At 69.8% G+C, this 57,089-nt stretch carries 56 protein-coding genes and 1 pseudogene (1 of these 57 running past the window's edge); 45 read left to right on the top strand and 12 right to left on the bottom strand.

The window, feature by feature from the left end; translation table 11 throughout:
• The 4 genes in view from B9S61_RS38580 to B9S61_RS38565 are tightly spaced (at most 34 nt apart) and all read left to right on the top strand, a layout consistent with a single transcriptional unit that may run on beyond the window.
• Window positions 1-710, top strand: partial view of an asparaginase gene (locus tag B9S61_RS38580; protein WP_103546320.1) — the 3' portion only. The gene continues 292 nt to the left of window position 1, outside the view; only the last 710 of its 1,002 coding nucleotides appear in the window; its start codon lies off the left edge, out of view; it ends in the stop codon at window positions 708-710.
• Window positions 711-744: 34 nt separating this feature from the next.
• A complete protein-coding gene (locus tag B9S61_RS38575; protein WP_103546319.1) occupies window positions 745-1,224 on the top strand; it encodes a PPC domain-containing DNA-binding protein in 480 nt (159 codons plus the stop codon).
• 6 nt (window positions 1,225-1,230) lie between these two features.
• Entirely contained in the window at window positions 1,231-2,496 is a 1,266-nt protein-coding gene (locus B9S61_RS38570; RefSeq protein ID WP_247194674.1) for a hypothetical protein, read from the top strand.
• An 11-nt stretch (window positions 2,497-2,507) separates the two neighbouring features.
• Window positions 2,508-3,005: an NUDIX hydrolase gene (locus B9S61_RS38565; protein ID WP_103546318.1), complete on the top strand. Its 498-nt coding sequence runs from the start codon at window positions 2,508-2,510 to the stop codon at window positions 3,003-3,005.
• A 25-nt stretch (window positions 3,006-3,030) separates the two neighbouring features.
• Here B9S61_RS38565 and B9S61_RS38560 read toward each other — a convergent pair whose 3' ends face one another.
• The gene (locus B9S61_RS38560) at window positions 3,031-4,077 is read right to left on the bottom strand and encodes an aldo/keto reductase (protein WP_103546317.1); all 1,047 of its coding nucleotides are present in this window, start codon (window positions 4,075-4,077) and stop codon (window positions 3,031-3,033) included.
• On the bottom strand, window positions 4,074-4,535 hold the full coding sequence (locus tag B9S61_RS38555; protein WP_258040110.1) for an ATP-binding protein: 462 nt from the start codon (window positions 4,533-4,535) through the stop codon (window positions 4,074-4,076). Before B9S61_RS38555 ends, B9S61_RS38560 begins: the two co-directional genes overlap by 4 nt.
• An 844-nt stretch (window positions 4,536-5,379) precedes the next feature.
• Here B9S61_RS38555 and B9S61_RS38550 point away from each other — a divergent pair.
• The 22 genes from B9S61_RS38550 to B9S61_RS38445 all read left to right on the top strand — a co-directional run bounded on the left by B9S61_RS38550 (window position 5,380) and on the right by B9S61_RS38445 (window position 23,388).
• The gene (locus B9S61_RS38550) at window positions 5,380-5,727 is read left to right on the top strand and encodes a hypothetical protein (RefSeq protein ID WP_103546315.1); all 348 of its coding nucleotides are present in this window, start codon (window positions 5,380-5,382) and stop codon (window positions 5,725-5,727) included.
• A 108-nt stretch (window positions 5,728-5,835) separates the two neighbouring features.
• Window positions 5,836-6,024: a DUF5999 family protein gene (locus B9S61_RS38545; protein WP_103546314.1), complete on the top strand. Its 189-nt coding sequence runs from the start codon at window positions 5,836-5,838 to the stop codon at window positions 6,022-6,024.
• Window positions 6,021-6,659, top strand: coding sequence for a hypothetical protein (locus B9S61_RS38540; RefSeq protein ID WP_146065045.1), 639 nt, complete (start codon window positions 6,021-6,023; stop codon window positions 6,657-6,659). The genes B9S61_RS38545 and B9S61_RS38540 overlap by 4 nt, the downstream gene beginning before the upstream one ends.
• Before the next feature lie 171 nt (window positions 6,660-6,830).
• Window positions 6,831-8,654 carry a glycoside hydrolase family 15 protein gene (locus B9S61_RS38535; RefSeq protein WP_103546312.1) on the top strand — a complete coding sequence of 608 codons (1,824 nt, stop codon included), beginning with the start codon at window positions 6,831-6,833 and terminating at the stop codon, window positions 8,652-8,654.
• A complete protein-coding gene (locus tag B9S61_RS38530; protein ID WP_103546311.1) occupies window positions 8,651-9,145 on the top strand; it encodes a hypothetical protein in 495 nt (164 codons plus the stop codon). Before B9S61_RS38535 ends, B9S61_RS38530 begins: the two co-directional genes overlap by 4 nt.
• Complete coding sequence (locus B9S61_RS38525) at window positions 9,127-10,461, top strand: sensor histidine kinase (protein WP_103546310.1); 1,335 nt, start codon at window positions 9,127-9,129, stop codon at window positions 10,459-10,461. Before B9S61_RS38530 ends, B9S61_RS38525 begins: the two co-directional genes overlap by 19 nt.
• Complete coding sequence (locus B9S61_RS38520; protein ID WP_006379036.1) at window positions 10,454-10,891, top strand: roadblock/LC7 domain-containing protein; 438 nt, start codon at window positions 10,454-10,456, stop codon at window positions 10,889-10,891. Before B9S61_RS38525 ends, B9S61_RS38520 begins: the two co-directional genes overlap by 8 nt.
• Window positions 10,892-10,917: 26 nt before the next feature.
• Entirely contained in the window at window positions 10,918-11,244 is a 327-nt protein-coding gene (locus B9S61_RS38515; RefSeq protein ID WP_006378932.1) for a DUF742 domain-containing protein, read from the top strand.
• On the top strand, window positions 11,225-11,824 hold the full coding sequence (locus B9S61_RS38510; RefSeq protein ID WP_103546309.1) for an ATP/GTP-binding protein: 600 nt from the start codon (window positions 11,225-11,227) through the stop codon (window positions 11,822-11,824). The genes B9S61_RS38515 and B9S61_RS38510 overlap by 20 nt, the downstream gene beginning before the upstream one ends.
• A complete protein-coding gene (locus B9S61_RS38505) occupies window positions 11,821-13,071 on the top strand; it encodes a cytochrome P450 (protein WP_006379265.1) in 1,251 nt (416 codons plus the stop codon). The genes B9S61_RS38510 and B9S61_RS38505 overlap by 4 nt, the downstream gene beginning before the upstream one ends.
• Complete coding sequence (locus B9S61_RS38500) at window positions 13,068-14,303, top strand: cytochrome P450 (RefSeq protein WP_006378757.1); 1,236 nt, start codon at window positions 13,068-13,070, stop codon at window positions 14,301-14,303. The genes B9S61_RS38505 and B9S61_RS38500 overlap by 4 nt, the downstream gene beginning before the upstream one ends.
• A gap of 105 nt (window positions 14,304-14,408) precedes the next feature.
• Window positions 14,409-14,900: a LuxR C-terminal-related transcriptional regulator gene (locus B9S61_RS38495; protein ID WP_006378671.1), complete on the top strand. Its 492-nt coding sequence runs from the start codon at window positions 14,409-14,411 to the stop codon at window positions 14,898-14,900.
• 77 nt (window positions 14,901-14,977) lie between these two features.
• A complete protein-coding gene (locus B9S61_RS38490; protein ID WP_234372661.1) occupies window positions 14,978-15,535 on the top strand; it encodes a hypothetical protein in 558 nt (185 codons plus the stop codon).
• A 95-nt stretch (window positions 15,536-15,630) separates the two neighbouring features.
• A complete protein-coding gene (locus tag B9S61_RS38485) occupies window positions 15,631-16,086 on the top strand; it encodes a hypothetical protein (protein WP_103546308.1) in 456 nt (151 codons plus the stop codon).
• 152 nt (window positions 16,087-16,238) lie between these two features.
• Window positions 16,239-16,763, top strand: a complete 525-nt coding sequence (locus B9S61_RS38480) for a hypothetical protein (protein ID WP_229878000.1) — start codon at window positions 16,239-16,241, stop codon at window positions 16,761-16,763.
• A 328-nt stretch (window positions 16,764-17,091) separates the two neighbouring features.
• Window positions 17,092-17,709, top strand: a complete 618-nt coding sequence (locus B9S61_RS38475; protein WP_103546307.1) for a DUF6624 domain-containing protein — start codon at window positions 17,092-17,094, stop codon at window positions 17,707-17,709.
• Window positions 17,706-18,635, top strand: a complete 930-nt coding sequence (locus B9S61_RS38470; RefSeq protein WP_103546306.1) for an endonuclease/exonuclease/phosphatase family protein — start codon at window positions 17,706-17,708, stop codon at window positions 18,633-18,635. The genes B9S61_RS38475 and B9S61_RS38470 overlap by 4 nt, the downstream gene beginning before the upstream one ends.
• Window positions 18,632-19,468, top strand: a complete 837-nt coding sequence (locus B9S61_RS38465; RefSeq protein ID WP_103546305.1) for an endonuclease/exonuclease/phosphatase family protein — start codon at window positions 18,632-18,634, stop codon at window positions 19,466-19,468. Before B9S61_RS38470 ends, B9S61_RS38465 begins: the two co-directional genes overlap by 4 nt.
• Window positions 19,469-19,522: 54 nt before the next feature.
• Window positions 19,523-20,416, top strand: a complete 894-nt coding sequence (locus tag B9S61_RS38460; RefSeq protein ID WP_103546304.1) for an endonuclease/exonuclease/phosphatase family protein — start codon at window positions 19,523-19,525, stop codon at window positions 20,414-20,416.
• A 26-nt stretch (window positions 20,417-20,442) separates the two neighbouring features.
• Window positions 20,443-21,339 (top strand): hypothetical protein, encoded by an 897-nt coding sequence (locus B9S61_RS38455; protein WP_024127146.1) that lies wholly within the window; start codon window positions 20,443-20,445, stop codon window positions 21,337-21,339.
• 32 nt (window positions 21,340-21,371) lie between these two features.
• Window positions 21,372-21,938 carry a DUF6302 family protein gene (locus B9S61_RS38450; protein WP_181007733.1) on the top strand — a complete coding sequence of 189 codons (567 nt, stop codon included), beginning with the start codon at window positions 21,372-21,374 and terminating at the stop codon, window positions 21,936-21,938.
• A gap of 130 nt (window positions 21,939-22,068) precedes the next feature.
• Complete coding sequence (locus B9S61_RS38445; protein ID WP_006379171.1) at window positions 22,069-23,388, top strand: hypothetical protein; 1,320 nt, start codon at window positions 22,069-22,071, stop codon at window positions 23,386-23,388.
• Window positions 23,389-23,470: 82 nt separating this feature from the next.
• Here the strand turns inward: B9S61_RS38445 and B9S61_RS38440 are convergent, their stop codons facing one another.
• The 10 genes from B9S61_RS38440 to B9S61_RS38395 form a co-directional block, all read right to left on the bottom strand.
• Complete coding sequence (locus tag B9S61_RS38440) at window positions 23,471-24,433, bottom strand: class I SAM-dependent methyltransferase (protein ID WP_258040108.1); 963 nt, start codon at window positions 24,431-24,433, stop codon at window positions 23,471-23,473.
• A gap of 235 nt (window positions 24,434-24,668) precedes the next feature.
• Window positions 24,669-25,241, bottom strand: a complete 573-nt coding sequence (locus tag B9S61_RS38435) for a nitroreductase (protein ID WP_103546302.1) — start codon at window positions 25,239-25,241, stop codon at window positions 24,669-24,671.
• Window positions 25,238-26,512: a cation:proton antiporter gene (locus tag B9S61_RS38430; protein ID WP_103546301.1), complete on the bottom strand. Its 1,275-nt coding sequence runs from the start codon at window positions 26,510-26,512 to the stop codon at window positions 25,238-25,240. The genes B9S61_RS38435 and B9S61_RS38430 overlap by 4 nt, the downstream gene beginning before the upstream one ends.
• A gap of 74 nt (window positions 26,513-26,586) precedes the next feature.
• Complete coding sequence (locus B9S61_RS38425; RefSeq protein ID WP_006378929.1) at window positions 26,587-27,453, bottom strand: dimethylarginine dimethylaminohydrolase family protein; 867 nt, start codon at window positions 27,451-27,453, stop codon at window positions 26,587-26,589.
• A 129-nt stretch (window positions 27,454-27,582) separates the two neighbouring features.
• Complete coding sequence (locus tag B9S61_RS38420) at window positions 27,583-28,017, bottom strand: GFA family protein (protein ID WP_006378701.1); 435 nt, start codon at window positions 28,015-28,017, stop codon at window positions 27,583-27,585.
• Window positions 28,017-28,847: a DUF3865 domain-containing protein gene (locus tag B9S61_RS38415; protein ID WP_103546300.1), complete on the bottom strand. Its 831-nt coding sequence runs from the start codon at window positions 28,845-28,847 to the stop codon at window positions 28,017-28,019. The genes B9S61_RS38420 and B9S61_RS38415 overlap by 1 nt, the downstream gene beginning before the upstream one ends.
• Complete coding sequence (locus B9S61_RS38410; RefSeq protein ID WP_006378816.1) at window positions 28,844-30,166, bottom strand: JmjC domain-containing protein; 1,323 nt, start codon at window positions 30,164-30,166, stop codon at window positions 28,844-28,846. Before B9S61_RS38410 ends, B9S61_RS38415 begins: the two co-directional genes overlap by 4 nt.
• A 61-nt stretch (window positions 30,167-30,227) precedes the next feature.
• Window positions 30,228-31,373: an inosamine-phosphate amidinotransferase 1 gene (locus B9S61_RS38405; protein WP_103546299.1), complete on the bottom strand. Its 1,146-nt coding sequence runs from the start codon at window positions 31,371-31,373 to the stop codon at window positions 30,228-30,230.
• Window positions 31,374-31,486: 113 nt separating this feature from the next.
• Complete coding sequence (locus tag B9S61_RS38400) at window positions 31,487-32,527, bottom strand: fatty acid desaturase (protein WP_006378956.1); 1,041 nt, start codon at window positions 32,525-32,527, stop codon at window positions 31,487-31,489.
• Between the two features lie 131 nt (window positions 32,528-32,658).
• Window positions 32,659-33,003, bottom strand: a complete 345-nt coding sequence (locus tag B9S61_RS38395) for a hypothetical protein (protein WP_103546298.1) — start codon at window positions 33,001-33,003, stop codon at window positions 32,659-32,661.
• 504 nt (window positions 33,004-33,507) lie between these two features.
• On the opposite strand from B9S61_RS38395, the gene B9S61_RS38390 reads away from it, so the two are divergent.
• The 19 genes and pseudogenes from B9S61_RS38390 to B9S61_RS38300 form a co-directional block, all read left to right on the top strand.
• Window positions 33,508-34,386 (top strand): amino acid--tRNA ligase-related protein, encoded by an 879-nt coding sequence (locus tag B9S61_RS38390; protein ID WP_006379091.1) that lies wholly within the window; start codon window positions 33,508-33,510, stop codon window positions 34,384-34,386.
• A gap of 26 nt (window positions 34,387-34,412) precedes the next feature.
• On the top strand, window positions 34,413-35,285 hold the full coding sequence (locus B9S61_RS38385; protein WP_006378998.1) for a TauD/TfdA family dioxygenase: 873 nt from the start codon (window positions 34,413-34,415) through the stop codon (window positions 35,283-35,285).
• A gap of 52 nt (window positions 35,286-35,337) precedes the next feature.
• Entirely contained in the window at window positions 35,338-36,474 is a 1,137-nt protein-coding gene (locus B9S61_RS38380) for a hypothetical protein (protein WP_103546297.1), read from the top strand.
• 541 nt (window positions 36,475-37,015) lie between these two features.
• Window positions 37,016-38,881, top strand: coding sequence for an ABC transporter ATP-binding protein (locus B9S61_RS38375; RefSeq protein WP_044472955.1), 1,866 nt, complete (start codon window positions 37,016-37,018; stop codon window positions 38,879-38,881).
• A gap of 107 nt (window positions 38,882-38,988) precedes the next feature.
• On the top strand, window positions 38,989-40,464 hold the full coding sequence (locus tag B9S61_RS38370; protein WP_103546296.1) for an NUDIX domain-containing protein: 1,476 nt from the start codon (window positions 38,989-38,991) through the stop codon (window positions 40,462-40,464).
• Window positions 40,465-40,545: 81 nt separating this feature from the next.
• Window positions 40,546-40,992, top strand: coding sequence for an HIT family protein (locus B9S61_RS38365; RefSeq protein ID WP_006378580.1), 447 nt, complete (start codon window positions 40,546-40,548; stop codon window positions 40,990-40,992).
• Window positions 40,989-42,023 carry a phosphotransferase enzyme family protein gene (locus B9S61_RS38360; RefSeq protein WP_103546295.1) on the top strand — a complete coding sequence of 345 codons (1,035 nt, stop codon included), beginning with the start codon at window positions 40,989-40,991 and terminating at the stop codon, window positions 42,021-42,023. Before B9S61_RS38365 ends, B9S61_RS38360 begins: the two co-directional genes overlap by 4 nt.
• Window positions 42,007-43,398, top strand: coding sequence for an MFS transporter (locus tag B9S61_RS38355; RefSeq protein ID WP_103546294.1), 1,392 nt, complete (start codon window positions 42,007-42,009; stop codon window positions 43,396-43,398). The genes B9S61_RS38360 and B9S61_RS38355 overlap by 17 nt, the downstream gene beginning before the upstream one ends.
• Window positions 43,399-43,568: 170 nt before the next feature.
• Window positions 43,569-44,744: a protein-L-isoaspartate O-methyltransferase gene (locus B9S61_RS38350; protein ID WP_103546293.1), complete on the top strand. Its 1,176-nt coding sequence runs from the start codon at window positions 43,569-43,571 to the stop codon at window positions 44,742-44,744.
• Window positions 44,741-45,610 carry a class I SAM-dependent methyltransferase gene (locus tag B9S61_RS38345; RefSeq protein ID WP_258040106.1) on the top strand — a complete coding sequence of 290 codons (870 nt, stop codon included), beginning with the start codon at window positions 44,741-44,743 and terminating at the stop codon, window positions 45,608-45,610. Before B9S61_RS38350 ends, B9S61_RS38345 begins: the two co-directional genes overlap by 4 nt.
• Window positions 45,607-45,882 carry an NUDIX domain-containing protein gene (locus B9S61_RS43145; RefSeq protein ID WP_258040105.1) on the top strand — a complete coding sequence of 92 codons (276 nt, stop codon included), beginning with the start codon at window positions 45,607-45,609 and terminating at the stop codon, window positions 45,880-45,882. The genes B9S61_RS38345 and B9S61_RS43145 overlap by 4 nt, the downstream gene beginning before the upstream one ends.
• Before the next feature lie 70 nt (window positions 45,883-45,952).
• On the top strand, window positions 45,953-47,038 hold the full coding sequence (locus B9S61_RS38340) for an aminoglycoside phosphotransferase family protein (RefSeq protein WP_258040104.1): 1,086 nt from the start codon (window positions 45,953-45,955) through the stop codon (window positions 47,036-47,038).
• A complete protein-coding gene (locus tag B9S61_RS38335) occupies window positions 47,035-48,075 on the top strand; it encodes a GNAT family N-acetyltransferase (RefSeq protein ID WP_103546291.1) in 1,041 nt (346 codons plus the stop codon). The genes B9S61_RS38340 and B9S61_RS38335 overlap by 4 nt, the downstream gene beginning before the upstream one ends.
• A 20-nt stretch (window positions 48,076-48,095) precedes the next feature.
• Complete coding sequence (locus B9S61_RS38330; protein WP_181007731.1) at window positions 48,096-48,728, top strand: M15 family metallopeptidase; 633 nt, start codon at window positions 48,096-48,098, stop codon at window positions 48,726-48,728.
• A gap of 33 nt (window positions 48,729-48,761) precedes the next feature.
• On the top strand, window positions 48,762-51,071 hold the full coding sequence (gene fxlM, locus B9S61_RS38325) for a methyltransferase, FxLD system (protein WP_103546289.1): 2,310 nt from the start codon (window positions 48,762-48,764) through the stop codon (window positions 51,069-51,071).
• Window positions 51,072-51,111: 40 nt separating this feature from the next.
• Window positions 51,112-51,705 (top strand): annotated as a pseudogene (locus B9S61_RS38320) (PIG-L deacetylase family protein); the annotation flags it as partial.
• 449 nt (window positions 51,706-52,154) lie between these two features.
• Complete coding sequence (locus B9S61_RS43140; RefSeq protein WP_258040103.1) at window positions 52,155-55,079, top strand: hypothetical protein; 2,925 nt, start codon at window positions 52,155-52,157, stop codon at window positions 55,077-55,079.
• On the top strand, window positions 55,076-56,080 hold the full coding sequence (locus tag B9S61_RS38305; protein ID WP_103546287.1) for a hypothetical protein: 1,005 nt from the start codon (window positions 55,076-55,078) through the stop codon (window positions 56,078-56,080). The genes B9S61_RS43140 and B9S61_RS38305 overlap by 4 nt, the downstream gene beginning before the upstream one ends.
• A 60-nt stretch (window positions 56,081-56,140) precedes the next feature.
• A partial coding sequence (locus tag B9S61_RS38300) for an IS1380 family transposase (RefSeq protein ID WP_103546286.1) occupies window positions 56,141-57,089 on the top strand: 949 nt, incomplete at its 3' end.

Below are 57,089 nucleotides of genomic sequence, written 5' to 3'. Positions count from 1 at the left end.
CCCTTGAGGAGACCGCGTTCCTAACCAACCTCTACTACCAAGGCACCACGCCGGTGGTCTTCACGGGCGCGATGCGCAATGCCGCGACGGCGGGAGCGGACGGCCCAGCGAATCTTCTCGCAGCCGTCCAGACCGCCGTGAGTGCGGAGGCTCGGGGAACGGGTGTCCTCGTCGTCCTGGGCGACGAAATTCATGCCGCCCGCCACGTTCGAAAGATGCACACGACCAGCCCTGGAGCCTTCAATTCCCCGGGCACCGGGCCGCTCGGACACGTCGTGGAAGGGGCAGCGCGGTTCCACCGCTCGCTGAGTCCGACTGCACCCGTACCGCTGCCCATCGGCGGCCTGCCGCAGGTGGAGATCGTTGCCGCGTCGTTGGGCAGCAGCGGGACGTTGCTGGAGGGTCTGGCGGACAAAGTCGCCGGCCTGGTGGTGGCCGCGTTCGGCGCCGGCCACGTCCCCGAGACGTGGTGCAGTCGGCTGGAAGCGCTGGCAGCCGTGATGCCCGTCGTGCTCGCATCGCGTATCGGCACCGGCCCCGTCCTCACCTCGACCTATGCCTTCCCCGGCTCCGAGAGCGACTTGCTGGCCCGCGGCTTGATCAGTGCGGGCGCACTCGACCCATATAAGGCCCGTCTGCTCCTCATCGCCCACGTGGCCGCAGGCACGCCCCACCCAGAGATCGCAAAGGCGTTCCTCGACTACTCCTGACTCGCTCCCGACCAGCCAAAGGACGACTCTGACCATGCGCTACGCCCAGGTCCACACCGGCAGGCAGTTCATGCTTGCCCTCGACCACGGGGAAGACCTCCTGGACGGCCTCACCGAGTTCTGCACTGATCGGGGCATCCGAGCCGGGTACATCCCCACATTCGTCGGCGGTCTCCGCTCGGCCCGGCTGGTCGGTTCTTGCGAACCCCTCGCCGATCCCGAAGCCCCCTTGTGGGAGGAGATCCGGGTTGAGACGCTCGAAGCACTCGGCGGCGGAACGCTCGCATGGGACACGGAGAAGGACTGCCTGGCCCCTCACATCCACGTCGCGGCCGGCATCAAGGGGAAGTCGGCCGAGGGGCGAGTGTCGCACCTACTCGGCGCGAAAGTGCAGTTCATCTGCGAGATTCCGATCATCGAAGTCACCGGAGCCGCCGAGGGACCGGCGTTGACACGACAACGAAGCGCAGAGCTGTATGACGTACCCCTCCTCGGCTTCGGCACCGGAAGCTGAGGGCGGATGACGATGCGCAGGGTGATCCGCTTCCCGGAGGTGGTCGAGGCCCACCGCATGCGCATCTACGAGACGTTCACGCTCCACTTCGAGCGGGCGGCGAAGGAGGCGGCCCGACTCGACGGCAATCCCTCCCTCGCTTCCGTGTACGTCTCGCGGTCCACATGGGATCGCTGGATGGTTGGGGACATCAAGGGGCTGCCCCGGCAGGCGACATGCCGAGTTCTAGAGCACCTCTTCCAGCAGTCGGCCGAGCACTTGTTCGGTCCACTGGCGCCGGAAGCCGGACCACAGGTCCATGTCGGAGCGGCCGCGCCGACGGGGATCCACCTGGCGGCGTCGCCGCACCTAGCCGCCATGAATTCCTTCCGGCTCGCGGACCGCCAGCTCGGCGGCGGCCACGTCTACCGGTCCGTGGTGCACTACCTCAATACAGTCATCGCCCCGAGCCTCTTCAGCGCAGCGGACAGTCGCGAAGACGGCGAGAGCGCATTCGGTGCAGCGGTCGTACTCACGGAGATGGCAGCCTGGATGGCCCACGACGCCGGGCGGGACGACATGGCATCTGGACATTTTGACCGCGCCCTACGGCTGGCGCAGAGCCTTACCGACGTGACCGCGGGCGCGAACGTACTGGCCGGCATGAGCCACCTGGCCCTGCAGACCGATCAGATCGACGCCGCCGCAGAGCTTGCCCGCAGCGGGCTCGCTCGCCTCGCCACTGGCTCGCCAGTGCCCACCCTTGCCGCTCGTCTCTACGCCATGGAGGCGAGAGCCCTCGCTCAACTCAACGCCGAACGTGAGGCGCAGCGGAAACTAGACAGTGCACGCGAAGCCCTAGCTCTCGCACACACCGTGCCCGCGCCCCAGTGGGTGGCGCCGTTCGACGAAGCCGCGCTTGCCAGCGAGGCCGCCTCCGTACTCCTGGATCTCGGCGCGCTCAAGGCGGCAGCCAAGGAGGCGCAGCGCGCCCTGGCGCTACGGGACGCGAGCCGGGTCCGCAGCAGGGCTTTCGGTCAGGTCACGCTGGCTCGAGTCCTGCTCTCACAAGGGCAGCTGGACGCGGCGTGCTCGGTAGGCATGGATCTGCTGAGCGCCTGCCAGTCGGTGACGTCACTGCGACTGAGCAGGCAACTCGACGCTCTGCAAGCCGATTTCGACCTGCACCGGCAGGCGCCCGAGGTCCGTGAGCTCCTGTCGCAGATGACCGCCTCGGCCCAGCACCGTAGATTGCTGCTCAGCAGTCTTGTGCTCCCGGAAGGTCCGCAGTGAACCATGCACCCATGCCGGGTGATCCCGGCCGTGACGCCTATCTGGCCGAGGGAAACGCACAGCAGGCTCGGAAACGGGCCGCCGCCGACGCCCTGATCCGAGACGAGGGCGGGAGGTTGCTTCTGGTGAACCCGACCTACAAGGACGGGTGGGATCTTCCCGGTGGCATGGCCGAGGGCAACGAAGCACCCGAGGACGCCGTTCGTCGGGAACTCCGCGAAGAGCTCGGTCTCACAGTGGCCGGCCTGCGGTTCCTGTGTGTCGACTGGGTCGAACCCCACGGACCGTGGGACGACCTTCTCGGCTTCGTCTTCGACGCCGGTGTCCTGTCACCACAGCAGGCCGCCGAACTGAAGCCCAGCGATGAAGAGATTGCGGAGCACCGCTTCTTCGAGGTCTCAGAAGCCCTGCCGCTGCTACCGGACCGCCAGCGGGCTCGGGCTGCCCAGGCCTGGGCGGTTCTTGGCGACGGCGTCCCGCGCTACCTCCGCAACGGAATTGCTCTCTGAGCAGTGCGTCAGGCCACTCGGCCGGTCACACGTTGACCTCCACGGACGGGGCGCGACCCTCGGGCTGGATCAGCACGCTCCGGATGCGGGAGAAGACTCCGCCGATTTCCGCGAGCTCGTGCTCGGACAACGGCTGGCCGAGGAAGTGGTGGCCGTTCACGGCCGTCTGGTCGTCGCTGACGCCGACGACCGCCACAGCGTTCTGCACCTGCTGAAGGAGGAACCGCACGGCCACTCGGGCCAGAGCATCAGGGGACGATCCGAACTGGCCTGCCAGCTCTGCGAGGCCGTGAGTGATCGCTGACGCCATCGCTTGCGCGCAGTTGACCGCCGAGCCGCCCCAAGCAGCCACAGCGCGGTCTGTGCGGCCCCCGGCCAACGCACCATGGGCCAGCGGCGAGGCAATCACCAAGCCGACACCGCGGCGCGCGGTGAAGGCGCCGAGGTCCTCCCCCTCACCAAGGTCGGCCAGCGGCAGCAGGCCACTAGCCTGCGTCCAGACCACGTCCGGGCGGATCCGGTCGAACAGGTCCAGGAAGCGTCGCACCGAGCGGACCGAGGAGCGGAAGCCCGGGCCACGCAGACCGACAGCGCGGATTTGGCCGAGGTCGCGCAGCGCCCGCATCTGCTCGATGACCGGGTCGAGGTATCGGTCCCCGAGACCGAAGTCGTATGACTCAAGGGTGTAGAGGGCCAACTCGTCCAGGTACAGATTCTCCAAAGTCTGTTCCAGCTGGTGCCGGACCCGCGGTCCGGCATAGGGATGAGGAGCGGAGCCCTGGACCCGGCCGACCTTGCTGGCGACCTGAACCTTCGGGCCCCGATACTCCTTCAAGACTTTGCCTATGAGCCTCTCGGCGTGGCCGCACCGGTGACTGTCAGCCGTGTCGAACAGCGGCGCCTCAACCTCACCAGCGCCGGCCTCCAGGGCGCGGCGCAGCCCGTCGAGCAGTCGTGCGTCGTCTGGTTGGACGGCGCTGGGCGACCAGCGAGAGGATCCGCTGCTAACGCCCAGCGGGAGCACCGTCAGGTCCCGGGCCAGACGGCGGGGTGCGAGGTCGCTCGGTGTCATCGGTCAGCGTCTCCCGCTCGGTAGAGGAAGACCGCGATCACGCGCTTCCCCATGCTGTCGCCCTGGACTCCCCAGGCGCTCGCCAGTACATCCACCAGAAACAGGCCTCTCCCGCCTTCGTCGTCCTCATCGGCAGCCGGGGGTTTCCCGGGCACCGCCGCTGTGTCCTCACCGCCGTCCCGGACCTGGACAGTCACTCCCCAGTCGTACACGTCGAGGGAGATGTCGAGGGCCGCTCCAGCGTGCTCGAGGGCGTTGCCCACCAACTCGTCGGCCACCAGGACCACGTCGTCCGTGTACGTGTCGTCAGCTCGCCCCGCCAGGGCCTCGCGGACTATGCGGCGGGCGGCGCTCTGCGGGGCGTCAAGGCCGCAGAGGTCGATCGCAGCGTGTGTAGCGGGGCTGCCGCCGTCGCGGCCTTGGCCACATGGCAAGGCAGTGCTGGTGGAACCAAGCACGGGGATCACTCCTCGCTGCATTCACGATGCCCGGGGGCACGGACTGGCAAGTCCTGCTGAATACCGTGGCCCAAGTCGCCGCGCAGGCGATAGCGAAACCCGTCCCCACTTCTCCCCACTTCTCCGGCTCCCCCGCCTACTTCCGAAGTGGGAGGAGGCACCAATGTGGATGACGTCGTACAGAAGAGCGAGATTCACGCACTCCTCTTGTGCTGCGATCCGTCGATAAGGACGTCACCGCCATCCGTCCGGCGGGCGACTGGAGGCGGGAAGCGTGAAGAAAACCGCTCCTACCTGGCCTAATGCCGAGCATTCGGATCTGATGTCCGATCATCCCGTTCGCTCGCCGCTATCACTGGTGACGAATTCCCGTCAAGCACTTCCGGAGAAGTGGGGTGAAGTGGGCTAGCAAGTCGATCTTCAGCCACAAGGGTTCCGAGACCAGCATCACCACCGGAAGCGGTGACCGACTTCCACCCGATTGTCCGTTCCTCGATGGGGGCCGAGTGGAAATCAAGCCCGTTCTCCGCACGGCCGAAGTGGGGAGAAGTGGGGGCCGTTTTCGCTACCGGAACTTGCCAATGAGCGGCAACGCTATTCGCAGTTCTTCCGCCTCGCTGCCCACGGAAAGGTAGTCGTGATCACTCTCGTCCCGCCGGTCGTTGGCGCCCAGTTCGATGGCGAAGTCCGCGCGGCCAGCTCGGCAGGCCGACGGCTTGCGTCTCGGCTGCTTCGCCTCGGACGCCCCCTACGCGGCGGCGGCGACATCGTTGCCCCCCTGATCCACCAGGTGCTGGGAGACCCGTCCCAACCTCTTCCCCGTTGCCAGGGCGAGGTCGACCAGATGGTGGCCGTATTCCGTGAGCATCTGCCGGCGCTGGCGCTGGCAGCGGGCGGGCCGCGTCGGCTCGCGCTCCTCGCCAGCGCCGCCCCGTCCGACTACATGGGCTCGCGGGTGCACCTGATCCTGCTGGCCGAGACCGCACAACACCTCATAGCAGGCGCCAAGGCAGAGGCGAAGTCCGCAGTCGACCACCCCACGAGCGGGGCGCGCGCCGCCGCACGGCAGTACACCCCCGTGAACGCCGTACGCCAGCGCCCGCCCTCGGGCTCCGAGTCCTATCCCGAAGGCACCCGGTGCCACCCCGTCACCGCAGCCTCCGGAAGACCGGAGCGAGGCGCAGGGCCGTAGTGCTGCTGCCTCCCGGCTGCCGTGGTGAGTGCTCCCCCACGGCAGCCGGTCCCTCTGCCGGATAGCCAATCGCTCCTCCCCCAATGCCGATTCTTCCGAGGACTCACCATGTGCCAGCACAAGCCCACCTGTCCCTCCGCCGAGGCCGCGGACCGCGAGGCCGCCGTCGTGGTCGCGGCCCACCCGGAACAGGGCTGGTGCCGGTTGTGCAACGGTGTCCTCCTCTTCGACACCGGCGAGATCCTTCCCAACGGCAAGATCGTCGCTCCGCACCGGTTGACGAGCGCCGCAGCATGAACAGGACCCAGCACGAACAAGGGGGTCTTCCGGTGCCGTACATCGCCGCGTGGAGCGGGGAAAATCACCGGACTCCCGCCGTGGTACGTCACCCGAGCGGGCGAGGTATCGGCTTCGCGGACGAGATGCCGTACGACCGCGACGCGGACGGGGTGCTGTGGGTCAGGCAGTCCATCGCCCCCGGATCGGGCCGAGCGCTGTTCCCGAAGGTCCACGTGCTTCGCCAACGGCGTGCGGTGAGCCGGATGCTGTGCCAAGTCTGCGGCGCCGACACCCTGGAGCAGGATCCGGAGCGGCAACTCTTCGTTCTCAAGCAAGTCGGTCAGCCGGTGGCTGAGGGGGAGCTGACCACCGCTGCCCCAGTCTGCCCACCGTGTGCGCTCATCGCGGTCAAGCACTGCCCGCACCTGCGCGAACACGTGGCCGCCTGGGTCGAACGGCCGCTGGCCTGGGGTGTCGCCGGCATCCTCTACGACCCGCGGACACTGCTCATGGTCCCTGGCAAGGACCTCGTCAACGTCTCCTACGAAGACCCCGCACTCCCCTGGCTGCTGGCGAGCCGTCAAGTGCTGTCGCTCCAGGGCTGCACCGCCGTCGATCTGAACGACCTTCGAGCGAAGGCTGTGGCTCGATGAACTCAGTGCTGCCGGCCGCGGCCGCTCGAAGCCGGCCCCGCCCTCCGCGCCTTCAGGTTTGTCGTTCGCGCGGTTCGTGGCACTGAGCGAGCCGCTCCCGTACCCGCCCCTGTTCCCCACCTTGCCTCGCAAGACCTCGGGAGCACCCGCACCTATCGAGACGGATATTCCATGGCTGGGCGTATCGAGGACTACGCACTCATCGGAGACATGCAGACGGCCGCCCTGATCTGCCGGGACGGCAGCATCGACTGGCTCTGCTTGCCGCGCTTCGACTCCTCCTCTGTTTTCACCCGCCTCCTGGGAACCGGGGATCACGGCTACTGGCAGATCGGCCCCGCCCGCCCCGACGGCGCCCCGGCCCCGAATGCGGACCGACGCGGCTACCGCGGCGACTCACTCATCCTCGAATCCGAGTGGGACACCCCGACCGGCACCATCCGTGTCATTGACCTCATGCCTCCCCGTGACGGCCACAGCCCGCAGCTCATCCGGATCGTCGAAGGGATCAGCGGCACGGTTGAAGTCGCATCCGCCTGGTGCCCCCGCTTCGGATACGGAAAGCACCGGCCCTGGATCTACGAACATCAGGGCCGCACCGTTGCCATCGACGGGCCGGACGCCCTCTGGCTGGACGCCACGGTGGACACTGTCCAAAAGGAAGACGCCTTGGTCAGCCACTTCACCGTCAGCGCCGGCGATACGGTGAATTTCGCCCTCAGCTGGCACTCCTCCCACCACCTCACGACACCGGAAATCCCGGACACCTGGGCTGCGTTGGAGGCCACCGAAGAGTTCTGGCGGGAGTGGGTGGCGCGGTGCACCTACGACGGCCCGTACCGTGATGCGGTCGTCCGCTCCTTGATCACGCTGAAGGCCATGACGTACGCGCCGACCGGCGCGATCGTCGCCGCCGTGACCACCTCTCTCCCCGAGACGATCGGCGGCGTACGCAACTGGGACTACCGCTACACCTGGCTCCGCGACGCTTCGATCACCCTGTCCGCCCTGCTGCGTACCGGCTACCGCGAGGAGGCCGAGGCGTGGCGGCAGTGGCTCCGGCGGGCCGTGGCCGGCAACCCTGACGACATTCAGATCATGTACTCGATTCTGGGCGAGCGGAATTTGCCCGAGCGGGAGCTGGCCTGGCTGCCCGGGTACGAGGGCTCCACGCCGGTTCGAGTAGGCAACGACGCTGCCGACCAACTCCAGCTCGATGTTCCCGGCGAGGTCATCGACACGCTGTATCTGGCCCATGTGCACGGCATCGCTCGGTGCGAGCGCACCGCGACCCTGCACCTCGGGCTCGTCGACTACCTCAAGCGGCGCTGGCAGGAGCCGGACGACGGCATTTGGGAAGTGCGCGGCGGACGACGCCACTTCGTGCACTCCAAGATCATGGCCTGGGTCGCGGTCGACCGCACGGTGCGCCTGGTGGAGGCTGGCGTCCTCGACGCTGACCTGGCCGAACTGGCCGAGCTCCGCGACGCCATCCACGCCGAGGTGTGCCAGAAGGGCTACGACTCCGAGCGGAACACGTTCACCCAGTCCTATGGATCCACCGAATTGGACGCGGCCCTGCTGCTGCTCCCGCGCACCGGGTTCCTCCCGCCGGACGACCCGCGGGTTATCGGCACGGTCGCCGCAGTACGCGGCGAGCTCTCGACGGACGATGGCCTGGTCCACCGCTATCCGACCGACGGCAACCAGGTGGGAGTCGACGGCCTTGCCGGTGACGAGGGGAGCTTCCTGCTCTGCTCCTTCTGGATGGTCGACGCCCTCGCGCTCACCGGCCAGCTGGAGGAAGCCCGGGCCCTGTTCGAGCAGCTGCTCGCACTGTGCAATGACGTCGGCCTGCTCGCCGAGGAGTACGACGTGGCGTCCGGCCGCCAGCTGGGGAATTTCCCCCAGGCCTTCTCGATGATCGGCCTGATCGAGAGTGCCGTCCTGATGAGCGAGCTGGAGCGGACGGCTAGGCCGGTGATCGCCGCATGAACACGGTGCCCGCGATCGCGGACCTCTTCCCGGACACGATCACCGCCGACGCCCCGGTCGCTGTCGAGATCGGCCGCGACTGTGACACCGCGGCGATGCCCGAGCTGGCGGCACGCCGGATTCTCTCCCTGCTGGGTCACATCAACCCGCACCCGGTGGGCGCCGCGATGGCCCGCGGGAACGAGTGGGTACTGATCCTGCCGCCCCATTCCGGCCGCGGTATGTGCTGGCCCTGGCCGGTGGACCACCGCGACAGCGGAGTTCTGGCCGTGCCCCCGCTGAGCTCCGGCCCGGCCGAGGATCTCCACTGGGCCCGACTCGGCAACAACGAGGGCCGCGTCTACTCCGCGCCCCTGCCGCTGTATGCGTCCCTACCGCTGCTCACGGCTCTTCGCCCGCAGCCTGAAGCGGGCCGCTTCGGCCTTGCCCCCGCCCGTTCACAGTCGACCCCCACTTCGCGCGAGGACCTCTCATGCTCGATTCGCTGGTGACCGCGACCGCACTGCTCGGTGGCGGATTCGCCACCACATCGGTGGGCCTCATAGTGCAGGCCCGCAGAAAGCGGGCCCTGGCCGCCCGGGTCACACCCCTGGAAGCCCAGCGGGATTCCGCGCTCGCATACGCCGGCGCGATGGAGGCGGAGTCGAAGCATTTCGCTGAGGTGCGGATGCCCGCGTTGGTGGACGCCCTCGCCCGCGGACACCGTGGCGTGCCGGTGCCCGGACTCAGCCAGGAGCGTCTCGCCGGCAGTCCCATCGACCACGGCCATCAGACCGTGATGGGGCTGCTCCAGGAGGCCCTCACGGTCACCCGCGATCAGATCGGGCTCTCCGCGCGGTCCTCAGTGCGGGACATCATCGACGAGGCGCAGACGCACCTGCACCGCTGCCAGCTGAACGTCGTCGAAGAGATGGACCGCTACCCCCAAGGCACGACGTACCACCAGAGCCTGATGGGCTTCGACCACCTGGTCACCCAGGCCCTGCACACCCTCCAGCGCACGCGCATCCTGGCCGGCTCGTGGCCCGGTCTGCAGCGTGCGGACTGCACCTTCGGCGAGGTCGTCGAATCCGCGCGGGGACGGATCAACGCCTATCTGCGGGTGAGTTACACCTACGAGCCCGGCAGCGGCGAGACCTGGCTCGAAGGCCGTGTCGTCGAGCCGGTCACGGTGGCGCTCACCGAGCTGCTGTCCAACGCCACCGCGTACTCCGACGGCAAGGTCTTCGTCGAAGTGCAGGCGTTCCAGACGGGATTCTGCATCGTCGTCGACGACGGCGGCCTGAACATGAACGCCTATCAGCGTGAGGAGGCCGCCCGGAAGTTGTCGCGGCACACCGTGCTGGACGTGACGACTCTGCAGGACACACGCCAGCTCGGATTCGCCGTCATCGGCCGCCTCGCCGGCGAGTACGGCTTCGCCGCCGATGTCACCAGTACGTCCCCGTACGGCGGCGTGCGGGCCGTCCTTCGCATCCCGCGGGAACTCTTCGGACACGGTCCGACCGCAGAGGAAACCCAGGCAGAGCGCCGAGCAGCGGCCTCTCGGACCCCAGGGCACGCCTCGGCCTCACCGACCGAGGCTCCCCCGGAAGGGGACCAGGCCGACCGACGGGGCGAGCCGTCGGACGGCAGTGTCCTGCCGCAGCGGCGCAGGCGCTCGCCCCGTCCCACGGCCCCCGTAGCCACCGGCGCGCCAGCGCCTGCCGAGGACCCCGAGACGTTCACGCAGGGCTTTGCCCACCTGGCGGAAACCATCCGCGACCACGAGTCCAGCCCCACCGAAGGAGAGCAGTTCCGTGCCTGACCAGCAGCCCACCGCCGACACCCACGACATGTCCTGGGTCCTCAACCGACTCGCGGAGGAGAAGGGCGTTCTGCACGCCGTCCTCTTCAGCTCCGACGGCATGGTCCTGGCCCACTCGGACGGCGTCCACCGCGATGTGGCCGACCGCGCCGGGGCCAGCTCCTCGAGCATCTTCTCCCTCGGCCGCTCCATCGCCGAGCTCGCCGAAGCGAACGAGGACGAGGACACCCCCCGCAAGGTCATCATCGACCTGCCGAACCGCTGCATCCTCGTCTTCGGAGCCGGGCACAACACCGCGCTGGCCGTATCCGTCGCCGCGGAGATGACCGCGCCCGAAGTGGCCGTCGCCTCCGGGGCGACGATCAAGGCCATCAAGGGCCTGGCTCCCGCGCTGTCCGCCCGGGAGCGGACAGCGTACGGAACGTCGTGACCCCCCGCGGCCGGCGGCGCGCCGGGATGGTGCGGCCCTACACCCCGACCGGGGGAAGGGCCGCGCCCACCCGCCGCACCCTGGACCTGGCCACTCTGCTGATCGCCGACCCGGACAAGCCGCTGCACGGCCTGGACGCCCACTCCCGCCGGCTGATGCAGCACTGCCTGCCCGGAGTGCTGTCGCTGGCCGAGGTCAGCGCCGACCTGCAACTCCCGGCCGCTGTGACGAAGGTGCTGGTCTCCTCCCTCGTCGACAGCAGCCACCTCGTCAGCCGTGACCCCGTACCCGCCGCTCAGCAGCACGACAGACAGCTGCTGGAGAGGATCCGCGATGCGCTCATCAACCTCTGAGGGCAACTACCTGGCGCCCGGTGTCAGCCACTCGGTGAAGATCGTCGTGCTCGGCCCCTTCGCCGTCGGCAAGACCACGTTCGTCGGTGCGGTCTCCGAGATCAGGCCCACGTCAACCGAGGAACGGATGACGAAGGCCGGCGAGATCGTCGACACACTGCGGGGGTTGTCGGACAAGAACACCACCACGGTCGCGCTCGACTTCGGCCGCCTGACCCTGACCGACGACATCGTGCTCTACATGTTCGGCGGCCCCGGTCAGCCGCGGTTCGACTACATGATCGACGAGCTGATGCAGGGCGCCCTCGGCGGCGTCGTCCTGGTCGACACGGCGCGTATCACCGAGTCCTGGGACGCCATGGGGCGCATGGAAGAAGCCGATCTGCCCTACGTGGTCGCGGTCAACACCTTCGCGGCCTCCCCCCGCTACAGCGAATCCGAACTGCGCAAGGCCCTGGACCTCCACCCGTCCACGCCCCTCGTCGAGTGCGACGTACGGGAAAAGAGCTCGGCGAAGTCTCCGCTGATAGCACTCGTCTCCCACCTGCTGTCCCGTCCCAGCCTGGAGCCCGCCTCATGACCACGCCGCCCCCGCTCTCCGCGAGCGGCTGCCCCATGCTGCACGGGGCCGCTTTCGCCGCCCATCCCCAAGCCACCTACGACCAACTGCGCAGCCAGGGACCCGTCGGCTGGGCCGAAATCGCCCCCACCGTCCACGCCCTGGTCGTCACACAGCACCGTGCCGCCGTCACCCTCCTGAACGACACGCGCACGTACTCCAAGGACTCTCGCCGCTGGGCAGCCCTGGCCAACGGCGAAGTTCCGGGCGACAGCCCCGTGCTGGGCATGATGGCCTGGCGTCCCTCGGTCCTCTACACCGACGACCAGGAGCACGCCCGCCTGCGCTGGGCGATGGACGACTGCATCGCCCGCATCAGCCCCCACTGGCTCAGGGAGATCACTCAACGCAGCGCCCTGACGCTGATCGCCCGGATCATCGGGGACGGCCAGGCCGACATCATGAGCGACTTCGCCGACATCCTCCCCATGCTGGTGTTCGCCGAACTCCTCGGATGCCCGCCCGAGAAGTCCACCCGCATGGTGCGCGCGTGCCAGGACCTCATCAGCGCCGGCCCCGAAGCGGCCCAGGGCGCAGCCGACTTCGCAGGACTCCTGTACGAGCTCATCCAGATTCGCCGCGCCCAGCCCGGCCAGGACCTCACCTCCTGGATGATCAACCACGCCGCCGCCCTGACGGACGAGGAAGCACTCAACCAGCTGTTCTGCGCCGTCGGCGCCGGCATCATCCCCGCCGCCGCGTGCACCGCCTGGACCCTTCACCTGCTCCTGCGCGACGACGACTACGCCGGCAACCTCGCCGCCGGAACTCTCACCGTGCGCCGCGCCCTGGAGAAGGCACTGTGGCAGCGCCCGCCGATGGCGAACTTCTCCGTCCACTTCGCCCGCCACGACACCTACCTCCACGGGGCGTACGTGCCAGCGGGGTCTCCGGTTCTCATCTCCCACGCGGCAGCGAACACCGACCCGGCGCTCCCCGACGGCCTCGGGTACGACAACCGCAGCCACCTCGCCTGGTCGGCGGGCCCGCACCGCTGCCCCGCGATCTCCCAGGCGACCACGATTGTCCAGACCGGTGTCGAGACCGTTCTGGACCAGCTCTGGGACATGGAGCTGATCTCCACCGACCCGGAACCCCTTCTGCGGCACGGCCCTTTCCACCAGTGCCCGCAGACGATGCCCGTCAGGTTCCGGCCCAAGTCGCAAGACCGTCTTCCCACCGCCGCTCTCGCAGGAGGTTCCTCGTGACCAGCACCCCCGCCCGGACCGCGACCGTGACACTCGACAGCAGCGGCGGCCGCCGTCTGTTCGCCCAGGCCGACGAGCTTCGGGCGGCCGGCCCGGCCGTCCGGGTCCGTATGCCGGAAGATGTCCCCGCCTGGTCGGTCACCCGCGGAGACGTCGCCAAGCGGCTCCTGACCCATCCCGATGTCTCCAAGGACGCCCGCAAGTCCTGGCCCTCCCACACCCCGGGTTCCATACCGTGGCTCTACGCCTGGGTCGACGTGGTCAGCATGTTCACCGCCGACGGCGACGACCACAAACGCCTGCGCCAACTGGTCAGCCGCGCCTTCACCCCCGGGCGGGTCGAAGCGATGCGCCCGGTCCTCCAGGCCATCGTCACCGACCTCCTCGACACCCTGGCCCACCAGGACCAGACCGCGCCCGTCGATCTGCGCACCCACTTCTCCTACCGGGTGCCCACGCGCCTGATCTGCGACCTCTTCGGAGTTCCCGCCGATCAGCGCCCCGAGATGCTCCGCGTCATCGACTCCGTCCTCGCCACCGACGTCACTGCGGAGCAGGCCGAAGCGACCAAGCACGACCTCTACCAGGCCATGCAGACACTCATCGACGTCAAACGGGCCACCCCCGGCGAGGACATGACCAGCCTGCTGCTGGCCGCCCATGAGGAAGACGGTGACCGGCTCAGCCACATCGAGCTGATCTCGACCCTGATCCTGATGATCGGGGCGGGCAGCGAGACCGCCGTCGCCCTCATCAACGCCGCCGTACGCGAGCTCCTCAACCACCCGGACCAGCTGGCGACCGTTCTGGCCGACCCCCGGCGCTGGCGCGACGTCATCGAGGAAGCCCTCCGCCTCCACCCGCCGATCATGCACCTGCCCCTGCGCTACGCCACCAAGGACATCGACCTCGGCGAGGGCGTCATCATCAAGGAAGGCGACGCCATCCTGATCGGCTTCGGCGCCCACGGCCGCGACCCGGGCGTCCACGACGATCCCGAGGCCTTCCGCATCGACCGGGACGACAAGGACCACATGGCCTTCGGCCACGGCATCCACTACTGCCTGGGTGCCCCGCTGGCCAAGCTCGAAGCCGAAGTAGCGCTCCCGGCCCTGTTCGAGCGGTTCCCCCAGATCGCCCTGGCCTGCAAGGTCGAGGACCTCGAGCCGCAGCGCTCCTTCATCGGCACCGACGTCACCGCGCTGCCCGTCGTGCTGCACGCCTCGGCGTAGAAGCGGCGCCGCTACCGCGTCGGCGGAGACAGTGCTTGCCGTCCCCGCCGGCGCACCTCCACCACCCCGCGTTCGTCACACAACATCGCCGACCCAGGACTCCACATGACCACCGCCCTGCCCGCCACGACCCTCACTGCTGACCAGCGGCGCGTCGCCGCGCGACTCGTCTACGGCGTGTCCAACAAGGCGATCGCCAGCCAGGTCTGCCTGTCCGTGGATGGCGTGGCCAGCCACCTCGGTGCGGCCCGCAAGAAGATGGGCTGCCCGGGATCTTCGCGCGCCGTCCTCGTCCACACCCTTCTCGCCGCCCGGGAGGTTCCCCCACCGGCCAGCAGCGGGACGGTTCCGGCGTTCACCAAGCACGAAGTGACGGTCATACGGGCCATCGCCAAGCACACCCTCAACGCCGACATCGGGAATGCCATCGGTGTGCCGGCCGACGACGTGCGCGCCGAAATCGACGCCACCGTGGACAAAGGGAACGCCCGCAACGCAACCCACCTGGTCGGGCTGGCACACACGTGGGGCATTCTCGGCACCTCGGACACTCAGCCCGAGACCGAAGCAACGGCTACGGCGGAGCCCGCCCGATGAGCGCCCAGGGCAGCTTCCATGACGGCGACCGGCGACAATCTCCGACGGGCCGTAGGCCCACGGCGCCCGTATACGAGGTGCTGCCGATCAACACCGACGCCGCTCGCGCTGAAGCCGCGGCCCTGGCCACAGACCGCGCCCACCTGCTCGCTGGACAGGGCATAACCGTCTCCGCCGATCGCGCCAATGCCCTTCTCCGGGAAGCCGGCGCCCTTGGGTTCTACGAGGGCGGCATCCTCGTCGGCGCTCTTGTCCTGCACAGAGATCCGGAGATGCGGCACTGGGGCGCCGACGGCCGCGATCCGGGACTTCTGGTCTCCCTTGACCCGGTGACGGCCGGGTCGAGCCAGGTCGGACGGATGATGACCCTGTGGCTTGCCGATTACGCGGCCAACAGCCGGCTGATGTGGATCTGGTGCGATGTTCCGTGCCAGCCCGGAGCCGCCGATGAGGCAGCCCAGTGGTTACTGAAGTACCTGTGCGACCTCGGGTGGGAGACCCGATCGCCGACCAGTCGGAGTCCGACCGGTGAACGCGTCGTCCGTCTGCGGCTGCGCGCCCACGCCAGACCCGCGCTGACAGAGGCGATCTCCGATCCGCACGCAGTCGGGCCCCCGGCGGTGAAGGCGCTATGACGGCGCTTCACCTCGTCCGCCCAAACCCGCTCCGAGAACCTCCACGCGCTGTCGCTGCTGCGCTCCTGCAGCCCCGATCCCACAAGGACACATTGATGCGCTTGACGTCCTCCCCGTACGAATCCCCGTCCCTCACCTTGCCGCCGTGGGTACCGCCGCCTGGCGGCCTACGTACCTGGGGGTGCGGCGAGCACTTCGACGCCGTACGGCTCCCGGCAACCCTCGCACCTCCGCTGATCGCCTTACTACAGGCCGCCGGTGGGCACGGGCCGGTGCTCGCCGACCCCTACAGCGGCAGCTGGCACATCCTCCTCGACCCCGACACCGTCCGCCCCGGGCCGTGGGCCCGTCACGGGGTACGCCTTCTGCGGCCCGGCACCCGCCTCACGATCCCCGCCGCACAAGTCACCGCCGGCACCGACCTGCACTGGCACACCCCGCCCGGCGCCGGCTACACCCACGCCGAGCTGCTCAACGGCGCGCTCACCGCTGCGTCCGGCCTCACCAGCACCCCGCGCCGCGCCGCCCCGCGCCCCAGGGCCAGCCGGTGACCAACAACGCCTCCATAGGCGCACCCGGCACCCTCCTCGGGCCTGCGCCAAGCCCTCATTCCGCCGGAAGCTCCGTGCACCCCACCACACCTCCGTACCTGATCCGTCACCTGGACGGACGTACCGAATACGAAGTGCTCAGCGCCCAGGTCATGACTTGGCGCCGAGAGCGCGAGCTGCCCGCGGAGAGCGCCCGGCCGATACTCGATTCCTTGCGCGACGAGCGCGAGATGGCCGTCCTTGTAGACACCGACGACAACGCCTTCGTCGCCTGCCTCCAACTCGATCGGACCGCTCTGGCCGCGCCGCCGTGGACGGACTCCGACACCGCTCAGCCGACACTGGCGTTGTCCTGCGCCGCTGCCGCCCCAGGCGTCGGCTACAGGATCGGCTGGCTCCTGACGATCTGGGCCCGCCATTACGCCGCCCTGTGTGACTACACCCGGGTGGCGTGCACCGTCCCCCTTCGCCACCACCGTGACTCCGCCGGCGAGCGCCTCATCGGTCATCTGGTGGACGAGTGCGGGTGGAACCGTCACCGGTCGGCGGGCCCGCCCGACGGACTGGTCGTCCTGCTGACCGCAGATGCGTGCCGCGCGGACAGTCTCGACGCCTTCATCACCACGGAGATCCCCGTACTGCCCGCAGTGTCCGCGGAGAAGGAGCCCGCTTCATGAGCAAGGTGACCCTGCCGGACAGGCCGAAAGACGGTCGGGCACTGCGGCGGCACGGCGCGGCCGTCCACTCCAGAGGGGGCGGTGCCGTGAAGACCCGGTTCTCCCTGAGCGGTGACCTCTGGCTACGGGTGTCGCTGCAGCTGACACGTCTTCTGCTCACGGTCCGCGTGCCGCCCCCGGGCTTCCGCGACATAGGGCCCTTCGCCAGCTTCAACACCCCCTCATCCCCCACCATGGCTCCGCTTGCGCGGGCTCAGTGCCGCCACGGGCAGACTGGCAACACAAAGCGCGGCCGTTGGTCGGCAGGACCCTCCAGGCCGGTGACACCGTGAGCGAGCCGTACGAGTCGAGCCCGAGTCACGCCGCGTTCGCTGCCGAACTGCTGAGCCGCGTGGAAATCACCAGAGAGCAGTGGCGCACGCCCGGGCCGGAACGCGTCCGCATGGCAGCAGATGCCCTCACGGCCACCCAGAAGGCGCAGCAGGACAACGCCGTGGCGCTGCACCGCATCGTGGAGAGCCTCAGGCAGTGGCCGGGGCGCCGGACGGTGGGCCAGAACGCGTGCCAGGCGGCCGTGAGTATCGCGGTCCACTGCGACCACGATCCGGCTTTTCAGCAGAGGCTTCTGCGACTGCTCCAAGTGGCCGTAACAGCGGGTGAAGCCACTCGTGCCCAGCTGGCTCACCTGCACGACCGCTGCCTCGTCAACGCCAGGCAGCCCCAGCTGTACGGCACCCAGCACTGGTACCGCTCTGATGGGCAGCTCCAGCCGCACCCGATCGCCGACCTCGCGCAGCTCGACACCCGAAGGGCCGGCGCTGACCTGCCTCCCTACGCCGAGCAGGCCCGGCACCTCCGCGAGCGCCACGGGCCGCTCGGCTCCTTATCGACCTCCGCTACAGCGGACCCGATCCCCTTCTCCTTGCCCGAGAGGTGCGCGGCATGAACGAATCGATCACCGTTCTGAACTGGAATCTGGAGAAGGGCATCAACCTGGAGGCGGGCGCCCGCTGGGTCCAGGAGCAGCGCCCTGACATCTTCTTCCAGCAGGAAGTCCAACCGGACCAGCTCGCCCGGGTGTCGGAACTCCTGGACATGGACGGCCATATCGCTGTCCCGCGACCCGGCAGCTCCAACGACAACGCGATCTTCGTCCGCCGCGATGGACCGCTGGTGTGCACGGAGGAATACCCGCAGGCATGGGCACCCTGGCACGCGCCGGCGAACCTCGCCGTCCGCCTCCGCGACGCTGACGGCACCCTCAGCCCCCGGCAGATCAGCGCCGTCAGCATGCACACCTGCTACTGGTCGCCCGAGCACCGCCTGACCGAGTCCCGCTGGTGCACCACTCTCGCCAAACCCGGCTGGCTGGCCATGATCTTCGGCGACTGGAACAGCTATCGCGTCGGCACGGACATCCGCTGGGACGACTACACCGACCACGCCTTCGTCGCCAACCGCACCTACGACTGCGCCGGCCGGCGGCACACAGACGTGCGCCCCGACCGTGAACTGCTGGCGGCCGGCTACGTCGAGATGGCACGCCACGCCGCCGAGCACCTCGATCAGCCCGAAGCTCTGGCCCCCAGCTCCGGCTACCGCGACCACCCCGGCCGACCGAAAGGCCCCAGGTACTGCATCGACCGCGGATACCTCAGCGCGGAACTCGCCCCAGCCCTGACCAGCTTCACCGTCTGCGACAGCCCTGAATTGCGCCGGCTGTCCGACCACCTGCCTCTGCGTGCCGAGTTCGACTTCGCGCAGATGCGCACCATCCTGCACCGGTCTGCAGCGATGTATCAGCCGCACGACAACCGGCACGCCGCGTCGGTCCGCGGCCGCCACCCGGCGGCTGCCGGCGGTGCGGCATGACCATCACCGTGCGGCTGGGTACGTACAACCTGCTCAACGGCGGCGGTGAACGCTGGCGCGCCCAGGCGGAGTTCCTGCGGGCGCAGAACCTGGACGTCCTGTGCCTGCAGGAGGCGAAGAGGTGGGACGAGGGCGGCTACGCCCGCATGCTCGGCTTCGCCGAACTTCTTGGAATGCAGGCGCAGTTCGCCCCGTCGAATAGCCACAACTGCCACCTGGTCACGCTCTACCGGTGGCCCCGCGTGCGGTGCACGGCGTTCCACCTCGATGTCGCAGAAGGCACCTTCCACCACGTCGTCTCGCGGGCCCACCTCACCGTGGATGGCCGCGAACTCACCGTACTCAACACTCACCTGGCGCCCTTCAGCGGCAGCAGCCGCTCCCGCGAAGCCGACTGGCTGACCGAGTACGGCGCCGCCGGCCGGCGCGTCGTCCTGGCCGGAGACCTGAACGTCCAAGGTGTCGTCGACGAGGAGCTGGAGGACTGGGGAGTCATTCCGGCCGAACTGCACTCCCGCCACCGGTCGCAACTGGCCGACGGCAGCTACGGCGGCAGTGACCGCCTGGCGATGGCCAAGCTCGTGCACGCAGGCTTCATCGATCCTGTCGCGACGCTCGGCATCCCGGTGCCACGCACGGCCGGCTACTGGAGCGACGCCGAGCGGTGGGACCACCGCTCGGATCACATCCTCCTCGCGCCGGACCTCGCTCCCGCCCTCACCGGGTGCGAGGTCCCCGATACCGAGGAAGCCCGGGGCCTGAGCGACCACCTGCCGTTCATCGTCACGCTCGAACTGCCCCAGGCGGATGCAGCTCTCACCCCCGACCGGTGAACCGCGCCGCCGCGCCCGTCCACCGTCGAGACCGTCAGCAAGGAGAACCCACACGTGACCGATGAACTGCGCGTCGTCTGTTGGAACATCGAGTACAACGGCCGCGGCCCGAGCGGAGGCGACGACCACCGCGACCTGGCCCGCGACATCCTCGCCGACATCGAACCGCACATCGTGCTGCGCCAGGAGCTGACCGGCGCGTGGGACCGGGGGAAGGCCGACCTGTACGCCGAGGCCAACCGGCTCGGCGGCCTCACGCCGTTTATGGCCGCGCCACGCGAGGGGCGCAGCCGCAACCCCGTCGGCGTGATGGTCGATCCCGCCCTGTTCCTCGTCGACGGCGAGTTCGAGCACGACCTGGCGTGGAAGCCGATCTGCAATCCCCGTGTCCGCCTCAAGGGGTGTCCGAAGTCACTGGATCTGGCGTCGGCCCACCTGTGCCACTTCGACCCGGACATGCGCGCGACCGAGGCGAGGAGGCTCACCACGCTCGCCGACCACGGCCGGAGCGCCCTCGTCGGGATGGACGCCAACAGCTACCCGCACCAGACGGCACTGGAGTCCGTGGCGCTCCCGGACTGGGACAAAGTCGCGGACCGCGTCCACTACCAGCACCGCACCATCGAGCGTGACGGCCGCCGCGTCTCGGACACCCGGCCGGATGAGATCCTCTCCGGCGGCGATCCGGTCTTCACCGATCTCGGCCTGCACGCCGCCACCACCCTCGGCCGGCCCGGCGCGCTCGCGGCGACGGCGAGTCTGAAGCGCACCGACCAGGGGGCGGCTCAGCGCATCGACCGCATGTACGGCACCCCCGATCTCGCCCCGGCCCTCATCGGCTTCGACGTCCTGGCGACCGACGAGGTGCGGGAGGTGTCCGACCACGCCCTGCTCGTCGCGCGGTTCGACCTCAACGTCCTCCGCCAGGTCCTCACGCCTGCCCGCTGACACTTCTATCTCTGGGGGAAATCTCCATGCTCATCAACGCGGCGATCTGCAACTTCGAGAACAACGGCGGCGGCGACCGCGCACTGTGGCAGCGGATGCACGACAAGTTGGCGTCGCTCGACCTGCATCTGCTCCTGCGGCAGGAGGTGTGGAACGCGCAGGACGACGGCAACGCGCTCGCAGACGCGGCCGAAGCCGTGCTCGGCATGGCCGGACTGATCGGCCCCGAGTGCTGCACCGCCCTCTACCACGACACCAACCTCTTCACCCCCGTCGGCGAGTTCCCGAAGACCGGCCCCATGTGGGTGCTCCCGCCGACCGTGCGCAGCCTGCAGCTCGCTGGCACAGCCCCTGGCGCGGTCCCGTTGATCGTGGGCTCGTACCACCTCAACTACGGCTCCACCACCACGCGCCTGTCGGAGGCCGAGCGGCTGACCCAGTGGAACGACAGATGGGTCAAGGTCGACGGCCGGCGCGTCCACTACCCGGCGCTGCTCGGCGGCGACAACAACAGCTACCCCGTGCCCGGCACCCCGGGGGATCCGGCCCTGCCCGTCCTGGAGGAGATCCCCGACGAGCCCCACCGGGCGCACCGCTCCTACATCGGACTGGACAACGTGCGCCGGATGGACGACCGACCGGACGACACCCTGCGCACCGCCGGCCTCCAGGACGTCGCCCGCCACCTCGCCACCACCGCGGGCAACACCGCCGCAGTCGCGCCGACGGTCGACGCCTACGAAACGCACGGGCCGGACTCGCGCATCGACCGGATCTACGCCAGCAAGCAGCTCCTGCCTGCCGTGCGCGAGGTCGAGGTCATCAATATGAAGGGCTTATCCGACCACCACACGGTCGTGGTGCGCCTGGACCGGGACACCCTCACCAACATCCTCAACAACCCGATCAGCCGCACGGCATGACCGAAGGCCACGGCGGAAGGCACACGCTCCGCATGCCCCGCTCCCTGGTCGCGCGCATTGCCGCGCCGCTCTGCCGTCCCTCGCCCCAGGGGTGTGCCGAGGACTACACCTGGTTCCGGCAGCGCCTTGCCGAACCGGACCTCCTCGACTGCGCGGTCGGTGTGAAGGTGGACGGCGACGTGCTCCTCGCGGTGCCCGTCGGCGGCACCCGCAGGGGTGGCTACCTGTCCGTGGGCACCGTGACCGACGCCGTGCGTGTCTGGGCGGCCCTTCGGGGTCGACCTGGCTTTCCGCGTATCCGGCTCGGCCTGTCGGTCTACTTCGACACCTGTCACACCGTCGACTGGGGCCCTCGACAGCCCTGGGACGACGCAGAGCGCGGCAAGTACTTCGGGTACGCGCCGTCCGCCATCCACGCCTTTCTCCGTCACGTCTCGATATACGACCAGCATCCCGAGCCCGCAACGGGCGAGACGGACCCGATCGGTGGGCGGACCGGGCAGCAGGATCCGCTGCTGTCGGCGACCCGGGGCACCTGGCCGGCGATCCGCACTCCTTCACCTCTCGTCATCCGCCGTATCTCGAAGGACCAGCGATGACCGTCAGCCGGACAACGCTGGTCCTGGAGAGCTTCGGCCCACAGGCCCGCCGAAGCCGCAGCAAGCCGAGGCACCCGGGCGCTCGGGGCCCAGCCGTCGACGCTCCGGTTCTCTTCCTGTCCCCACCGGGATGGGCGGCGCGACGATGAGTCCGAGATCGGAGCGCAACGAGGTCTTACTCAAGCACCTTGAGATGCTGGACTGGTCGATGAGCGGCTTCGCCCGCCGGATCGGCGCACGGTGCGAAGCGATCCGTCTGCCCTATTCGGTGGTCACGAGCACCGTCTCGCGGTGGTGCAAGGGCGCGACGCCCGGCGACGACCTGGCAGCCGCCGCATGTTACGTGCTGTCGGCAGCGCTGAACCGGGTCGTGACGCCGGAGAGCTTGGGCTGGCCGTCTGACACCGGCCTGGTCGCGGCACAGTCGTTGGAGTACTTGGACGTCCCCCACGCCGTGCGCATGCTCTCCAAGCTGTGGGCCTTGGATGCCATGCGCAGGCGCAACGTGGTCAAGAGCGCGTTCTCTCCGAGCGTGTTCGGTCCTGCGTCGCGGGAGGCACTCGTGATGCCGGCGGACGCCGTTATCGGTGGCCAGGGACGGCACAAGGTCACGGCGGCGGACATCGACCTGCTTGACGAGCAGACCAGGTTGTACGGAAGGCTGGACTCGCAGCACGGCGGGGGCAAGTTCCGCGGGGTGTTCGCGTCGATGATGGACACGCACGCCACGCCGATGTTGAACGGGAGCTTCTCCGCGCGGACCGGGCGCCGGCTGTACGGCAGCGTGGTGGACGCGGTACTCGCGATGGCGTCGATGGCCTACGACGACCAGCTCCCCGGCCTGGCCCAGCGATACGACCTTCAGGCGATGCGGCTCGCCCAGGCGATCGGCGACCGCGCCCGCATCACCCGGGTCCACATCCACCAAGCCCGACTGGCTGCGACCCAGGGCGGGCGGGCCGACGTCCTCGCGCACGCCCGCAGTGCTGTCCTGGCGGCCGAGGGGACGCCTCCCCTCGTCAGGGCCTACGCGTGCGTGACCGAAGCGCGAGCATGGGCGCTGAACGAGCAGACGGACCATGTCGTGGCTGCGGTGAAGCGTGCCCGCGAGTTCTTCGCCCGCGCTCAGAGCAGCACCGGCCCGACCTGGCTGGAGTGGTTCGACCTGCGCGAGTTGGAGGGGCAGGCGGCATGGGCATTCGCCGTGGCAGGGCTGGCCGAACAGGGGGTACAGGCCCTGAAGGAGGCGTCGGCCCTTCCGTCGGACCGGACACGGGACACGGTTGAACTCCTGATCACCGAGGCCGAGCTGGCCCGGCTGCGCGGCGACTCGGCTGAGCACGCGACTGCCTCGAAGCGCGCCTCCCAGGCGTCCCAACACCTGATGAGCCGGCGGCTCTCCGAACGTCTCGACCACTTGAAGGCAGGCGAGCCGCTACGCGGCTTCTGACCTGTGCTGTACGCATCCGAGGCCAGAGGCCGCCACGTCGTGCTCTGACCCGGCTGCGAAACCCGCCTGCCCTGGGCGTCTGTCAGCTTGTCGGGAACAGGCTCCGGTAAATCCAGTGGGCCCTGAAGGGACCGCCGTGGTGCGGGGATTCCAGGGAGCCGTGGTGGCCTTCTCCATTCGGGGTGTGCAGTGCGGCACTGAGTTGATAGTCCGGATGAACCCCGTCGTCGCTGAGAGCGGCCGCGAAAGTGAGTTCCAGGACGTCTCCAGGAGCGACGGGCCTGGGGCTGTCGAAGAGCGGCAGGTAGATGGTGGCCCAGTTCGTCTTCATGTGCAGGGCATCCAGTGGCTCTTCGTCCGGCAGGCACCAGAGATTGAGCCATGTGAGCACGCCGTCCACGCGGCCGGGCCGCGTGATGACCAAGCGCGTTGTCCTGCGCTGCTCCGTCCGCAGATCGCCGTTGAAGTCGAGCACCTCGACGGGCACGCCTTCGGAGAGCAGCGCCCCGATAGAGGGGTTTTCGACCCTGAGCCGCACGTCGAAGGGCGTGCCGTGCCAGTCGAAGATGCTCCGTAGGTACGGAAGGGATGCCTCGGCGAACGCCACCGGCTGCTCGGGAAGCAGATCGGACAGGCAGGCTGCTGCGGCCAGGGTCTCCGCGCGGTGGGGCACCACGAGTCCCCCGGGCGCCAAGAGGCGGCTCCGGGCATCGGTCAGGACGGCCGCCGCGCCTTCGGCGCCCGCCAGGGAGCCGATGATCTCCGCGACGCAGACATCGGCTCTGGGCGCGAACTGGAGGTTGGTCGACTGGCCGTGCAGGAGCGTGATCCGGTCCTGTGGGTCGAAGGCCGACAGGTTTGCCGCCGCCTTGTGGAACGCGTCCTCAATGACCTCGATGGCCACAGCGTGCCGGGCGCCCGCCTGGACTCCTTCGCGCGCCCAGAGAAGGTCTTGTCCAGTCCCGATGTCCAATATGCGCCTGTTGGGGGCGAGGTGGGACAGTGCCGTGCGGAAGCGCTTGTTGCGTTCGTCGTCGGTGGTCATGGTCGTGTAGAGGAACGGGTCGTAGATGGGGTACTCCCCCACGCTCGGCCACAGGGCGGGACGTCCTTCCTGCTCGGGTTCGGGGTCCACGCTCACGCGTACGGGGCGCCCGTGTGTCTCGATTTGGTGGATGTTGTGCATGGTCGGCCTTTCACGGTGGTGCTCAGCAGGGTTCGGTCTGGCGCCCGCAGGAGCTGTCGGGCCTGGTCTGCGTGTCCGAGTGCTGGCGGGAGGCTCAGCCGCTCGCATCGTCGGGCCAGGTGATCTTGACCGTGGTGTCGAGCGGAGGCCGTTCAGCGGAAGTGCCGGGCGTACAGCGGGTGCCGACGTACAGCCAGCCCAGCAGCTGCTCCCCATCGGCGACGCCGAGGTACTTGCGGACCTGGGGGGCCTGGATTGCGGACCCGGTGCGCCAGATCGATGCCCAGCCGTGGCTGTGCAGGAGCAGCGACAGCATGGTGACCATGCCGGTGGTGGCGGCCAGCTGCTCCCAGTCGGGAACCTTCGGATGGTCGGGTACAGGGCAGTGCACGATCGGCAGGAGCAGCGGGGCGCGTAGAGGCTTCGCGGCGGCGCGCCGGGCCTGCTCCGGCGCGGCGGCTTCGCCGAGCACCTCACCGAGTCGGGCCCGCTCGTCGCCGGTCACCGCGATCAGCCGCCATGGGTGGAGTCGCCCGTGGTCGGGTGCGGTGGCCGCGGCCTGGACGAGGCGCTCCAGGTCGTGGCGGCCGGGCGCGGGCTCGGTCAAGCGGGGGGTACTGCGCCGACTGAGGACGGCTTCCAGAACCGGGTTCGGAGGCGGGGTCATCCCGTGGCCTCTCGGGCGGGGTCACGCTCGGATTCGGCGTGCGGGGCCGACGGGGTCATCCTCGGGTCGTCGCTGGCAACGCGCCTGAGTATCGGGGCGGTGGCTGCGGTGGTGATGACGGTCATGACCACCAGGAGGGTGAACAGGGGCTCGCTGATGACGCCGATCTGGATGCCGATGCCGAGCACGACGAGTTCGGTCAGGCCGCGGCAGTTCATGAGCGTGCCGACGGCGGCCGACCAGCGCCAGTCGAAGCCGGTGAGCCGCGCTGCGCCGGCAGCGCCGCCCCATTTGCCGATGACGGCGATGCCCAGGATCGCCGCTCCCCAGCCCCACTGTCCGGCCGGCAGTGTGGAGAGGTCGGTGTGCAGGCCGGTGTCGACGAAGAACAGCGGCAGCAAGAGGGGAAGGACGACAGCGCGGATGCGGGCGGCGCTGCGCTCGACGGCCCGGAGGCCCCGGGGCGCGCATGCGCCGAACAGGAAGGCGCCGAAGGCGGGGTGCACGCCGATCTGGTCGGTGGTGTAGGCGCTGAGGCACAGTCCGGCGAAAAGCAGGACCAGGACGAGGTCGTCGGAAGTGCGGCCGGCGCGTTCGAGCAGGGCGCGCAGTGCCGGGCGCAGGGCGGTGAGGCCGGCGGCGAAGGCAGCGGTCAGGGCGAGGGTGGTCAGGGCCGACAGGGCGGTGCCGGAGGTGGACAGGGCGACGACCGCGGTGAGCAGGCACCAGGCGAGAGCGTCGTCGGTGGCGGCGCAGGCCAGGGCGAAGGCACCCAGGGGCGTGGTCTCCATGCCTCTGTCAGCGAGGATCCGTGCGAGGACCGGGAAGGCCGTGATGCTCACGGCGACGGCGACGAACAGGGTGAACGGCAGCCGGCCGACCCCGTCGGGGGCGAAGTGCGGGTAGAGCGCCGCGGCCAGGCCGGCGCCGAGGGCCATGGGGAGCAGGACGCCGCTGAGGCTGACGGCGGCGACCGCGCCTCGGCTGGTGCCCAGGGTACGGAGGTCGAGTTCCAGTCCGATCAGGAAGAGGAACGTTAAAAGGCCCAGGTTGCCCAGGGCGGAGGTGATGGGCAGGACCGAGGGCGGCAAGAGATGGTGCTGGACGCTGGGGGCGAGCCAGCCGAGCAGCGAGGGTCCGAGCAGGATCCCGGCCAGGACTTCGCCGATGACCGGCGGCTGGCCGAATAGCCGTACGGCGCTCCCGCCTACCTGGCAGGCGAGGACCACGACCGGGACGGCGAGGAGCACGGGCAGCAGCGAATCGGACACGGCAGCTCCGGGAGTCGGGGCGGATGGCCGCGCGGCGGGACGGCAGGCGGGCGCCGGGCGGGGGATGGAGTGGATCAGGCGCGGGTCAGCGGCAAAGTGGTGCAGCGAAGCGAGCCGGGGATGCGGGTGACCTCGGAGTAGTCGACGGCCAGGACCTCGAGTCCGCGGCCGGCGAGCTGCGCGGCGATGCGGTCGCTGCCGACGGCGATGATCACGGTTCCCGGCGCGAGCGCCAGGACGTTGGCCTGCACTGCACGGGCTTCGTCGTCGTGGACGTCGATGAGGTCGAAGTGCTGCTCGAACCAGCGCAGTTCGGCGGGCGGGAAGACGGCGCGGTGGATGAGGGCGGTGTCGGGGGCGACGATGGTGAAGTGATCGTCCAGGTGGACGATGCCGTCGACGGCGAAGCGGACCGGGCGCACTTCGCGGGCGACGCCGTGGTGGGACAGAGCCTGTTGCAGCGCCGTGACGCCCTTGGGGGATGTCTCCTCACCGAGGCCGACCAGGACGGTGTCGGTGTGGAGGATGACGTCACCGCCCTCGATGGTGCCCTCGTCGAGATGAACGACGTGCGGGGCCTCGGTCATGAGCGCGGTGAGCGCGTCAGCCTCCGGGAGGCGGTGAACCGAGTTCAGGCGTGCCATGACCAGGACGTGGTCGATGACGAAGGCGATGTCGCGGGGGTAGTGCTGGACCGGGCAGCCCGGCGCCGCGTCGAGGAGGGTCACCTCCGTGCCGCGGCTGCGCAGCAGGTCGATCAGGGTGTCCTGCTGGGCGCGGACGGTGGCCGGGTCGTACGGCCTCCAGGAACTGGTGGTCTTCTGGCGGGCCAGGACGGGATGGACGTCGGGACCGTCGAGGTCGGGGGTGACATCGCCGGCGTAACGCAGAGCGACGTGGCGCAGGGCGCCGTACTCGCTGGTGGCGTGCGGGATGAGCACGATGAGCCCTCCTGGGTCTGGTGCTGGGCGGGTCGAACGGCGAGGCGGACGCGGCGCAGACGAGCCCAGGAGGGGCGGGGTCCGGGGGCCGGCAGGTCAGGCTGCCGGCCCCCGGAGGTCTCGCGGGTGTCAGCCGACGGGGCTCTTCTTCTGGGTGTCTGGGACCTGGGGCAGCCAGCGCACGTTGTTGTCGCGGAAGGACTGGTTGACGGGGACGAGGTCGGCTCCGCTGGTGTTGTCCAGGGCCGTGACGACGATGCCGAGCTCGGGGACGTCGCTGTCGATCGCCGCGAGGCGGCTGCCGCAGTCCGGGCAGAATCCGCGCTTGGCCTCGCCCGGGAACGTCTCGAACCAGGTCGGCTCGACCCCGTTGGTCCAGGTGACACCGTCCGGAGCGAAGCCGGCCCACCACATCATCGGCCCGCCTCCGAGCTTTTGGCAGTGCGGGCAGCTGCACGTGTGCGGGTAGACGGCCGGCCCCTTGACGGTGAAGCGGATCCGTCCGCACAGGCATCCGCCGGAGCGCTCCTGGGCTGCGGCGACGATGTCGGGGGTGGCGTTCATCAGTTCATCTCCGAGGCACGGTGGGCGAGTTGAGCCCACCAGTGTGTCATTCCCTCTGCGATCGTGAGGAAGCCGTCGAGGGCCTGGGGCAGGTCGATGTGGAAGAGTTCACTCTCTCTGATGAATCGCGCCAGACCTTCGATGTGGGCAGCCTCGACGCTCAGCCCGCCGACCTGGGCGGCCTCGTGTTCGTCGTCGAGGTGGAGCTCGTAGTAGTACTGCAGGGCCTTGAGCTCGCTGCCGCTGCCCTGACCGGTCAGCACGCCGTAGCGGTTGGTGATGTCGCGCAGGATCTCGGTCTCGGCGATCGCCACGGCCTCGGTCGCGTAGTAGGCGCCCGCGATGTGGCTGGGCATGTGCGAGCCGACCATCCACTGGTGGAGGTTGACCAGCGTCTCGGTCTCGCGGGCGGGCACGTGGCCGTTGACGAGGAGTCCGAGATCGGACAGGAGCGCGTTGGTGTAGAGGACGTAGTGCGCGGGGACCTTGCCGCGCTCGCCGCCCTCTTCCAGGTGGTTGCGGCGCAGCTCGTGCGCGAGTTCGGGGCAGAACCCCTCCACGCTGGTGGCGGCCGCCTTGAGGTACTGCGCGTTGTAGCGGGCGAAGACGCTCAGCTCTTCGATGTACATCCGGGCCTGGCGCTCGTTGAGGTCGGCCGCGCCGACCTTCTCGGCGATCTTCCCGTACGTCCAGTCGACCATCGGCGTCAGGTGCGCGGTGACCAGGGCGTTGCCGGAGGTGAACTTGCCCAGCAGGGTGCCGTTGACGGCGCTCTGCGTCTCGGGGTTGGCCTTGATGTACGCCTGGATGAGGCTGTTGTCGGGGGTCATTTCTTGGTGTCCTCCGTGTCGGCGGGGCGGGGCGACAGATGCAGGCCGCCGGTGGCTCCCAGGGCCCGGACGGCCGTGAGGAGTTCGGGGTTGTCAGGCAGAGCGATCGTGTCGCCGTCGTTGAGCGCGGCGACGGTGTCCCGGTCCAGGGCCGCGTCATCGAGGGCGATGCCCGTCTGATGGCCGCGCAGCAGGACCTGCCGGGTGTCGTCGCCGCTGTCGAGGGTGGTCACCTGGTAGGGGGCGATCAGGGTGATCTCGGCGCCGGGCGTCACCTGCTCGGGGTCGAAGGCGTCCGCGGCTTCCTGGCGGGCGAGGTCACCTTCGACGAGTTCCCAGCCGCCGTTGCTGAGCAGCGTGGCCCACCGCTGCTCGGCGTGCTGGCGGGCCTCGCCGCCGACGCGGTCGACGGCGAGGAGCAGCAGTTCGCGGCCGACGCCGGACAGCCGGTCGGCGACGGCGTCGAGCCCAACCGCCGTGTCCGCCATCGCGGAGGGCTCGTTGAGCGGGTCGTCGGGTCCCTCGCCGGCCAGCGCGGCGAGCACGTCCGGGATGATGCGGCTCTGCAGGATCTGCGCGTACGGGTAGGTGTAGAGCGGCATGGCCACCGAGACGGAGAAGGTGTCCTGGGTGCCGACGTGGAAGACCCGGCGGGGCAGGAACAGGGCGTCGCCCGGCTCCAGGAGGAAGTGCTCGGCCTCTTCCAGCAGCGCCTGGTAGTCGCCGAGGGTGGCCTTTTTGCCGCCAGTGAGCTTCTCGTACTGCTCGGCGGGCCAGCAGTAGAAGTTCTTGGCGTTGGGGCCGAGGTGGACGAGGAAGGCGTCCTCGTAGCCCTCGTGGATGCCGAACGCGGTCCCGCTGTAGTTGCCGGCGAAGGCGACCTGTTCGGCGCCGCCCAGGGGCAGGCCCCACCCGTCGATGACGCTCTTGAGGAAGGTGCCGAGGCCGGCGGCGAGGGCGGGGCTGATGGTCTCCAGGTTGTTGATGACCAGGGAGAACCGCTCGGCGGCGGCGACATCTTGCATCCACGGCACGAAGGCGTCCACGCCCTCGTCCCAGGAGGGGGCGGTCAGTGCTTGGGCCAGGAGGTCGTCGCGGCGGTCCTCGCCGACGTAGACGCGCGCGTGCGCCTTGATGTCGGCGCTGGCGGCGTGGGCCCGGCGGATGGCCTCGAATCCCGCCAGGACGTCGTCCGGTCCGGCTGCGGCCGCGGGGATGATGCCCTTGAACAGGTAGGGCGTGGTCCGTCCGGTGGTGTGCTCGGGGAAGGTGCCGGTCCAGAATGCCTGGTCGGGGGGCCAGGGGTAGGTGCTGTTCATCAAGGGTCTCCTGATGTTCGGGCGGCGCGGGGCAAGGGGCCCGGGTGGCCGGGCGGCGGGATCAGGTGAGGTAGTCCTCGGGGCCGCCGCGGCGGACGGTGTCGAGCGTGAAGCAGTGGAAACCGCCGCCGAACAGGCGCCGGTGGCGGTGGCGGACCGGGATCACGGTGAAGTCGCGGCGCTCCAGGACGGCGATCAGCTCCGGGTAGAGGGAGTTGACGACGACGGTGTTCTCGTCGACGGACAGCAGGTTGATGTCCATGTACCGGCTGCCGATGGGGATGACGAAGCCGAGGTCGCTGTAGTCCGGGAAGTTGCGGTCGTCGGTCTCGGGTGCGTAGATCACGTCCCAGGACTGCATGGCCTCGGGGAGAAACTTCAGGTACTCCGGTGAGCGCAGCAGCATCAGGCCGGGGCGCAGCGGGACCAGAACGCTGTCGATGTGGTTATCCGCCATGGCGTCCAGGCGGTGGAATCGCAGGTCGCGCAGGTTGTCCCGGAGCCAGCGCAGGGCGAGTTCGTGGTTGAGGTTGGCGACGTTGACCAGGACGTCGCGGCCCAGGCGCATGCACTGCGCGCCGTCGAAGACCATCTCCAGGCCCAGGCCCTCGATCGTGCCGGCCATCTCGCCTTCGGTGGCGCGGGCGACGTCCAAGCCCTGGCGGGTGAAGTAGCCGGTGTCGAGGGAGTCACGGGTCAGGGCGGGCCGGGGCATGCTCAGCCAGTTCCCACCCCCGGCCTGGTAGTAGCGGTAGAAGGCCGGCTTGAGCAGGTCGTTCTCGAAGATGCGGGCGCGGACGTGGGGCGCAGTCTCCACGATGGTGTTGCCCAGGACGATGCTCTGGTCGCGGACGTTGAGCGGCGGGGTGGCCCTCGCGTCCCAGTGCGGGGAGCGGATGTCGACGTCCTTGCCCGGGGCCGCGGGCCGCAGAACGTTCACCCCGCATCCGGTCAGGGCGTCGGCCAGGCCGGCGATGTCCTCGTTGAGCTCGTCAAGGAGTTGCGGGGGGATCGGCAGGAGTTCCTCCCCCGACGTGCTGGCATGCCCGTCGAGGGCGGGGGCGACGTTGTCGTAGAAGAACAGCCGCCACGAGGTGTCGGTGTGGTGGGCGTTGTAGTGATCAGCGCGGCCGAGGACCACTTCTTCAAGTCGGGTGAACTCGTCGAAGCTGTTCAGGGCCGGCGGGGCAGGGGCGGTCTGGGGCATGGCGGGCCGCCTCCTCGGCGGCGGGCGACGGCGCGCCCCTGCCTCCGGCGCGCGGGTGCGCGCTGGGAGGGGCGGTGCCGTACGGGGGTTCGGCGGGCGGGTTCAGGGTGCGGTCAGGCGGCCGAGGGGTGCCGGTGCGGGGTGCAGGCGGCGCTGGCGGTGGCGAGCCGGGCGATGATGTCCTCGATCACGCACGGCTGGTCGGGAGTGGAGCGCCGGCGGAAGAAGTAGCCGGAGCACCAGGGCACTTCCTCCCACCGCTGTAGACGCTCCGAGGTGAGGGCGCGGGCCTCGGGCAGGCGCCGCCAGGGGATCTGCGGACACCAGTGGTGGACGGGGTGGTACATGTCGTCGAGATGGCCGCCGAGCAGGTGCCGGGTGAGCCAGTGCGAGCTCCAGCCGCGGGTCTGCAGGAGGATGTCGTCGTTCTCGATCAGCCCGGCGTGGTTGCCCAGATCAGTGATCCACGTGACGACCGGCCGCACCAAGACGAGCGGGAGCAGCCAGTAGAGCAGGAGGTACGGCACGCCGCCCACGGGCCACAGTGCGGCGACGACGGCCGCCCAGATCAGGGCACGGGCGGCCAGCGCTCGCCACGCCTCCCCCGGCGCGCGGGTGACCAGGGTCAGCACGGCGGTCTTCGGCAGGCGCCACATGGCGTTGCGCACGATGACCCGCAGGACGAACGCGCGCCGGCTGGGCGCCCGGCCGGCGGCACGGATGTTGCCCGCGAGGTAGGACTGGAACATCGGATCGTCGTCGGAGCCGAGCTTGGCGTGGTGCACATAGTGGCTGCTGCGGTACGGCGCGAAGCCCTCACCGAGTAGCCCGGTCAGCAGGTATCCGATGACCCGGTTGCCGCGGCGGGTGGCCATGAGCTTGGAGTGCACGCACTCGTGCCCGAGGTTGGACAGGTGGCGCTGGCGCACGCCGATGTAGCAGACGGCGATCAGCGGGCCGACGACGTGGCCGACGAGATGCCCGGCGATCGCTGCGGCGGCGATCGCGACAAGGTCCCAGGCGACATCCCACAGACCGATCGTCGGGCGTCCGCAGAGCTTCTCCAGGTCGGTGATGAGCTGCTGGCCGAGGGCCTTACGCACGGGGCCGGAGGCTCCGGTGCCGTTGCGGGTCCTGCTGGCGGGGCTGCCCATCAGGTCCTCCAGTCGATGTGGCGGGGTGGGAATGTGCCGTGCTCCGGCGCGCCCGCGGCTGGGCAGCGCACTGGCGGGCGCACTGTTGGCGGGCGCGCCGGAGGACGACGGAAGGGTGGTTCAGCCGCGGATCAGGCGGCGGTGAGGGCGCTGTCCGGGCGCATGCCGGCCTTGAGGTCGGTGGCGTCGGGACGCATCCCGAGCTTCAGCTCCGGGGCGTCGGGGCGCATGCCGGTCTTGAGATCGGTGGCGTCGGGACGCATCCCGAGCTTGAGCTCCGGGGCGTCGGGGCGCATGCCGGTCTTGAGGTCGGTGGCGTCGGGACGCATCCCGAGCTTGAGGGCGCCCGCGTCGGGACGCATGCCGAGCTTCAGGTCGGTGGCGTCGGGACGCATGCCGAACTTCAGGTCCGGGGCGTCCGGGCGCATGCCGGCCTTCAGGCCGGTGTCCGGGGTCATTGCGGCGGTAGCGGTCATGGAGGTTCTCCCTCTTCGGTCGCGGGTGACCCCGCGAGTCCGTGTGATCGGCTGATGGAGCTGCCGGGCCGCGGTCGGGTGAGGTGCTGAACCGTCGGCTCGGACGTCATGGGCGCGAGCGCCCGCCGGTGGAAAGTCGCGCCGGAGCACGTCCGCTCCATCCGTGGATGAGCGTTGCGGTACGTGGTCGCGCTGGGCGCTTGGCCAGTCACGCTAGGGCTGCGCCGGAGGCAGCCGCAACGGCTATGGGCGTTGCGGCGGTTGCACGGGACCGTTGCGTGACCGTTGCGCGTCCATGCCACCTGAGCTGCGGAAACGCCGAAGTCTCGTCCTGGAACAGTGGCGGATCGGGGCCGTCGGGCGCTGCGATGCCAGCAGAAGGGCTTCTGCTGCGCGCGTCGCCGCGGCTAGCTTGTGGGACCGCCGAGGAGCCGTGCACGAGGACGCCGTGGCGACCGGATTCCCTCCATTTGCCGTTGAAAACAGAGGCCTTGAGGAGCACACGTGCTCAACCCCGTTGTGATGAAGTCCGACCTGCTGTTCAGCCTGCGTGACACGCTGCGCTCAGAGACGTTCGTCGAGGTGGTCACCCCTACGGTGCGCAGAGCCGACCTCGGCCCGGGACGTCGCGTGCCGGTCGATCTCGACGGGGGCCGCTTCCTGCGGGCGATGATCGGCCCGGCGCTGCGCGTGAACATGGAGCACCACCGGCGGGTCTTCGAAATCGGTCAGTGCTTCCGGCCCGAGAAGCCGGACGAGCTGCACGCGCCCGAGTTCCAGATGCTCGACCTCTACGCCGCCGACGAGAATTTCGAGTTCCTGTTCGCGCTGGCCGAGCGCCTGGTCGTCCCGCACATCCGTTACACCCCCGAGCGGGTCTCTGTCGCCGGCCACATCCATGACGTCTTCGGCATCGACCTGCGCCGCGAGCCCCTCGGCGATCTGCCCGCACAGATGGCCGCCCACCTGGACATGGGTACCGAGGTGCCGTTCAAGACGGTGCTCGGCCGGTTCGTGGAGCGCGAACTGGAGACCCAGAGCACGGGTGCCGCACTGTTCCTGACCGAGTACCCGATCGGCGGGGACGAGCCGTGCGCCCGTCTCACACCGGGCACGACCGCCGTCCTCAACCGTTTCGAGGTCCTGATCGACGGCCTCGAAGTCGTGCACGGCTACGAGGACGAGCCCGACCGGGCCGCGTTCGTCGAGCGGGCCCGTGCGGTGGACCTGTACGACGACGAGCAGGCCCTGGCGTGGAAGGCGATCGACGCCGGGCAAGCGCCGGCCCACAGCGTCGGGCTCGGCATCGGCATCGAGCGGCTGTGTATGGCCGCCTCCGGCATCAAGGACATCAGCGTCTTCCAGCAGTCGGCCCAGTTCTGACCGCCACCCTTCCGAAAGGAGCCGCGATGTCCTTGTCGCTGCGCCCGCTCGACGACAGCGGCTTCGGCGCCGTCGTCGACTGCAACCTCGCGACCGAAGCCGAAGGGCTCGCGCCCCAGCTGGCGCGAGCCCTGCACCAGCACAGGCTGCTGGTCGTGCCCCGCCAGCACCTGACCCACGCCGATCTCCTGACCGTCGCCTCCTGCTTCGGAACGGTGGACACGAGCATCGACCGCCGCTATGCCGTCGGCGGCTTTCCCGGGCTGACCGTCATCAGCAACATCGTCGAGGACGGCGAGTACGTCGGCATCTACGACGGGGACGACGAGGAGGAATGGCACGCCGACAACAGCTTCAAGCCACAGCTGACCGCCGTGACGCTGCTGTACTCGGTCATCACCCCCGAGGAAGGCGGCGAGACCCGCTTCGCCGACGCGACCCGCGCCTACACCGGCCTCCCCCCGGCGGCACGGCAGCGGATCGAGAAGATGCGCGCGGTGCACTCCATCCAGCAGCTCGGCGCGTTGCAGAGCCAGGCCAGCGGCGGGCAGTCGTCGGCCGCGGCCGGGAGCCTCGCCGGCCAGCCAGAGGTCGAGCACCCGCTCGTCCTGACCCATCCGGTCACCGGAGCCCGCTCACTGCTGCTCGGCTCCATGGTGATCCGCTGCGTCACCGGACTCTCCGATCAGGACAGCCGCGCCCTGATCGACGACCTGCTGGAGCACACGACCAGAGCGCCGTACCTCTACAGCCATCGCTGGAGTCAGGGCGACCTCGTCGTGTGGGACAACCTCGCCACCCTCCACACCGCATCCCCGTGCGACAGCTCCCGCCACCCCCGCCTGCTGTATCGCGCTGCCGTTCGACAGCATGCCGCTTCCCGTGGCTCCGAGGGATGACCGGCGGCGAGAACACGCTGTCTGCGCTCGTCGCCAGCCCTAGTGTTTGCCCATGACCGCGAAGGCCGTGAAGGTGCCCCTGAAGGAAACCGCCCTCAACCTCGAGCGCATCACCCAGATCGGACACCAAGTGCACGGCGTGTGCCCAGACTTCGACGCCGGCGCCTTCGTACAGGACGTGATGTCCGACCTACCCGCACTGGAGCTGAAAGACCGGATTTCTCGGACCAGCCAGGCACTGCACACCCACCTTCCGGTCACCGGCACCGAAGCCCTCGACGTCCTGCTGCGCTCGCTGCCGCCGACTCCCGAAGCCGCCGGCATCACAAACGACTTCGGGTGGCACACCTACTCCCCGCACTCCGACTTCGTCGCGCGCTACCTGCGCACCGGCGAGTACCTGGACCAAGCCCTCGACGCCCTCGCGCGCTTCACCCGGTACTTCTCGGCAGAGGTCGCCGTGCGGGACTTCCTCAACGACTTCCCCGACGAGACGATGAAGGCCGTTGACGCGTGGTCCCGCGACGAGGACCACCGGACCCGCCGGCTCGCGAGTGAAGCCACCCGCCCCCTCCTGCCCTGCGCGCCCCGCATCTCCCTGCCCGACGATGCGGCGCTCCCTGTGCTCGACCGGCTCTACGTCGATTCCAGCACCTACGTCCGTACCTCCGTCGCCAACCACCTCCACGACCTCGCCGGCACGCAGCCCGAACTCGTCCTGGCCACCCTCGGGCGGTGGAAGGACACCGCCAGCGCCACCGACCAGCACTTCGCCTTCATCGCCAGGACGGCCCTGCGGAGCAGGCTCAAGAAGGGCTCGCCGGACGCCTACGCCTTCCTCGGCTACCCGCACGACGCACCTCTCGAGCTGACACCCCTCGTCCTGGAACGTACCGAGTTGGCCGACGGCGACGTGCTGACCTTCTCCGCCGCCCTCACCGCCACCGTGGCCGTCCCGGTGGATGTCATGTTCGTGATTTCCTCCACCACCCCCACCGGCAAGCCGCGCGAGAAGGTCTACTTCCTCAACCGCAACACCGTCCAGCCCGGCCGGCCGCTCCTTCTGGCCAAGCCGCACAAGCTGCGTTCGACGGCCACAACGAAGATCACTCCCGGCCCGTACACCGTCGCGATCCAGGTCAACGGCCGCCGCTTTCCCGCCGCGCCGTTCACGGTCGTCGCGGCATGATCCGCGACCGGCCTTCTACCTGATCTGAGCGCTCTCCACCAGGGCCGTGCCTCGTCCTCGCCACGGCCCGGTCAGCCATGCCCCACACCGGATCCCCGGCCAGCACGGCAATCCCCCGAAGGAGTGACCCGACTGCGTCGAACAGATTTCAAGGCCCGCCGCCGCACCCTGCCCGCCCCAACAGCCCGATCAGAACGTGTGTTCACGAAATGAGCCGTGACGGAGCCCGATCCGACGCGTTCTTAGAGCACCAGTGCCACTTCCCCGCCCAGATGGAGGACATCATGAATCCCGCCCCCACCCTCGTGCATCAGCCCTCCGGAATCGAACGACGGCCCACCCCCGTGACGGTGCGCCGTGTTGACGACACCCGCTGCTCAGCACGTCTGGATACGAGGTGGGTGGCATGAGTGAGTCGACCGATGAAACCGCCGAGACCGTCCCGGGGCCGCGCCCCACCCCCCTTCCGCCCGCCCCGCCGACCGCGTCACCGCAAGCCGCGCTGGGCGCCGGCGCGGAGCAGCCCTCCCCCGCCCCGGAGATGCGGTACGTGGACCTGACCGGCAGCCGTGAAGCGGCCGGCCGCTCCATCCGGATGCGCGACATGGCCCGGCGCCTGCCCCAGCTGGTGCGGCGTTCGCTGGCACTGGCCTGGCGCGTCGACCGGAAGGCCACCACCGGTCTCCTGCTGTGCCAGACGGTCGCCGGCGTCATGCAGGCCCTGGGCCTCATCGCGATCAGCGGAACCCTCACCGCACTGCTGACCAGTGGCGACGTCTACCACCGGCTCCTCCAGGCATGGCCGTCCGTAGCCCTGCTGGCGGCTGCGACCGGGGTGCGGGCGCTGCTGGGCATCACCGTCAGCTGGCTCTCCTCCCGACTGGGCCCGCTCATGTCGCGCGAAGCCGAGCAGATGCTGCTCACCGGCTGCGCCGAGGTGGAGCTCTCCGCCTACGACGACCCCGACTTCAACCGCGACCGCGAAGCCGCCGACCGCGGAGCACAGGTCACCGGGGACCTGGTCAACGAGGGCCAGGACCTGATCGCCTCGGCGGCCTCCTTCCTCGCCGGGGCCATCGTGCTGGCCGGCGTGAGCTGGGTGCTGCTTCCCCTTCTGGTCGTGGCCAGCCTGCCGCAGGCCCTTGCCCAGGTCAGCGCCGCCCGGGTCCGCTACCTGGCGAACCTCCGCAGCAACGGCGACAACCGCATGCTGTCGGTGCTGCGTTGGCACATCTTCACCCGCGAGGCAGCCGACCAGATCCGCGCCGGCACCATGGCCGAATTCCTGTCCGGCCGGTACCGGCAGACGGTCGCCCGGATCAACCGCGAAGACCGGACCGCGGCCGACAAGGGCGCCCGCATGTCGCTGTTCGGCGCGCTGTGCGGCGGCCTCGGATCGGCTGTCGTGTGGGCGGCGGTGGTGTGGCTGCTGGCCACCGGCCGCATCAGCGTCGGCCACGCCGGCACGGCCGTCTTCGCTCTGCAGACGGTGGGCCAGTCGGTACGCGGGCTGGTCGCCGTCGGGGCCCGTGCCGTGCGTACCGGCCTCTACATGGACGACTGGACCCGGTTCCTCGACTTGGCCGGCGGCTACACCATGCGCCGCGGCGAGCACCGGCCAGCGCCACCAAACGAGATCAAGATCAAGTCGGTCTCGCACCGCTACGCCGGGAAGGACCAGGACGCGTTGTCCGACGTCTCGCTCACGCTGCGCCGGGGCGAGGTCACAGCACTGGTCGGCTTCAACGGATCGGGGAAATCAACGCTGTCGAAGCTGGTCAGCGGCCTGTACCTGCCCACTGGAGGACAGGTGCTGTGGGACGGCGTCCCCACCGACGACGCCGACCCGCAGGCACTGTGGCAGCAGGTGGCCCTGGTGCCACAGGACTACGCGCACTGGCCGCTGACGGTCCGCGAGAATGTCACCCAGGGGCAGCCCACGGCCCGCGGTGACGCGGCGGTCCTCGAAGCCTGCGAGGCCTCCGACGCGGACGAGGTCGTCGACAAGCTCGGCGCCGGCCTGGACACGCTCCTGGCCCGCGAGTGGCTGAACGGCGAGGAACTGAGCGGCGGCCAGTGGCAGCGCATCGCGCTCGCCCGGGCATTCTTCCGCGAGGCAGGGCTCCTGGTCCTCGACGAACCGACCGCCAACCTCGACCCTCGCGCCGAATACAGAATCTTCCAGCGGCTGCGGGACCTGGCCCAGGACCGGGTGGTGTTGCTGGTCACGCATCGCATCACCAACGTCGCCGTGGCCGACCGGATCGTTGTCCTCGACGAGGGCAGAGTCGTGCAGGAGGGCACCTACAAGGACCTCGCCGCCCAAGAAGGCGGCCCGTTCCAGCAGTTGCTGTCCTACCAGGTCACCTCGGAGCCGGACGGCGAGAAGCACGGAACCCGCGCGTGAAGGGCCCCGACACCACTTCACCAGCTCCGCCCGGGCGCACGGCCCCCGCTGACCCGCCCACCCTCGACCCATCCACCAGCCCTTCCATGCTTCTCCGAGGTGTTGACGTGCCGATCACCCGCTCCCACATCCGCGCGACCCTCGACAGCTACCTGACTCGGCACCCGCACGAGCGAGAGTCCCTGGCTGGCCTGTTTGCCGTCCTGGACGGGCCGGACGACCCGTCCAGCCGGGCGACTCTTCCCGGCCACGTCACCTGCAGCGCGGTCGTCATCGACCGAGACCGGCGCGTACTGCACATCGTCCACAAGGCCACTGGGCTGCTGCTCACCCCGGGCGGGCACGCCGAGGCGGACCGGAGCCTGATGGCCGCTGCTCTTCGGGAGGTGTCCGAGGAGACGGGCATCCGGCCCGGTGACCTGTGTCTGACCCCGCAGTTCCTGGGCGGCCCGATCGACATCGACGTGCACGGGATCGACGCCAATCCCGCAAAGGGCGAGCCGAGCCATCAGCACTTCGACTTCCGCTTCGCCTTCTACGTCAGCGCCGAGCAGCTGCCGCCGCTCAGGCTCCAGGACGAAGAGGTCTCGGGTTCCCAGTGGCTTGCGTTCGCCGACGTCAGGTCCCCAACGCTGCGGGCCAAGCTGTCGGACGCCGAGGCCGATGGGCTCGACGGGCAGCCGGAGCCAGTCAACGCGTCGGCTCTGGTCCACGACGGCTTCGGACGCTACCTGCTTCATCTCAGGGATCTGCGGGAGGGCATCTGGGCGCCCGGGGTCTTCGACCTCCTGGGAGGCGGGCGCGAAAGGGATGACCGGTGCCTGGAGGACACCTTGCGGCGGGAGCTCGCCGAGGAGGCCCCCGGCCTTGCACCGGTGGGCTTGGCGCCCTACGCAGTCGAAGAGGCGACGAGCGTCGACGGCCTCGCGGTGCCGATCAAGGTCTTCACGGCCCGCTGGAGCGGACACCCCGACACGGCGGACCTACAAGAGGGCGTCCTTCTGCAATGGTTCACCCCCGACATGCTGGACCGACTACCCATGAGTCCCGGTCTCGGCGACCTGATCCGCCGCCACGCGGCCGAGCACCCCTCGGCCGGCAGCCCGCCGGACCGCATCCGCCCACTGCACGAAGAGGCACCGGAGGGGACCGAACTCCACATCATCGGCGTCCACCTTCACCTCCAGGACGAGCAGGGCCGGATCCTCCTCGGACTGCGCCATCCCGACTCGGCCTTCGCGCCGGACGAATGGCATTTTTTGGCAGGTCATTGCGAGAGGGAAGCCGCCATCAGCTGTTTGGTGCGCGAAGCTCAGGAGGAGGCCGGGCTGATCATCGATCCCGGTGACATCGAGCTCGTGCATGTGGTCCACCACGTCGACTCGCCGACGGCGCGGGCACGGATCGCGCTCGTCTTCCAGGCCCGGGCATGGTCCGGTACCCCGCAACTCCTGGAGCCCGACCGGTGCGTGGCGTGGCGGTGGTTCAGCCCGCAGGATCTTCCGGCAAAGGTCGTGCCGTACACCCGCCTGGCGATCGAAGGTATCGTCGCGGGCCGCCCGTACACCCAGACGGGCTGGTGAGCACCTGTGACGCTCCCACCGACACCCAGCTCTTCCTGGCCTGAGCACTTCCTCGCGCACCGCGCCGGCCACCACTGCCCAATGTGCGGCAACGACTGGACGGCCGATGACATCGGATGGGGGCTGCTGCTGCACCGCGGCGAGGTGTCCCAGTCCTATCTCTGGCGCTCTGGGCAAGTCCGGGGCTACTCCATCACCATCGTGACCGCGCGCCACGTAGCCGAGCCCACCGAACTTTCGGACGACGAAGCCGCCGCCTTCTGGCGGGACACCCTCGCCCTGGGCCGCGCACTTGAGGCGCACTACCAGCCGTTGAAGATGAACTACCTGCTCCTCGGTAACGCCATTCCGCATGCCCACCATCACGTCGTGCCGCGACGGGAGGCGGGTGCGGACCCGGCGCCGGGCGGCCCCTTGCCCTTCGATGTGCTCGACCTCGGGCGCCAGGAAGAGGCCCAACTACAGGCGGACGCCCGGGCGCTGCGCCGGCTGATGAACGGCCCCGGCAGGCCGGAGGCCGGGCATTGAACGCGCAGTTCGACGTCACGGCCGTGGCGGGAATCCTGGCGCTGCACTACCGCGTCGTCCCCACCGACGTCCGCGAAGGGCCGTCAGGGACCGCCACGTGCAACTACGTGGCCAAGGACGGCGACGGCCGCCGATGGTTTGTGAAGGCCTACCCAGAGCACGCTGACCTGGGCGCCGAGGGGCGCGCCCTCGAGCTGGCCGAGTTCGCCGCACTCGGCGGGGTCCCGGTGCCGGCGATGCGCCGGACCCTGGACGGCGACCTCATCGCCGTCGAAGGCGGCCTGGCGGTGGCCGTCACCGCGTTCGCCGAGGGCGCCGAGACAGCGGAAGGCGGCCTGCACGGCGAGCAGTGGGCCGCCGTCGGCGCGACCGTGGGCCGACTGCACCGCACGCTCGCGCGACATCCGGACGGGCCGCCGCGCCGCGCCCCGTCCCACGAGGTCTGTGACATCGAGCGGGGCCGCCAGCGCCTGGAACGGCTCCTCGACAGCTACGCGAAGCAACCCCCGAGTTCCGCGTTCGGAGCGTGGTCGAGAGACGCCGCCCAACAACGGCTGGACGAACTCCCCGCAACGGCATCCATGCTCGAAGCGCTCCCCTTGACCCTGGCAGCGCAGATCGTCCATGGCGACCTGTCCTCCCTCAACCTGATGCTGAGAGGCGAGAAGGTCGCCGCGGTCGTCGACTTCCGGCCGCCGACGCACCGCAGCCCGATGTGGGAGCTGGGACGCATCGTGCTCGATCCGCGCACGGTCCTGACCGCCCCGGACTGGCCCACGGGCCTGGCCACGGCCGTCGCCGCCTACCGGGAGACCAACCCGGCCATGCCGGACGAGGACCTCATGACGGTGCCCCGGGTGGCGGCCGGCTACCTGGCCTGCTCGGTGTACCCGCTCTCGGAGCCGCTCGACGACCCAACCGCGGTCACCCCTCAGCTGGAGGCGTACGGGCGGGCCCGCCACGAGGCCCTGGGTGCGCTGTGCGCCCGCCTGGACGAGGCGGAGGAGGTGCTCCGTGACCAGCTCCGCTGACTCTCCCGCTCGGCTCCAGACGTCGCTGTGGCGGCACCGCAACTTCCGGACGTTCCTGATCGGGCAGAGCGCCAGCGTGACCGGCAGCTCGATCAGCTCGATGGTGATCCCGGTGATCGCCGTCCTGGAGCTGCACGCCACCACCTCTCAGGTGGCCTGGTTGGCGTTCCTTGGACTGCTGCCACCCGCGGTGCTCGCCCTGCACGCCGGGGCGCTCGCTGACCGCCATTCCAAGCAGCGCCAGATGATCATCGGGGATCTGGTCAGTGCGGCCGCACTGGCCACGGTGCCGGTGGCGGCAGCCCTCGACGCACTGACCCTGCCCCAGCTCATGGCGGTCGCCGTGGTGCAGGGCGCCGCGGGCGTGGTGCATGACGCGGCGGCCATCAGCATCCTGCCCAGCCTGGTCGACCGGTCCTTGATCCAGCGGAGCAACAGCCGGGTCGGCGCACTCTTCGCCCTCTCCGCGACCGGCGGCAGCAACCTCGGCGCCGCTCTGACCGCCTTGGTCGGACCGGCCCGAGCCCTGCTCGGAGACGTCCTCTCCTATCTCATCAGTGCCTGGTGCACCGCGCGCATCCGCATGCCCAAGACCGACCGGGCACGTACCGGGGAGCGTCGGCTGTGGGCGGAGATCGGCGAGGGCGTGCGGTATGTACGCAGTGACGACCGGCTGCGTACCTTGACGCTGGTCAACGCGTCGACTTCCTTCGCCCTCGCACTGCTCAACACACTGTGGGCGCTGTACTTGCTGCGCACCCTTGCGATGAGCACCACGGCGTTCGGTGTCGTGCTGGGGCTCGGCGCCCTGGGCGCGGCCGCCGGCGCGCTCCTCGCCCCTGCCCTTGCTCGACGGATCGGGCCCGGGCCGATGATGCTGGCCGCGCTCGCGATCACGCCGGTGACCCAGATTCCGCTGCTGCTCGCCTCTCCCGGCCTTGGCTGGCAGATCGTGATCGGTGCGGCGCTGTTCGTGCAGTTGGCGTGCGCGGGTGCGGCGGGCACCACCCAGCGGTCAATCCGTCAGATCATCACCAACTCCCGCATGCAGGCACGGATGCAGGCGGTGAGCACCTGGTTGACATCGGGTGCCAGGCCGGTCGGCGCGCTGCTCGCCGGCGCACTGGGGACGTGGGCCGGTGTCCGGGCCGCCCTGGTCGTCGGTGCCTTTCTGCTCACTGTGCCGCTCCTGGTCCTGGCGCTCTCTCCGCTGCGCGGCCTGCGGCAGATGCCCGGTGCCCCGCCCGAGCGGGAGGAACCCGCGCCTGCCGAAGAACTACCGCGCCCCGGCCCTCCACCTCAGGTGCCGGCCCCTGGAGCGGCGGCCGCCGCAGACATCCGCCGTGAGAGCTCGTTGGACGGAGGCGCCACATGACGGACCTGAACACCGGGGACACCACGCGAAGGCCCGCTTCCCCAGCTGCGCACGCTCCAGCGACGTTTTCCACTACGGACCCCTTCCACACGGAGACGGCAGAAGTCACCGGGTCGGCGGACAGCCGCGGCACCCGGGGTGATCGCGGTGCTGCTGCAGCCCGGGCAGCGATGGTCGCCCGCCTGGAGAAGGCCGGCGATCTGGCGGCCGGCCCGGTACGTGAGGCGCTGCTCGCCCTGCCGCGCGAGGTTCTGATGCCGCAGGCGTACGTACGGCGCAGTGCGCCGAGCGAGGAGCCGCCGCGGTGGGACCTGCTGGACTGGTCGGCGCCGCAGGACCGCCCCGAGCTGCTCGGGCTGCTGTACGGCGGGGCCAGTGTGCTCGTCCAGCACGACGGCGAGCCGTTGGTGGGCCGGGCGCGCGGGACGCGGTCGGGGGCGTCGATCACGTCAATGTCGACGGTGATGGGTCTGACCGCCTCGCTGCTGGAGGAGCTGGATCTGCGTCCGGGTCTGCGGGTGCTGGACGTCGGGACGGGAGCGGGAGTGACCGCCGCGGTGGCCTGCCAGGTCTGCGGCGACCAGGGGGTGGTCTCCCTCGACCGGGATCGGCACCTCACTGACGCGGCTGCGGCCCGGCTGGCCGATCTCGGGTTCCGTCCGGAGGTGGTGTGCGGGTCAGGAGAACAGGGCGTTGCGGGGCGGGAGTTCGACCGGATCTTCGTGTCGTACACGCTGGAGCGCGTGCCCACGGCCCTCGTCGAACAACTCGCTCCCGGGGGCAAACTGCTGGCGCACGTGAGCAGTGCGTCCCCGTCGTGGCCCGGCCTCGCCGTTGTCGAGCGCACCGCCGACGGGCAGATTACGGCGGAGCTGCGGGCCGTGGAGTTCGCCCACCGGGCGGGACACGGCGTGGCGCGGATCTGGCTCACGAAGGAGTTCCGGCAGCGCATGGCCACCGAGCCGGGCACATGGACTCAACGGAGCATGCTGGCGCCGCCCCCGGACAGCGACCGCGGTTTCTGGCTGGCGGCCGACCATCTCCTCGGCGGTGGCCTGGTCCGGGACTTCGGCGCCGAGCACGTCGTGATCGGCGCGCCCGGCTGCGGATCCTGGATGCGCGCGGAGGCGGTGGGCCACCGGCGCTGGAGCGTCACCGTCAACGGGCCGCGGGACATCTGGAAAGAGATCCAGGACCTCGCCGACCGGTGGCGGGCCGCACGCTCCCCAGACCGCTACCGCCTCCTCTTCGACGTGGACGGTAGGCAGCGGGCCGCCTCCGAGTGCGGACGCCTGTCCTGGCAACTACCCGCCCCCCACCCGCACGATGAGGGAGCCACTTCGTGACCTACCCCGACGGTCCCATTCCGGGCCTCCCACCGGAGCAGGAGGCAATGTTCGAGGCCGCGGCCTCGACCTACGCCCGCCACCGCCCAGGCTTGCCGGACGCGGCGGTGCGCCTGCTCACCGACGCGCTGCGGGGCCGCCCTTCCCCGGTGCTGCTCGACCTGGGCACCGGAACCGGGCAGGTGCCCTTCGCGCTCCTGTCCGCCAGCGCCGGCCTGACGCACATCGAAGCGGTCGACGTCAGCCCGCAGATGCTGCGCCAGGCCGGGCAAGCCCTCGCCCCCGTGCTCGGCAACTGCACCCTCACCCTGGTCCACGCGGCGGCCGACGCCTACGAGCCGCTCGCGACGCTGCCCGGCGAACCGGATTCCGGCCCGGACCTGATCACCTGCTGCCGGTCCTACCACTGGATGGACGGTCCGTCGGTCCTGGAGATGGCAGACCGGGTCGCCACACCGGGTGCCGCAGTGGCGATCATGGGCGACGGGAGCCTGTGGACCCACGACGCCGACTGGACCCGTGCGCTGCGCGAGCTGATCCAGCTCTACCTGGGCGACGAGCGCCGGGCGGGCGCCCGCAGTTCCTACGCCGAGCCCCGCCGCTCGTACCAGGAGGACCTCGCCGCCTCAGCGTTCAAGGACGTCACCGAACACCTCTTCCCCGTGACCCGCACCTGGGCGCCGCGGAAGGTACTCGGTTACCTGCGCACCACGTCCTTCGCCGGGTCTGGCCTCTTCGCAGAGCGGCATCAGGCGTTCGAGGACGAGGCCCTCGCACTTCTCCACGCGCACGCGATGGACGGGTCTCTGGTCGAGGAGACGACGTTCAGGATTCTGCTCGCCCGACGTCCGGAGGGAGCGCGATGAGCGGCGGGCAGCGGCACACCGAGCCGGTGGACGTCCACCTGATCCTGCGCCGGGAGACCGCTGACGGGCCGCAGATCTTGCTGTCGCGGCGGGCCGGGCAGGTGTACGCCGCCGGCCTGTGGCACCTGCCGTCGGGGCATCTGGACGGTCCGCACGAGGACGTCGTCACCGCCCTGATCCGCGAGGCGCGGGAGGAGACCGGTGTCGTCATCGACCCGGCCGACGTGCGGGCCGCCGTACCACCACCGCAGCCCCGGAGGCGCCAGCCGTAGCGGGCACTTCTTCGAGGTCCGGAGGTGGAAAGGCGCGCCCGGGATCGCGGAGCCGGACGTCTGCGACGCGATGGACTGGGCATCCCTTCACGCGCTGCCCGCCCAGATGGTGGCGTACTGCCGTGCAGGCCTGGACGCCTACAGCGCCGGCGCACGCCTCGCCGTGCACTTCCAACTGCCCGGCGACAGCATCGCCTTCGACCCCGGCGCCGACCGGTTGCGCCTCGTGCCGGACGTGACCGGCCAGGCGTCTACCGCACGCCCCGACGCCGCGGTGGTGGAGTTCGCGGAGCAGGCAGTCGGCCGGATCACGCAGTGGACGGATACGTCATGGGCGCGCGAGGAGAGCCGCGTGTGGCGGGTCCACGGCGTCCAAAGCGGCACCTGGTACGTGAAGGTGCACCAGAGCGAGCGGTTCCACTCCAGGGAGGTGCGAGGACTACGGACGTGGGCGCGAGAGCTGGGGGCGGCCGCGCCCCGGCTGGTCGCCGCCGACGAGACCCTGCGGGCGGTGGTCCTCACCGCGGTGCCGGGCCACCCGCTGCACGGCACCGTTCTGGCACCGGACCGGGAGAGGGCTGTCTTCCAACGGATCGGCGCGCTGGCCCGCCGCATCCACCAGTCCTCCCCCCCACGGCCCGCTCCGGCCGGCAGCGGCCCGGCCGTGACCAAGGCCGACCGGCACCTGGCCGGAGCACGGTCTCATCTGCTCCCGGGTGATGAGGAGTTCGTCCGCGAGCTCGTCCGGCAGGCCGAGGACCTACCACCGCTGGAATGGGTGGAGACCCACGGAGATCTCCAGCTCCGCAACGTCCTGTTCACCCCTGACGAGTCGGACGCCCTTGATGTCTTCGTCGCGGTGATCGACTTCGAGCGCAGCGAGCCGGGCCCGGCCGTACGGGACCTTGTCCGCCTGTCCGACGCCTGGGCCGGCCGCGTCGACTTGTTCGAGGCGTTTCTGGCCGGGTACGGCAGGTCCCTGACCGCCGCTGAGGAACCCCGCCTCGTCATCGACGCAGCGCTCGATTCCGTGAGCGGGATCGCGTACGGCGTCGCCCACCGCGATCCCGAGCTGGTCGAACGCGGCCGGCGGACCCTGGCCCGGCTGCGCGCCGAGCACCGTGCAGCCCTCTCACCGACAGGAGATGCGACGTGAACCCCGACACGGCACCCACTGCCGCGGCCGAGCCGCATGACGCCGCCGGGCGACCGCCGGTCCGCGCGGCAACGCCTACTGACGCCGAGGCCATCACCCGGATGCGCTCCGCATACATCCTGTCCGCACCGTTCACCGAGGACTGGGTCCGCCAGTGCACGGACGAGCTGGCGCCACGGCTGACGCCCGAGGGAGATGCGCGGGCCTTCGTCGTCGACGCCCAGGACGGCACGATGGCCGCCTGCGCCCTCGGACTGATCCACCCCGTCCTGGCGGCGCCCGCCTACCCCCGGGGCCAGGCCGCCCGCGTGCAGTTGGTCGCCACGCACCCGGAGCACCGGCGCCGCGGCTATGCCCGGGCCGTCGTCTCCTCTCTCCTCGACCACCTCGCCGACGTCGAGGACGTCACACTGTTCGAGCTGCACACCAGCCCGGAGGCCGCGCCCCTGTACCGGGAGCTCGGCTTCAGCGGCAACCCGGCGCTCATGCGGATGACCCGCCACCGCCCACCCGCTGGTCTCGCGCCTGGTGGGCAGCCGGATTCGGCGTGGGTGCCGCCGCAGCAGTACGCCGACGCACTGCCCCGGGCGGCCGCGTTCGTATGCCTCTACGTCACCGACGAGGACGACCGGCCGCTCCAGCTGCACTCCGCCTACTCCCCCGGCCACCCCTGGCACATGATCGGCGGCGCGATGGATCTGGGCGAGCGGCCCTGGGACGCGGTGGTGCGCGAGTGCCGGGAAGAGACCGGCATGACCGCCGTGGGCCCGCCCCGGCTGCTGGCCACCGTGTACGGGCAGCCCCGGGCGCAGCGTCCGTACAGCACGCTGCAGCTCGTCTTCGATGGCGGGCGCCTCACCGATGCACAGATCCGGGGTCTCACCCTCAACGCGCGCGAGCACGACGAGGCCCGCGTTCTGCCTCTGGCCGAGTGGGAGGCGTTGATGCCGGCCCGCGATTTCGTGCGGCTGCGCTCCGTGGAGGAGGCCCGTCGCACCGGCGTGGCCGCATACGTCGACACCTGGGGGAACGCGTGACCGCCAGCAACATTGTCTTGATGTCCGACCGGAGAGTCGCCGCGATCCCCGTCCAGGAGTGCGGCGAGGTCCTCGTCGACGCCCGCGCGCACGGTCTGAAGGTCGACGACCGCAAACGGGACGCGGCGGGCGCTTGGGCCCACGTTCGGCAAGGCGTTCTTGCCCGGTTGCTGCACGCCCAGTCGCTGCTTCCCACCGGTGTGTCGCTGCTGTTCGTCGAGGGCTTCCGGCCGCCGGCCCTGCAGCGTCGGTACTTCGAGGAGTACTCCGACGAGCTCGCGCGCGGCCACCCGGACTGGCAGGCGGCCGAGCTCCGGGCGGCCGCCAGCCGCTTCGTGTCGCCTCCGGAGATTGCGCCGCACTCCGCCGGCGCGGCCGTCGACGTGCCGCTGATCGACCACCAGGGGCGCGAGCTGGACATGGGAACGCGCGTCAACGCTTCACCGGAGGAGTCCGACGGCGCCTGCTACACCGACGCCCCCGGCCTCAGCGGCCCGGCCCGCACGAACCGGGCCACTTTGAGCCGTGCCCTTGCCGCCGCTGGCATGGTCCCGTACCGAACCGAATGGTGGCACTGGTCGTTCGGCGACCGGTACTGGGCACTGCAGACCCAGCAGCCGGCCGCCCTGTACGGACCCGTCGAACTGCCCTGACACCGCCTGCCTTTCACGAACGAGGAGCGATCTGTGGGAATCACCCGGACTGACTGGTCCAAGCGCTACACCGAGGGGCGAGGCTTCCGACGGCTCGGGGACGACGAGAAGGGCCTGATCGTCGAGCACGCGCCGGCGCCCGAGGGCGGCCGCGCGCTCGACGTTGGGTGCGGGACGGGCGAGATGTCCGTGTACCTTGCCTCGCTCGGGTACACCGTCGACGGAGCGGACTTCGCCGAGGGCGCCCTGGAGCAGGCCCGCACCGAATACCCCGACGCGGAGGTGCGGTGGCTGTGCCTGGACGTCGAACGCGACGACCCCGCCCCGCTGGGCAACGACCTTTATGACCTGGTGGTCTTCCGCCTCTCGGTGGCCTTCTTGCATGACCGCACCCGTGTCCTGCACGCGCTCGGGCGCCGACTGCGCGAGGGCGGCACCATGCTGGTCATCACCCCGCTGGCCGCGCACACCCCGGCCGAGAAGCGACACATCGCACTGGACGATGATGAGATCTCCGCCCTCACCTGCGGATGGACGAGCGTGCAGCGCATCGCCGTCGGCGACCTGGCGGCGCTGGTCCTGCGCGGTCCGTGTGCGGACACGGTCGCCATGGAGCGATCCGTGCCGGCCACCGGCTACGCGGTTGCCGGGGCGCTGGCCGTCGTGACCGACGAGCACGGGCGTGTCCTGCTCGGCTGGTCCAAACGCGGCATGTGGGAGGCTCCGGGCGGGAAGATCGACGGTGCGGAACCGCTGGACGGAGCCGGGGTACGCGAGCTCGCCGAGGAGACCGGCCTGCACGCCACCGGCGCCAGCGTGGTGTCCATCCTCACCGACGCCGCCCAGGGCGTCCCGCGGGTGACCGCCGTGATCCGGATCACCGGCTTCACCGGCACCCTCACCACCGCGGAGCCGCACAAGTTCACCCGCTGGGAATGGCACGACCCCCACGGTCTCGGATGTCTCGGCCCGGTGTTCACCCCGGCCGCGAACGCACTGGATGCCGTCTGGCCCGGTGTCATCCCCGGCCTGCCGACCGTCAACGCCTACCCGACCGCCGCCGAACACCCGCCGGTACCCGGGGAACCGGCCGAAGCCGTCCGGCTGCGCCACCGCATGGCAGAGGCCGTCATCGCCGGCGACTGGGCGCCCTCCGCCGTGGTCCAAGAGGCGCTGCGCACGGTGCCCCGGCACCGGTTCGCACCGGAGACGGACCTCAAGACCGTCTACGACGAGGACCTGGCCGTCGTCACCCGCCGGGACGAGCACGGCCGGGCGACCAGCTCGGTCAGCGCCCCCTGGCTCCAGGCCGACATGGCCGAGCAACTCCAGCTGACGCCCGGGGCGGCCGTCCTCGAGGTCGGCTCCGGCGGGTACAACGCGGAGCTGCTCGCCCACGTCGTCGGACCGGCCGGACGGGTCGTCACGGTGGACGTCGACCCGTACGTGGTGCACCGCACGCAGCGGCTGGGCGCGGAGGCCGGCAGCGGCCGGGTCACCGCCGTCCTAGGCGACGGTGGTCTCGGCGCACCGGGCCACGTCCCCGGCCAGGGGTTCGACGGGGTGGTGATCACGCACAACGCGGCTGACGTCGCCCCGGCCTGGCGCGAGCAACTCCGTGAGGGCGCACGGTTGGTGGTGCCGCTGGAGATGGGCGGCTACACCCGCTCCCTCACCCTGGTCCGGCGCGGCGACGTGCTGCACTGCGAGCACTGGACGTACTGCGGGTTCGTGCGGGACCGCGGCGCCGCCGCCCGCACGGCCCCCGTCGTCCCCCTGGCCGAAGGCGAGGTCACCGTGCGGTGGGAAGACGGCGAGCCCGGTGACACCGCGGGACTTGAGCAGGCGCTGCGCGGGCCCCGCCGCGAGCTCGCCACCGGCCTGGTGGTCCGGGGCACCTTCAATTTCGAGACCTTGCAGATCTACGCCGCGACGACGCTGCCTGGGTTCTGCCGCCTGACCGCGCAGGAAGGTTCCACGCTGGTGGCGCAGCAGGACGCAGCGGCGATGCTTTCGGACGGCTCCCTCGCCTACCTGACCTACCGCAAGGTCAAGGACGCCCCGGATCCGGCCGACCGTCTCACCGAGTTCTTCATCCACGCCTACGGCCCAGCAGCAGACGAGGTGGCGGAGCGTTTCGCGGAGTGTGTGCGCGTCTGGGACCGCGAGGTGCGCGAGAGCGGCTACCCGCCGATGACCGTCCACCCAGCGGCAACGCCCGACGACCAACTGCCGCCCGGTGACGTGCTCGACAAGCACAGCGCACGACTTGTCTTCCAGTGGCCGGGCCGAACCCCCGCTGGCACACTGAGCCTTTCGGCCGCAGGGGGACAGCGTGCCTGACTCCGACGAGCTGATCCCCGAGACAGCGGCGTCCTCCACGATGCCGCCCCTGCTCGGCGTGTTCGCGCACCCCGACCACGAGAGCCTCCTCGCCGGCGGCGTCCTCGCCCAGCACGCCGCCGCGCACGCGCCCACCGCCGTCGTCACCATGACATGGGCACCCGACAGCCCGCGCGCTCCCGAACTCGCCAACGCCTTGCAGGCGCTCGGCGCGGGTCCGCCCCGCATGCTCGGATACGGCGATGCCCGCAACCCGCAGGCGGCTCCCGGCCGTCCCCGGCTCATCGACGCACCGCTCGACGAGGTGGTCGCCGCCCTGGTCCACCAGATCCGCTCGTTCCGCCCCGACATCGTGGTCACGCACGACGCCCTGGGCCAGCTGACCGGCCACCCGGACCACCGCCGCACCCACCAGGCCGCTCTCCTCGCCGCTCAGGACGCGGGCATCCCGCACCTTCACCCTGAAGCAGGGAAGCCCTGGCAACCCCACGCCTTGTACTTCGCCACGCACCCCGAGTCCGGTGTCGGCGAACTCGGGCCGCTTCTGGAGGCCGTCGGCAAAGATGTGCTCGCGGTGCCGGACGCGTACGCCACCACCACCGTCGACGTCACCCCCTGGCTGGAGCAGAAGTGGGACGTGTTCCCTATTGAATCGGTGTGTTGAAGCCGATCTGACAGGGTGGCTACGTGAGCAAGTGGCGTGTGTTTTGGGTGCCGACGACGGCGATGGAGGGGCCTCCTAGTGCTGCGTTGGCAGGGTGGGCTGATCTTGCGGAGCGAGAGGAGTCTGTGGGGGTTCGTCCTGGGGATCCGATCTTCCTGGCACCGGACTACCGAGTGGATGAGCTGCTCAGTCTCTACACCATCAGTAGCCCCTTCCGGGGCTACACGACAGAGACGAAGCGGAACTACACCACTGATCACTGCCTATTCTTCAACTTCCTTTGGCTCCGCGGGAAGATATGGACGCAGGCAGTGGAATCCGACGTGAATGATTTCCAGTACTAGCGTCAGGATTCGCTGGATAACCCTGTTCGTGTCGGCGGGAACAAGTGGGTCCGCGAACTGGCAGCGCTGATGAGCTTGTACAAGTGGGCGTCGAAGCCGAGGAACGCGTTCGTGCCGCGTAATCCTGTCCCTACTCACCAAGTGACCGGCCGCTATGGACAGATCATCGAGGTCCCGGACGACAAGGCGAAGAACACCAAGGCCAGCAATGTGCATTGGTTGACCCCTCGTACATTCCGGCTCTGGGTGGATGTCGGACTGCGGGGACGCGGGGCTGACGGGCTTCGCGCCCCGGGCTGGGTGGGACGGCTGGAGGACCGCAACGTCGCGTTTGTGCGGTTGCTGTACTCGTCCGGGCTGCGACGGCTCGAAGGAGCCTCGCTGCTGACGTTCGAGGTCCCCTCACTCCGGCTCGAAGGCGGGCGCTACTACACCGGCCGACTGGCGGCGGCGGTCACACGATCCAAGCAGGCCCGCACCTACTACGTCGCGGCTGGCGTGGTCGGTGACATCGAGAATTACGTCGACTCCTCTCGAGCCGAGGTGATCCGCAAGGCTCAGGCGAAGGGGCGATACGACGGTGTCAGGGACATGCGGCTGGTTACGAAGGTGACACGCGGCCCCAAGCCGATCGTGCACTGGCAAGACCGCGACGGCGCCATGGGCCGCGTCGCGCTGACGGACGCGCTCGCAGAAGAGCGCATGACCTGGTACACCGAGGGGCCGAACGGTCCCGAGCCGTTGTGGTTGTGGCTGAACGAAAGAGGCCTGCCGTTTCAGCCGCATTCGTGGGAGAACGTCTTCACGGCGGCCAACAAGCGGTGCCGGGCCATTCTGGACCCGGCATCGGAACGCCGGCTGGATCCGCACAGCAGCAAGGCCCCTTATGCGACTCCCCATTCCTGCCGGCACAGTTTCGCCCTCTACATGCTGGTGATCTTGCACCATCTGCTGGACCAGCGGATGGGTCTGACCCCGGAGGAACGGCGGGACTACCGGCTTCTCTATGGGGATCCCTGGCGGATGGTTCAGGACTTGCTGGGCCACTCTCACATCGAGACCACGCGGGAGCGGTATCTGAGCCCCGGTCGCCGATCTGCAGCTGAGGTCCTTGCTGGCCACCGCACCGGCGGGCAGGCAGGGGGAGCAGACAGAGCGGGAGATGGACGATGTGTTCGCTCGCCTGGCGCGCGAAGCCGAGGGCATCCAGGACATCGACGCGAAGATGCGGGTTCCGTCGCGAGCGGCGGCATGAGCCGGCGGGGTCGGACAGCGTCGCTGCCGACAACTCCCCAGCGCAGGCCACCGGTCCTCGTCTCCGACGGGTTCGTCGTCAAGCACCGTGACGGCGACGGACATGTCGAGACCTACGACTTCCGGGAATTGCCGGTCTCCGACGCCATGCGCAGGTCGCTGGCCCGGCTGTTCGCCGCCCGCTGCGTTCCGAGCAGGTGGGCCTCTCACCTAACCAGCAGACACCACTGGGTCCATCTGGAGACGTTCGCCGAGCACCTGTCCGCGCTTGAGGAACCGGTGGCCGACCTCGATGCCTTGACCGCAGCGGTCTGGAAGGAGTGGGAACTCAGCCGCAGGAACACGCAGACGATCGGCTACAAGGAACTCACCGTGGTGAGCGGCCTGCTGCTGGATGATCCTCGGCTGACGGCCGACGCACGCGAAGCTCTGTCCAAGCGAATACCCCAGCCGAAGGTGACGGAGACGTCCTTCGAGGACGCCGAGTTCGCCGCGATCACCTCCCGGGCACGGCGAACGTTCCGGTCAGCACACTTGAGGATCACCGAGAACGCCCGGCACCTGGCCGACTGGCGGTCGGGTTCCTTCGCCCGGGACAGCGACGAATGGCTGCTGGGTGAGGCACTGGACTGCATCGCTCGGACTGGTGAGCCTCCCTGCTACGCGACAGAGACACACGGCAACCGGATCATCCACCGCTACATGAGAGTTCTGGGCGGCGAGAATTCCCGGCACACGTGGCAGCGACTCTTCCTGACCCGTATGGAAGCGGTTGCGCTCGGGGTGCTGCTGATGGCCGAGCACGGCTGGAACCTTTCGGTGATCAGCCGTCTGGCGGTGCCGCGGGCGACGCCGGATGCCGGCACGGACGGCAACCGGATCTACCGGGTCGAGCTGGAGAAACGCAAGCGCGGCGGCGGCCACTACTTCGAGACCCGTAACCTCACCGATTACGGGGCGGACACCCCGGGCCGGCTGATCACACAGGCCCTGGAGGCCACCGTCTTCGCACGAGCAGCTGTCCACGAACTTCGCCCCGGCACGGATCGCTTCGTCATCTGGCGCACTACCAGGCCCGACAACGCCGAGAGCCCCGAACGGCAGAAGAAGGACAGCGCCGGCTTGTTCCGGTTCGGGATCACTGGACAGGCCGCGAAGGTGTGGTCCGAGGCGGAGGGGTTCGCGTCCTCACCGTTTCGCCGGGGGCGCCGGACAGTGAACGTGGTGCACCGCCGGGAGCCCGGACAGAACAGCCAGGACACCCACGACAGCACCTACGTCCTGACTGACCCCCGGGCCCAGGCAGCAGCCATTCCGGTCATTGCGGCAGCGGCCGAGGCGGTCGTCACCAAGGCCCGTGAGGTGACGTTCGCCGCCCAAGTGCGGGAGACGGCCGATCCGGCGGACCATCCGACGGCCACCGCCGACTGCCATGACTACGACAACAGTCCCTTCCCCAGCGGCGACGGGGGCTGCGGGGCCTCGTTCCTCATGTGTTTGGCCTGCCCGAACGCCCGCGTTCATCCCGCTCACCACAGCCGGCTCGCCCATCTTCACCATGCCCTGGACAACCTGCGGACCGTCATGGATCCCGGCCAGTGGCAGAGCGACTGGGGAGACGCACACGCTCGGCTGGAACACCTCAAACGTCTCCTCGGAGCGGACTGGGACAAGGCCCTGACGCAGGTCACCGCCGGCGACCGTGAACTCATCGACTACCTGCTCAACGGAGACCTCGACCAGTGACGGCTACCGCGGCCCTTCAGCTTCCCGCCCTCCCCGGACCGGACACACCCGTCATCCCCGCCCACCGCGTCGTCGACGGCTACACGGGGCCGATCGCGTGCTTCGCCGACCCGTCCTGGCCCCTGATCCCCATGAACGGCAATCCAGGCGTCACACAGAACACGATCCACCTGGCGTCGTTCCCCGAAGCACTCCGCGAGGAGATGCGCCTGCTGGTCTGGATGTTGATCAACAACGAGCTGTCGTCCGTCTTCCTGCGTGCACGCAGTCCGTCCTGGCGGTCGCAGCAGGGCCCTGAGTCGACCAGCAAGACCGTCGGAGTCTGGGCCCGGCTGGCCGAGTGGCTCACCGAACGCGGCATCACCAAGCTCAGCGACTGCACCTCGCACGTGCTAGGCGAATACGGCCACACGCTGCGGGACAGCGGGGCATCTCGCATCACGGTGCACTACATGCTGGCTTCCATGACAAGGCTGTGGGCCTTCGACCAGCTCAGCAGCCGGCCCAGCGGGATCGGCTGCCCACCCTGGGAGACCGAAGGAGTGGACGACTATCTGCCGGCGGCGACCGCAGAGGGAGAGAACACCACCGAGGCGATCGCCGAGCAGACCATGGGCCCCATGCTGATCTGGGCCATCCGCATGGTCGAGGACTTCAGCGACGACATCCTCACCGCCTGGGTCGAAATGGAGAGACTTCGCGCGGCCGCCGCCGCCAACAAGTCCACTCCCGCCTCACTGGCCTCGCTCAAGGCCTTCATGGAACCGCTTCTCGCTGGTGACCTGCCCATCCCAGCGGTGACCTGGCGCGGAAAGCCGGCCCTCGCCCGCACCTACATCGCCGCGATCACCGGAGCCTCACACAATCAGGTCACCGCGACCTCCAAGCGACTGGGCTGGCGGCAGGCCGCCGTCCGGCGTCCTGGGCCCTGCCCCCTAACCTCGCGCTTTCACGGGGTGGGGTGTCCGAGGGTTGATCAAATAAGCGGAGAGTGCTCCTGACCTGCAACGATGGGACTTGTCTAGGGTCCATGTCGCCGCAAGGAAAGAAGCACTCTCCAGGTGAAGAAGCGTATCGGGTCCTACCCGCGTGTCCGTACCGAGGGCGGCGGCCGGGCGGTGGTCTCGCAGGCCGGTTCGGTCCTGCTGGTGGAGACGGTCCGCAAGAGCGGCCTTGACCAGGCGATATCCGGGGTGCTGTCGCCGTGGCGGAAGCCGCGGGCCGTTCACGATCCCGGGAAGGTCCTGCTGGATATCGCGTTGGCGGTCGCGTCGGGCGGGGACTGCCTGGCGGACGTGGGCATGCTGCGGGCCGAGCCGGCCGTGTTCGGGCCGGTGGCCTCCGATCCGACGGTCTCCCGTCTGATCGACGCCCTTGCCGCTTCCGGGGAGAAGGCCCTGCAGGCGATCCGCTCCGCGCGGGCCCAAGCCCGTGAGCGGGTCTGGCGGCTGGCCGGCCGGGCGGCGCCCGACGCGGACGGGACGGTGACCGTCGACCTCGACGGGGTGCTGGTGATCGCGCACTCCGAGAAGGAGGACGCGGCCCCGACCTGGAAGCGGAGCTACGGCCATCATCCGCTGATGGCGTTCGTCGACCACGGGCCGGGCGGCACCGGGGAGCCCGTCGCGGCCCYGCTCAGGCCGGGCAATGCGGRCTCGAACACCGCTGCCGACCACATCACCACCGCCCAGCTCGCCCTGGCCCRACTGCCRGCCAGGTTCCGGCGCGGCCGGCGGACCTTGATCCGCACGGATTCCGCGGGCGGCACCCACGACTTCGTGGCCTGGCTGGCCCGGCGGGGGCGGTGGCTGTCCTACTCGGTCGGCATGGTGATCACCGAGCAGGTCCACCAGCATGTCCTGAAGGTTCCGGCCTCGGCCTGGACGCCGGCCGTCGAGGCGGACGGTGAGGTCCGGGACGGGGCCTGGGTCGCCGAGCTCACCGGCGACGTCCTTCACGGTTGGCCCAAGGGCATGCGGCTGATCGTCCGCAGGGAACGACCGCATCCCG

The sequence above is a fragment of the Streptomyces sp. SM1 genome (assembly GCF_002910825.1).
GTDB classification, from domain to species: domain Bacteria; phylum Actinomycetota; class Actinomycetes; order Streptomycetales; family Streptomycetaceae; genus Streptomyces; species Streptomyces okerensis.
The sequence above is the reverse complement of the archived record's forward strand: the minus strand, read 5'-3'. Positions and strand labels throughout refer to the sequence as shown.

Excerpts from the sequence above, each read along its gene's own strand:
- B9S61_RS38440 (WP_258040108.1), bottom strand. The coding sequence starts at position 24,433 with ATGACCACCGACGACGAACGCAACAAGCGCTTCCGCACGGCACTGTCC.
- B9S61_RS38535 (WP_103546312.1), top strand. The coding sequence starts at position 6,831 with ATGGCTGGGCGTATCGAGGACTACGCACTCATCGGAGACATGCAGACG.
- B9S61_RS38445 (WP_006379171.1), top strand. The coding sequence starts at position 22,069 with ATGGGCGGCGCGACGATGAGTCCGAGATCGGAGCGCAACGAGGTCTTA.
- B9S61_RS38495 (WP_006378671.1), top strand. The coding sequence starts at position 14,409 with ATGACCACCGCCCTGCCCGCCACGACCCTCACTGCTGACCAGCGGCGC.
- B9S61_RS38570 (WP_247194674.1), top strand. The coding sequence starts at position 1,231 with ATGACGATGCGCAGGGTGATCCGCTTCCCGGAGGTGGTCGAGGCCCAC.
- B9S61_RS38455 (WP_024127146.1), top strand. The coding sequence starts at position 20,443 with ATGCTCATCAACGCGGCGATCTGCAACTTCGAGAACAACGGCGGCGGC.
- B9S61_RS38375 (WP_044472955.1), top strand. The coding sequence starts at position 37,016 with ATGCGGTACGTGGACCTGACCGGCAGCCGTGAAGCGGCCGGCCGCTCC.
- B9S61_RS38410 (WP_006378816.1), bottom strand. The coding sequence starts at position 30,166 with ATGAACAGCACCTACCCCTGGCCCCCCGACCAGGCATTCTGGACCGGC.
- B9S61_RS38515 (WP_006378932.1), top strand. The coding sequence starts at position 10,918 with ATGGTGCGGCCCTACACCCCGACCGGGGGAAGGGCCGCGCCCACCCGC.
- B9S61_RS38435 (WP_103546302.1), bottom strand. The coding sequence starts at position 25,241 with ATGACCCCGCCTCCGAACCCGGTTCTGGAAGCCGTCCTCAGTCGGCGC.
- B9S61_RS38505 (WP_006379265.1), top strand. The coding sequence starts at position 11,821 with ATGACCACGCCGCCCCCGCTCTCCGCGAGCGGCTGCCCCATGCTGCAC.
- B9S61_RS38560 (WP_103546317.1), bottom strand. The coding sequence starts at position 4,077 with ATGACACCGAGCGACCTCGCACCCCGCCGTCTGGCCCGGGACCTGACG.
- B9S61_RS38365 (WP_006378580.1), top strand. The coding sequence starts at position 40,546 with ATGTGCGGCAACGACTGGACGGCCGATGACATCGGATGGGGGCTGCTG.
- B9S61_RS38530 (WP_103546311.1), top strand. The coding sequence starts at position 8,651 with ATGAACACGGTGCCCGCGATCGCGGACCTCTTCCCGGACACGATCACC.
- B9S61_RS38575 (WP_103546319.1), top strand. The coding sequence starts at position 745 with ATGCGCTACGCCCAGGTCCACACCGGCAGGCAGTTCATGCTTGCCCTC.
- B9S61_RS38450 (WP_181007733.1), top strand. The coding sequence starts at position 21,372 with ATGCCCCGCTCCCTGGTCGCGCGCATTGCCGCGCCGCTCTGCCGTCCC.
- B9S61_RS38330 (WP_181007731.1), top strand. The coding sequence starts at position 48,096 with ATGTCCGACCGGAGAGTCGCCGCGATCCCCGTCCAGGAGTGCGGCGAG.
- B9S61_RS38485 (WP_103546308.1), top strand. The coding sequence starts at position 15,631 with ATGCGCTTGACGTCCTCCCCGTACGAATCCCCGTCCCTCACCTTGCCG.
- B9S61_RS38395 (WP_103546298.1), bottom strand. The coding sequence starts at position 33,003 with ATGACCGCTACCGCCGCAATGACCCCGGACACCGGCCTGAAGGCCGGC.
- B9S61_RS38465 (WP_103546305.1), top strand. The coding sequence starts at position 18,632 with ATGACCATCACCGTGCGGCTGGGTACGTACAACCTGCTCAACGGCGGC.
- B9S61_RS38400 (WP_006378956.1), bottom strand. The coding sequence starts at position 32,527 with ATGGGCAGCCCCGCCAGCAGGACCCGCAACGGCACCGGAGCCTCCGGC.
- B9S61_RS38550 (WP_103546315.1), top strand. The coding sequence starts at position 5,380 with ATGGTGGCCGTATTCCGTGAGCATCTGCCGGCGCTGGCGCTGGCAGCG.
- B9S61_RS38405 (WP_103546299.1), bottom strand. The coding sequence starts at position 31,373 with ATGCCCCAGACCGCCCCTGCCCCGCCGGCCCTGAACAGCTTCGACGAG.
- B9S61_RS38380 (WP_103546297.1), top strand. The coding sequence starts at position 35,338 with ATGACCGCGAAGGCCGTGAAGGTGCCCCTGAAGGAAACCGCCCTCAAC.
- B9S61_RS38545 (WP_103546314.1), top strand. The coding sequence starts at position 5,836 with ATGTGCCAGCACAAGCCCACCTGTCCCTCCGCCGAGGCCGCGGACCGC.
- B9S61_RS38340 (WP_258040104.1), top strand. The coding sequence starts at position 45,953 with ATGGACTGGGCATCCCTTCACGCGCTGCCCGCCCAGATGGTGGCGTAC.
- B9S61_RS43145 (WP_258040105.1), top strand. The coding sequence starts at position 45,607 with ATGAGCGGCGGGCAGCGGCACACCGAGCCGGTGGACGTCCACCTGATC.
- B9S61_RS38540 (WP_146065045.1), top strand. The coding sequence starts at position 6,021 with ATGAACAGGACCCAGCACGAACAAGGGGGTCTTCCGGTGCCGTACATC.
- B9S61_RS38350 (WP_103546293.1), top strand. The coding sequence starts at position 43,569 with ATGGTCGCCCGCCTGGAGAAGGCCGGCGATCTGGCGGCCGGCCCGGTA.
- B9S61_RS38415 (WP_103546300.1), bottom strand. The coding sequence starts at position 28,847 with ATGACCCCCGACAACAGCCTCATCCAGGCGTACATCAAGGCCAACCCC.
- B9S61_RS38420 (WP_006378701.1), bottom strand. The coding sequence starts at position 28,017 with ATGAACGCCACCCCCGACATCGTCGCCGCAGCCCAGGAGCGCTCCGGC.
- B9S61_RS38525 (WP_103546310.1), top strand. The coding sequence starts at position 9,127 with ATGCTCGATTCGCTGGTGACCGCGACCGCACTGCTCGGTGGCGGATTC.
- B9S61_RS38565 (WP_103546318.1), top strand. The coding sequence starts at position 2,508 with ATGCCGGGTGATCCCGGCCGTGACGCCTATCTGGCCGAGGGAAACGCA.
- B9S61_RS38510 (WP_103546309.1), top strand. The coding sequence starts at position 11,225 with ATGCGCTCATCAACCTCTGAGGGCAACTACCTGGCGCCCGGTGTCAGC.
- B9S61_RS38480 (WP_229878000.1), top strand. The coding sequence starts at position 16,239 with ATGACTTGGCGCCGAGAGCGCGAGCTGCCCGCGGAGAGCGCCCGGCCG.
- B9S61_RS38385 (WP_006378998.1), top strand. The coding sequence starts at position 34,413 with ATGTCCTTGTCGCTGCGCCCGCTCGACGACAGCGGCTTCGGCGCCGTC.
- B9S61_RS38470 (WP_103546306.1), top strand. The coding sequence starts at position 17,706 with ATGAACGAATCGATCACCGTTCTGAACTGGAATCTGGAGAAGGGCATC.